The following is a 57,671-nucleotide window of genomic DNA, read 5'->3' on the forward strand; positions in this document are numbered from 1 at the left end:
GCTTGACTCGGGCTTCATACTCGATGTATTCCGGAAATAACTGTCGCATGACTTGCTCTTCAAAATGCATGCGATAGAGTTGAAAACCCAATTGAAACAATACGATAGATAAGGCTGTTAAAAAAGAATATTCGATGGCAAGACCAATGATTGCAATTTCTTCACCTAAATAAACAGGGTGACGAACGAGTGCGTAAGGCCCATTGGTCACAAGCTTGCGAGCTTCGGGCATGACACTGAATGAACGCCCTAACCACATTAAAGAATACACTGCAAAGCTAATGCCAACGATCATTAACGTCAGTGAAATGAGCTGAAAGAACCAGGGCATAGGCTGAAGAGGCAGCCTAAGTAGCGCAATACCAAGAAAAGCGCCTAAAAATGCGACCATTCTCGGTAGAAAACCTTGCGTCCCTGCACTAGCGGGTGATCTCACGATAACCAATATTATCAGCATGGCTGCAAATAGCAGGCCTAAACACTTGGTAAAGAGAGACGTGAAAATCAGAACATCGAAATTACCGAAATCAAGGGTTTGAAATTCCGCTGCGATTTGAGGAAATTGTTCAATACACCGTAATCCGTACCAGATAATCAATGGTGACCCTGCAAGTAGGTCATACAATTTGCTGGGAGCATTCGAAGTTTGGCTGTGTAGTGTACTCATTCGTTTATTGTAGCAGGTCTTAGGGTGTCAAAGCGCAATTTGACGATTTCATCAATCAACATATTTCATCAAACCTAGACATTTCACGAAAACATGATGGATATTTGAATTTGGCATCAAAAACTTATGAAATCGTCAAATTGAGCTTTGACACCCTAACAGGTTATACTCCGCTACACTGCTCCGGTGGCGCAACTGGATAGCGCAATCCCCTCCTAAGGGATAGGTTACAGGTTCAAGTCCTGTCCGGGGCAAAATTATTTATAGTCAGACATTAAGGATTTTTATGAGCAACTCTACTACTCGATCAGAACAAGATAGCATGGGAACCATTGAAGTCTCTAACGACCGACTTTGGGGTGCTCAAACTGAACGTTCTTTACATCATTTTGCGATTGGTGATGATGTAATGCCTAGACCATTAATTCGAGCTTTTGGAATAGTCAAAAAAGCATCTGCCTTAACCAATTTTGAATTAGGTAAACTTGATAAAACAAAAACTGATTTAATTTGCGAAGCGGCAGATGAAGTTATTTCGGGAAAATTAGATGATCATTTCCCCTTGCGAATTTGGCAAACAGGAAGTGGTACTCAAACCAATATGAACGTTAATGAAGTGATTAGTAATCGCGCGATTGAATTAGCCGGTGGTGTGATTGGAAGTAAAAAACCAATTCATCCTAACGATGATGTGAATATGTCTCAATCATCAAATGATACTTTCCCCACTGCGATGCACATTGCAGCGAGCGAACAAATTACTCATCATTTAGTACCTGCACTGATTGCTTTACGTCACGCATTTGTAAAAAAACAAGAAGAATTTAATGATATTGTGAAAATAGGTCGCACGCATTTGCAAGATGCTGTGCCTCTGACTTTAGGTCAGGAATTTTCAGGTTATATCGCACAAATAGATGGCGCTTTGCACAATATCACTTATGTATTATTAGGTTTACGAGAATTAGCATTAGGTGGTACCGCAGTAGGAACAGGATTAAATACTCATCCGCAATTTGCAGTGAAAGTGGCAAAACATATTGCAGAATTAACCGGCATAGAATTTATCACAGCACACAATAAATTTGCTGCATTAGCAGCGCACGATCCTATTGTGATGGCAAGTGGCGCATTAAAAACGTTAGCGTGTGCGCTGATGAAAATCGCGAATGATATTCGTTGGTTAGCGTCGGGACCTCGATGTGGATTAGGTGAGCTCACATTGCCTGAAAATGAACCGGGTTCTTCGATCATGCCTGGAAAAGTCAACCCAACACAATGTGAAGCGTTGACAATGGTGTGTGTGCAAGTGATGGGAAATGATGCAGCAATTACATTTGCAGGTTCGCAGGGAAATTTTGAATTGAACGTTTTTAAACCGGTGATGATTCATAATCTATTGCACTCAATAAGATTGTTAGGCGATTCATGCAACTCGTTTCGTGAATTTGCCATTGAAGGTTTAGAAGCCAATCGAGAAACCATTGCCAATGATGTTGCTCAATCATTGATGCTTGTTACCGCATTAAATCCTGTAATCGGATATGACAAAGCAGCTGCTATCGCTAAAAAAGCCTATAAAGAAGGGACAGATTTGAAAACGGCGTGTCTTGCGTTGGGATATTTAAGTGCTGCAGAATTTGATAAAGCCGTAGATCCTGCAGCGATGGTAAAGCCATCTTAACAGCAAATAGGCACCTTTTAAGTTCACAGTATTACTGTGAATCGGGCTCGCTTTTTCGTGTTGTAATTACCTTGACTTCTGGCTGCTGGACGAGGATACTGACGCCATTTATTACAGCACTAGAAACGAGTCCACTATGAAAATCAAAAAAGTGTTAAGCAATAAACAAGAGTACGCCGCTTTTATTGCGACGAATTTCAAATCATTTAATTTGAATACAGACCTGTGCGATCCGAGTAATTTAGAATTAAATGCAGACCAATTATTTCAGTTAATGGAAGAAGTCCAAAAGCGTGTTCCTGAGATTCTATCCGATCTTCCTGATCTTCCTTATATTGATATTAGTATTCAGTCTTCTATTGAAGAAAGTGTTAGCATCTATCTTTATTCACCGTATACTTCGAATGCAATAATTGGTTTTAGCACGAAATTGAATTCAACCAAAATTAATCTAGAATGCGTATTTGAGAGGTTAGATGTCAGAAAAAAATCCATTACACCTGATATTCAAAATGACGAATTTCAACCTTATCTGCCAGGCACTATTGTTATTCTACTCGTTGATGATGATAAAGTAGTTCGCACTACGTTGAATCGCGTGCTCAAACAGTGTAACGAGAACCTCACAATTATTGAAAAGCACAATGGAAAAGAAGCTTTGGAATACATTCAGTCTGGATCTCAATGTGATTTAATGTTGATGGACATGCAGATGCCAGTGATGAGAGGTGATGTTGCAAGCAAATTGATACGAAATTTTGAATGCGCAAATAATAAAATTAATGTACCGATTATTTTCATGACAGCAGGTTCTATGGTAAAAGAACACTTAGCGAGATCAGGAATCAATTTAGCACTCAAAAAACCATTTAGCGTGTCTACTGTTTATGAGGCACTAAGACGTGTTAAATCCATTGCATCATTGATACCAGCACAAAAAATTAATGCCGTAGCAAATTCTGATGAGATCTTTACAATATCAATTCCTACTGAACAAGAAGACTTGTTTGTGATGATTCCAAACGTTACAAACACACCTACTGAACAACTCAATTGTATTAGTACTGATGAAGATACTTTTGTGTTCGAATCAAAGCCGGAGATGTCAAAGAATGCAGAAAACAATGAATTGGGAGCCCAAGAAAAAGAAGAAGTCGAAGTAGATGAAGAGTCAGGTTCTAGGCTTACACCATAAGTAGCATCTTAAATTAATGATTCTCAACGCGAAATTTCACAGCATTTTTCCATTTTTCAAGAAAATAAGCTAAAATTAATCTACGGATATTGTCTGTCTTAGGAATTTGATAAGGAGTGTCAGCGTGTCAGCCCAAAATATCACCCAGAAGATAATCTCAAGCCATTTGCTTGAAGGTGAAATGATTCCAGGAAAGGAAATTGCCTTAAAAATTGACCAAACCCTGACCCAAGATGCCACAGGTACTCTTGTGATGCTCGAATTAGAGGCCATGGGGTTAGACCGTGTAAAAACGGAATTGTCGGCTCAATACGTAGACCATAACCTCATTCAAGAAGATTTCAAAAATGGCGACGACCATTTGTTCTTACAATCAGCCTGTCAACGGTTCGGAGTCTGGTTTAGTCGACCTGGTAATGGAGTTAGTCACCCGGTTCATATGCAACACTTTGGTAAGCCTGGTAAAACCTTGTTAGGCTCAGACAGCCATACCTGCGCTGCCGGTTCTTTGGGGATGCTGGCTATGGGTGCGGGTGGGCTAGAAGTTGCCATGGCGATGGCTGGACACCCCTTTTACGTTAAAATGCCTAAAGTCTTTGGGGTTAAGTTGATTGGTGAGCTACCTGACTGGGTCAGCGCTAAAGACATTATTCTGGAGTTGTTAAGACGGCACTCAGTGAAAGGTGGCATTGGCAGCGTGATTGAATATTATGGCCCTGGATTAAAGCAACTGAATGCGATGGATAGGCATGTTATTGCCAATATGGGCGCAGAATTAGGGGCTACTGGAACCCTCTTTCCTGCGGATGAAGCCGTTCGTGAGTTCCTCCGCGATCAAGGTCGTGAAGCCGATTATATCGAGTTATTAGCCGATGAAGGTGCTCAATACGATCGTGAAGAAACCATTGATTTATCGACTTTAGAGCCCCTTATCGCGAAGCCTTCCAGTCCAGATAAAGTTGTACAGGTCCGTGAAATTGCCGGTGAACCAATTTACCAAGCCTATATTGGCTCATCAGCAAATCCAGGGTTCCGCGATTTTGCAGTCTCAGCCATGATGGTGAGAGATAAGACCGTTCATCCTGCTGTCTCTTTCGACATAAATCCGGCATCACGGAATTCTTTGGAAGAAATGGTTGAAAATGGGGTTCTAAGTGATTTGATTCACTCAGGAGCCCGAATTCATCAAGCTGGGTGTAATGGGTGCATTGGTATGGGTCAAGCCCCTGCAACCGGTAGAAACAGTTTAAGAACAGGGCCTCGGAATTTCCCAGGCCGGTCGGGTACTCTTGAGGATAGCGTTTTCTTATGTAGTCCGGAAACTGCCACAGCTTCGGCCATTACTGGAAAAATTACTGATCCACGTGATCTTGGCATCCCCTACCCTCGAATAAGCAAGCCAAAACGTACTGTGATCAATACTGCCATGCTTCAAGAACCTGTTAAGCAAGAACACGCTCTCAAAGTGCAATTAATTAAAGGGCCTAATATTGCTTCGATTCCAGTATTAACGAAGCTTCCGCAACGCCTTGAACTGCCCATTATTTTGAAAGTGGGTGACAACATTACCACCGACGAAATTATGCCCGCTGGCGCTCGAGTGCTTCCGTATAGAAGTAATATTCCAAAGATCAGTGAATTTGTTTTTGATGTCGTTGATCCCACCTACCCTACTCGCGCTCAAAGTATTCACAAAAATGGCGGACACATTATTGTGGGCGGTGAAAATTACGGTCAAGGATCGAGTCGTGAACACGCTGCGCTTGCACCACGCTATTTAGGTTTGCATGCCGTTATCACAAAAAGTTTTGCACGAATTCACTGGCAAAATTTAATTAACTTCGGAATTTTACCGCTCACCTTTACTAATCCCGACGACTATCATCGTCTGCAATTAAACGATGTTTTAGTGTTAGAAGATATTCATTCCACTATTAAAAAAGGCAAAACCCTCACCGCAACTATTTTAGGTAGTAATTCCACTATCACTCTCGAGCATGCTCTCTCTCCTCGGCAAATTGAAATATTAATTGAAGGTGGATTAATTAATTGGGTAAAAAATAAGTAGACTTGGAGTAAACAATGAGTGCTAATCGATATTTTGTTTATGAGTTATATGACACTACTAATAGCATGAAGATAACATTGTGGAAAAAACAAGATCAAACTGATTATGCTAATAAATACGAATTTAGTACTTATGATGAGGCTTATAAATATATAGACAAAATAAGAATACCTGTAGCTCATTATGCTATTGTTGTTATTGAAGATGATAAGATGAGTGATATCAAATTCATAAAGTGAGTTCTCCTCATTAACCTGGTCGTTTTCAAGATTACTGAGACATATCCCAGCAATTCGATAGATTAGGTAGAGGTTAATATTGTCATGTTTATTTTATCTATGGCATCCAGATGGGACAATACTTTGGATTTGAATCGCTATCAATACTGTTGAATTCACCACAGCGATTTTTATCTGAGCCAGTTGGTAGATCCCAGTGACCAGAGTTAGGCACGTCCAGTTTGGCATTGACGGTTTTAGATAATGATACATATACACTGGAAGAATCTGAACCTGTAACAAGATAGAGATAGACATGCTAGACATATATAGATAGGAAGGCGATTGTGCTGATGAAATGCATAATAGGGGGGATCTTCTATATTGCATTTTTAACGGCGCATCTAATTACATTACAACTTCAAAAGATGCTATATAAAAAAGCCTGAGAAGTCATGGCTCTTTCTGAAAAAACACGTTATTGCTTGATCATATTATACGTGAGAAAATGTTTGTAAGTACGGGATCCACTGTAGCCTAAACTTACAGATACACTTGAACACAATTCAGTGAGTATTATAGCATCTAACGAGTTGTCTATTTTTGGCATAAGGTAAATGCTAAACCGATATACTCCAAGGATAGAAAGAGTGTACTTTATAGAGTTGGCCTCGGATAATTTTTAACCTGATTAAAGGTATGCTCATGACCGAAATTGTCATTTATACAGCTAAGGATGGCCATATAGAGCTTGACGTCAACCTTGCTGATGAAACAGTTTGGCTTTCCTTGACACAAATTGTGCAGCTATTTGGCCGTGATAAGTCAGTTATCTCACGACATTTGAATAAGATTTTTAAACTTAATGAATTAGACCGTGATTCAGTTGTTGCAAAATTTGCAACAACTGCCATAGATGGTAAAACCTATCAAGTCGATTATTACAACCTAGATGTCATCTTATCCGTAGGATATAGGGTTAACTCTAAGGAAGGTGTTCAGTTTAGGAAATGGGCAAGCCAGGTACTGAAAGAGCACATAATTCGAGGCTATACGACCTACGACAAGCGTTTATCTGAACGAGGGGTACGCGAATTGCAGCAAACTGTCGAGTTGCTACAAAAGACATTAGTACATCATAATTTAGTCAATGATCTTGGCCAGGAAGCGATCCAACTTATATTGGCTTATACCAAGACCTGGGATTTATTGCTAGCGTATGATGAAGGTGACCTGAAATTACCTGAACAAGCTAAACCAACAAACCCCAGGTTAAGTTATGAACTAGCATTAACGGCCATTGAATCCTTGAAAACCGATTTAGCTAGCCGTAATGATGCAACGGCCTTCTTTGGGAAAGAACATGATCGCGGGCTTGATAGTATTTTGAATAATCTTGAGCAAACATTCGGAGGTACGCCACTCTATAAAACACCTGAGGAAAAAGCAGCTCATCTACTATATTTTGTTATTAAGGATCATCCTTTTACTGATGGTAATAAGCGCATTGGTTGTTTTATGTTTTTACTTTATCTCAAATCACAATGCACGCCAATAAAACTTAATGAAAATGGTTTAGTTGCATTAGCCTTATTGGTCGCCGAGAGTGATCCCAGTCAAAAAGACATGATTGTACGGTTAATTATTAATTTATTGATAGATTGAATTATGTAAAAAGGAAATTTATGAATAATTTGATAGATACCAATAAATATTGGTATGTCTATGTAATTTTATGTGAGGAACGGATTTTATTCTCTGGAATCACTACCAATGTTGATCGTAGATTGAAGGAGCAATTTTCTGGTGATAAGCACGCTTCTAAGCTACTCTTAAAAGTTAAGCCTTTAATGCCTATTAAAATAATTAAGTGCAAAAATAAGAAAACAGCAATTCTGAAGAGCGGACGAATCAATAAGTTAGAGGGTGAACAAAGAGAAGACTTTATTCTCAGATCTTGTTTAAAAAAAACGAAGCCTCTAAAAGTACAAGCGGTATCAAAAGATAAGTTTGAAATAACTTGTAATGAATGTAGTTATATCTCAACATTGTTATGTGAACAAAGAAAATTAGAAATTGAATTAATGAAATTCAAGTGTATCCATGAAACCATTAAAGAAAAAATAAACACTTTATTTGAGCAAGCGATATTAGGCGCAATCTGCTTTAACAATGGTCGCTTTATGTTTGAGGGTAAAAGGGAGGATAAAGCCAGGGGTTTTTTACTAGCTTTTAGCGAAAGAGGGCATCAAAAGCGAACTATGACAGCATATCTTATTCTTGATGAGATATCGTTTAAGAATAGTTACCTACTTCTATCTTCAATACTAGAAGAAAGTTATTATCTAATAAGGAAAGTCGCTAACGAATATTCCAACTACAGACTTCATGAAAAATATACCCGCTTTACATTTACTAAAACTTATAATTCTATAATGCAAGATGCGAGTGGTAAAATACGCTTTGTAAAAATTGCTCAATTTATTCAGCTAATTGCAAACGTTTTGAAACATTCGGGCGGAATAATAATCAACAAAGATTCTGGCAAAGATTTAATAACTTATTTTAAATTTAAAGAAGATCTGGATATTGTTTCTGGAAAAAGCATTATCAACATTTATGGAATACAGATTGGAGATATTATCGGAGTAATTGAAAAACTATACGTGTTTATTTTTGACTTTATCGCATTTATATTTGGATTTAAAAAATTTAGAATAAAGCTAACTGATAATCAAAGCATCCAGGAAAAAATAGTCAATTATGATATCAGGGAAGCATTTCAGGATTTTCTGAAGACTGTTGAACAAGACGGGTCGGTTTTATTTGTCGATTTATAGTAAGCATAAAAATAATTAGGTGTTGAATTAGCGCAATAAAAATCTTCGCTACTCATTACGACTCAATGTTTTCTAAATCTACTGGGTCACCAACAATAAGATTTTTTATGGGTTTAAGATTCTTTAGTTTATGAGGTTTATCCAATGCAACAATGCGCAAATGTTTGCCATGACGTTCAATGTCAACATGAATGCCTGTTGATAGCACTTCATCAAGTATGCCATAAACATTATTTCGGAATTGAGTAGCTGTAATCATAGTAAATATCTCTTCACTTAGCTTAAGTGTACAAAATATGCAACAGAAATGCGCGTATATTATGACTCATTTCGCCACCTTTTGAAAGGCATTAACGCTCAGGCTGTCTTGTTTCAACGTTTCGAGTGCACTGCATAATAATAATGACGACAACATCAAAAATATTAGGACAATAATTAGGGCATGTCCCTCTGCTCTCTTATTGGATTTCATGGATTGAGCCTACTTTTATTCGAAATTTCCACTGATGATGATTTTCTAGAAATACTAAATGATCCAAGATCGACGAAGGATGAAAGCGAAGTTTAAATTCCAACGCTTCGATTGTTGACCAGTCTTGAATTTCTGATGCCGGTCTGCATGATTGAATAGGTTTTTTGCTGCAAAAAGCGAGTGAAAAAGAGTGTAGATCGCTAACAAGCACTTCTTTTCTTTTGTTTCCGTGTTGGATAGAGAGTGAAATTCCTTTTTTGCTTTCGGATTGATGAATGTAAAAACGCACGGGAATAATAGTGAAATTATGTTCATCTGAAGAACAAATACGAAAATGTAATTGAAGATCTTTTAGACCTGAAACAGGTACAAGAGGATTATCTTGATTGAGTAATCCACCGCAATCCTGTGCAGGCAAAATTGCTGAATGCAAAATTTCACGTAAAAAACAAACTAAAAATCGAACTTGAGCTTGCTCTTCAGAGAGCAAGCGTTGTGCGTTATGACATTTTGAGATTAACAAAAATCCTTCCATTGTACCTAGTGAGATAACAACACTTAAAGCCATTGAGATTAACCACTGCGCTAACATAATGATTTAGATTTGCCATTCAGCCGCTGACATTGTCTTTATTATCATAAGTGTCTGGTTATAAAATCTTTTTTCAATTTGCAGGTAGTTGCTCATAATATTGAGATGAGTCACTGCAATCATCAACGAGAGTCCTAAACTGACAAGAATTTCTGTCATACATTACTCCTAGAAATCTGTTTTAGAGGTATCGGTGATGATCTCTCAATATGCACTTGAGAAAAGTCTCGTAGTACTACGAATAGAATTAGATAAAAGAGTTTGATAGATAAAAGTCAGGTTTGGGATACAAAGAACCCAAACCCGACTTACAAGCAGATTATGATTGACTCAAAAGTTGATTAACACGTTTCACGTACGTACCAGGATCTTCTAATTGACCACCTTCAGCCAGTAACGCTGAGTCAAAAATCACGTGAGTCCATCGTGAAAAAGTTTCATCATCTTGTTCACTTTTAAGACGAACTATAAACGGATGTTTTGGATTCACTTCAAGTATAGGCTTTGAATCCATATAATTTTGCCCTGCTGCTTTCAACATTCGTTGTAAGTGGGCGCTCATTTCGTTTTCATCACTGACTAAACACGCTGGTGAATCAGTCAAACGATGAGTGATCCGTATCTCTTTAACCTTAGTTTCACCTAATGCATCTTTCATTTGTTTGAGCACGCTATCGAAATCTTTTTCGACTTCCTTTTCAGCTTCTTTTTCTTCTTCACTGGCTCCAATATCGACATCGCCTTTGCTGACTGATTGAAGTTTTTTTCCATCAAATTCACTAAGATGAGCGACTAACCATTCATCAACTCTATCCATTAAGAATAAGACTTCGATACCTTTCTTACGGAATATTTCGAGATGCGGGCTATTTTTGCACGCATTAAATGTTTCTGCTGTAACGTAATAAATTTTATCTTGGTCAGGTTTCATACGACTAACATAATCAGTCATTGAAACAGCCTGATCGGGAGTATCGTTGTGAGTCGAAGCAAACCGGAATAATTTAGCGACTTTCTCTCGATTTTCGTAATCTTCAGCAGGCGCTTCTTTAAGCACATTACCAAATTGCGTCCAGAATTCCTTATATTTCTCTGGTTCATTCGTTGCAATCGTTTCCAATAGATCCAAGACACGTTTAGTGCACGCTGTTTTGATTTGATCGATCACCTTATCGCTTTGCAATAATTCACGTGATACGTTTAAAGGTAAATCATTGGAATCCACGATACCACGTACAAAACGTAAATAGCTCGGCAGCAAATGTTCTGCATCATCCATAATAAATACACGTTGCACATATAATTTGAGACCATGTCTGGATTCTCGATTGAATAGATCAAAGGGTGCTCTCGTAGGAATAAATAAAAGACTGGTGTAATCAAGACGTCCTTCTACTTTATTATGAGCCCACGCTAATGGTTCAGCAAAATCGTGCGAGATATGGCTGTACAATTCTTTGTACTGCTCATCAGTAATTTGCGATTTAGGTAAGGTCCAAAGCGCTTTTGCTTGGTTGACGACTTCTTCTTCAATACGTTTTTCAGGTTTGTCACCTTCTTTGTCATCATCAGAAGCTACTTCAACTTCTCGATCCATTACGATAGGTAATAATATATGATCAGAATATTTTTTGATGATGTTTCTCAATCTAAATCCGTCTAAGAATTCATCTTCATCTTTTTTGAGATGCAATACGATTTCAGTACCACGCTGGGGACGATTGATATATTCCATTGTGAATGTACCCTGTCCATCGGATTCCCAACGTACACCTTGGTCAAGCGCTAAACCGGCACGGCGTGTTAATACAGTTACCTTGTCCGCAACCACGAATGCAGAATAAAATCCCACGCCAAATTGACCGATCATTTGTCGATCTTTGGCTTGATCTTTTGTGAGATTGTTCAAGAATTCTCGTGTACCCGATTTTGCGATTGTACCAATATTGGCAATAAGCTCATCGTGGTTCATACCAATTCCGTTATCTCGGATAGTGATTGTTCGTGCATTTTTGTCAAAGCTTACCCAAACTTTCAGATCAGTATCACTTTCCAGTAATGCAGGATCGGCAATAGATTCGAATCGAAGTTTATCGGCAGCATCTGATGCGTTTGAGATTAATTCTCGTAAAAATATTTCTTTATTGCTGTAAAGCGCATGCGTCACTAAATGAAGTAATTGTTTCACTTCGGCTTGAAAACTCATAGTTTCCATCGGGCTTATCTCCTCAATATGATTAATACCATAGGCTGCGCATCATGAGCACTGCCATCTGTGCTTGGTAAATATGGGCAGAAAGATTAATTTCAAGGCTAGATTAGGAAGAGGGATTCCTGCCGCAGCAGGAACCCCGTATTCTCGGCATTGTCTCATCTTCGCGAGCGGTCCTTTTCGCGATGAGGGGTTTTAAGGGAGATGCTGTCTTAGTCTTTGAGCAACTCTTCATTGATGCCATTTTCAACTAACATTTCTCGCAACTTTCGCATGGCTTCAAACTGAATTTGTCGAACTCGTTCACGTGTGAGATGAATATTTTTCCCAACTTCCTCAAGAGTTTCACGCTCATAGCCTCTTAAACCGAAACGACGGGAAATCACTTCACGCTGTCTTTCAGTCAAATAGTTTAAGAGTTTATCAAGCTTATTAGATAAATCTGCGCTCAGTAATTGATTCTCGGGATCATGATTTTCCTCATCAGCCATGAGTTCCACAAGCGATTTATCGCCCTCACTCACAGGAACATCGATCGATGAAACGTCCCGTTGCAAATCCATAATGCGACGAATATCGTCTAAAGGTTTATCAACCATAGTAGCGATTTCATCGGAAGTAGGCTCATGATCTAACTTCTGAGTCAGTGATCGAGCTGCGCGTAAATAGGTATTAAGTTCCTTCACAATATGAATAGGCAAACGAATGGTACGACCCTGATTCATGATAGCTCGTTCAACAGTTTGACGAATCCACCATGTTGCATAGGTCGAAAAACGGAATCCTCGTTCTGGATCGTATTTTTCAACGGCATGCATTAATCCTAAATTACCCTCTTCAATCAAATCTAAAAAAGCCAAACCACGACCTAAATAGCGGCGCGCAATTTTAACGACTAATCGAAGATTGGCTTCGATCATTCGCGCACGTGCTTTTTTATTGCCTCGTTTGATCTGACGAGCCAATTTGATTTCTTCCTCATGATTTAACAAATTGGCAAAACCAATTTCATTGAGGTAAATTTGAGTTGGATCAAGACCGGCGTATGACGTCTCAGCTTTTTCAGGAACTTCCTGAGCATCAAAAGAAGAATCTTCAGGTGATACAGAATCGGCGTCAATGATTAAATCTGTGTCTATTTCTGATTCAATTTTAAAGTCCCTATCAGACAATTGCATATCCATAATTTTCCCATCCTTGGTAAATTTAACTTTCTTCGGCATTACTGCCTCCTTGCAGTCAACAGTGCTCGGTTGAAAAAATCCTTTTCTCTAACGCAAGTACTGTATTGGGTTAATGGGCTTGCCATCTCGGCGAATCTCAAAGTGCAACATCACTTTACCTGATGGTGCTCGCCCCATTAAGGCGATCTCTTGACCCGCTTTGACCTGTGCACCTTCGGAAACCATCAACTCACTATTATGAGCATAAGCACTTAAATAACTTGCATTATGCTTAATAATGATGAGGTTACCGTAACCTCTTAAACCAGATCCGCTATAAACAACGGTTCCTGATTCGCTGGCTTTGACAGGCTGGCCATACTGACCAGTAATATCAAGTCCTTTATTACCCAGCTGACCTTCGGAAAACTGTCCAATTATCTTTCCTTGGGTCGGCCACGAAAAGAAGTGTACAGATTTTTTTGTAAAAATCAAGTCTTTTTTTGTATGTTGTTCGTTTATTTCATTAACTGGGCTTCCAGAGTCATAAATTTTGGTCGTTTTTTGTGAATTTATTCCAATTGCTGAAAGTGCTGGAATCCGCGTGGTGCCTGGCGTTGGCAGTTGCAAAGTATCTTTCGTTTCATTGTTGAGATTTAAATTGTTAGGCATTGATTTAATTGATGATTTTTTTTCGTATTGAGGAGGAGATAACGTTGCAAGTTGAGGGGCGTCAATTTCAAAAGAATGATTTTTTGATGACTTTCTAGAATACTGTGAAAGTGAGTGAGGTTTTTCCAATTTTGCAAACTTCTGCGCTGGTAATTTAACACGTAGAACCTGTCCTGTCCTAAGTGAATACGGTGCATTTAAGCGATTTATTGTGGCTAGCTGCCGATAATCAAGATTAGATGCCCAAGCAATTGAATATAGGGTATCTCCTTTTTGGACCCGATAATGATCAGTGTTAATTGTTTCTATTTGCGAGTAGTTTACAACTGGCGCTTCATCTTCTGAAGTTGCACAACTATTTAGAGAAAGCACTAGAAATAAACTTGATAATATTCTGATTTTAAACATAATTATTTCCATAAATATTAATTCTAGCCAGACATAACACCACGAAATCATCATCATGTACTGAAATTAGAGTTATCGTAAAATGAAGTATAAGCTAACGCCAATGATAATCACACTCCACCCAGCGATATCAACATAACGTCGTAGAACAGTATCCATTCGTGGTCCACCCCACCGCATTAATGCAGCCACTAAAAAGAATCGCGCACTTCGGCCAATGATTGAGGCGATGACAAAAGGCAAAAGTGCCATTTGCAGGGCGCCAGCTGCCACGGTAAAGAGCTTATAGGGTATCGGTGTGAATGCAGCAATAAACATGGCACAAAATCCCCAATCGTGAAACCAAAGCTGGGCAGTATGATAAGCCTGCTCATACCCTACTTTCACAATAATCGGATAAATAAGTTCGAAACAGAAAAATCCAATTACATAACCGAATAAGCCACCTAATGTTGACATGACAGCTGTGATGCCTGCGTAACGCCAGGCCATGTGAGGTTTCGATAACGACATGGGTGCCAACATTAGATCAGGGGGTAATGGAAAAAATGAGGCCTCTGCAAAACTGAGTCCTGATAAATAATAGACGGCATGACGATGAGTAGACCAATGCATGACTCGATCATAAATTTTTGAAAATAATTTCATTGGCTTGGCTCCTTCCTCAGCTTAAACAGAATCTTTATTCTTTATAAATTTACTGACCCACTTCGATACTTGGTCAAACGCTTGATAATGAGTCAAATCAATTTTAAGGGGGGTGATAGAGACTTTTTTATGCATCACTGCATGAAAATCGGTACCCGGTCCGTCATCACGTACAGGTCCAGCAGGGCCTACCCAGTAAACTTCTTTACCGCGTGGATCACGCGCTCGAATAATGGGTTCTGCCGCATGTCGGGATCCCAATCGCGTGACTTCATATCCTTGCAGTTCTTCGTAAGGGATATCAGGAACATTCACATTCAAGATGGTATCATTAGGCAAAGGGTCGGAAAGAACATTTTGTACCAAGGTTTTAGCTACTCGGCCCGCTGTTTCGTAATGGCGGCAATGATCTCCATACAAGGATATCGCAATTGCAGGCAATCCTAAGAAACGTCCTTCGATGGCTGCTGCCACGGTTCCTGAATAAAGAATATCATCACCTAAATTAGAACCTTCATTAATGCCAGATACGACCATCGATGGAAGCTCATCCAATAAGCCTGTAATTGCCAGATGCACGCAATCTGTGGGTGTTCCTTCAACACTCACTGATCCATTTTCGATGGTTTTGATTCGAATCGGGGAATCTAGGGTTAAAGAATTACTGGCTCCACTACGATTTCGGTCAGGGGCAACAACAATAATGGCAGACAGCTCGCGTATATGATCTGCTAAAACAGATAAACCCTTGGCGTAAACACCATCGTCATTACTTAATAAGATTTTCATAAGGACCCTTTTATAGACAAATGTGAAATAGTGTAAACAATTTACGATTAGGTTGAGGGTAATGTCAATGAACACTTGTATCTAAGAGTGATTCACGTTTACCATTAATGTATGGGGAATTAATAATGGAAAAGAGTATCACATTCAAGTGGGAACTTAACAAGATTGCGGTCTCTTCAATCTAAGCGAATATAAAGGAGTCATTATGAAAAAAAGTCGCCCTTCATCTCCAAGGGGTACCAAAGGTGCCGGATTGCAGAGTGCACCATTATCAGAACTTCTCTCTATTATTCCTAATTTATTACCCTTGTTACCTAATGATCAAATAGATAATGACGCACAAAGTGCTGAAATGGCTTCATTGTGGAATTTCGATTTTAGAGATAAAAAAATTAAGAAATTAGACCACACTAAAAAAGAGGCTAAACCAACTACTCTGACCCTTTATGGTGATAAGAAATTTTCAGATTTATTCAGGCTTGGTAGTTTTGTTTATGCAGTAAAAGACCCTATTGCAGGGTTATCTCATTTCGGCGATTTATTATTTGCCATGATGAACCCTATTCGATTATTTGAAGGTCGCAATGCTATTCTCGAATCACCGCGAGGCAAAGAACAAATAAAAGAAATCAATAAGAGGGCATTAGCTAAAGCAAGCAATTTACTGGAGATTGGTGGCTTAGACTATATGAAAGCGTGTTTTGAATTTGCACGTGATCAAGCAGAGGGGCAAATACCTATTTTAATCGTGCTCGGGGAACAACTTGAGGAAAGAGATGTCAATTGTGAGCCTTACAATTGTCGTGGTTTTGCCACTATATGTGATAAAGAAAACAATGTGCATCAATACACGACAAATCAAACGGCGGCTAAAAGCGGTGTATTCGCTGATATAGATATCTATCATATCAATATGAAGGCATTTGAAAATGCTCAAATCGATTCAGCAGACATTGAAAAACTTTACGAAATTTATAAACGTTCTTTTGGAAATCACTCTCCAAGACCATTATTGATACATTGTACCGACGGAATGGATCGTTCTGGTGGCCTGGCTTTAGCATTTCAATTATTTCACAACTGGGGGCGAATTTTTACTAGCTTGAATGCTTCTGAAATTGTCGAGAATATCATTCGAGAGCATGAGGCAATGCAACAGCAAAGAGGTCCGAGTTTTTGTACAGCCGCAGCCAAACGAATTCATGGTGCTGTGCTCCTCGCTGGTATCATGAAAGCTGTGCAAAAAGCGAAAGAACTCATAGTGCGGAATGATCATCTTGATCCAGCATTAAACGGTAAAGATTATTTGCAACAGCTTTATATTTTGGAAGAAATGAACAATGAAGAAGAATCCGAATTATTTAAAATCCTAAAAGAGCGCCAGGCTCTTGAAAAACTGTACTTTGAGGAATTCTCACCAGAAATAAATCATCCACAGATAGATATGTTCATAATTGATTCAATTTTTAATGGTGATTTTCTTTCTGTTAAGGATAGAGAAAAAGAGGATTTAGATCAAAGATTTCTCTATTTAAAAATGAATTATAAGAATCAAGGCTTTGATCACAACGCGCTTAAAAGTTTAGTCAGCTTAAAATGCGATGTTGAGCTTTATGCTGTTACCCGAAAAATTAATTCTAATTTATCGTTGCTAGAAGAATCAGAAGATAAACATAGTCTTTTAGAAAAAACAGCTAAAATTAACTCATCAGAAGATAATAAGCATCTCAAACTCAAGAGAAAAAAAGTATTATATCAAGAGATACACGTAACAAAACTCTATTCTAGTATAGATACTATGATCCCAGAATTTTCCGATGGAACCATTGATTCTCTGGTGCACGATTACTATTCACTCAAAAAGACACTAACACAAAATTTTAAAGAAGCTCAGATCATGGAGCCGAATGTAAAAAAAATAGAGAATCTCGTTCGAAAATTAGATGAGATTCAAAAGAAATTGGGCGAATTGAAAAATCGTGACAAAGAACTATCGTATGTTGCTGAAAAAACGAGAGCCGGAAGTCTTCGACTTGAAACGTCTCCACGATCTAGAAGAGGGTCACTGTTTGCTTTAAAACTGGTTCAGACTACAGATGCTCCTCAAGATGATACCCCACCTTCGACATCTCCAAGATCAAAACTCAGTAGCTTGCTATCCGTATCTCCTAAAGGCTCACGACGTGGTTCACGAGTGGTGCAATCGTCAGAACAAGCAGAAAAGGAACCTAGTCCTGATGAAGCTACAGCACACGAACCTCCTCTCACGCAAAGTGGTAATTTAAGTGCAAGCGTTTCTCGATTTTTTAAACAACTATCTCCTCGCGGCTCTCGCAGAGCATCAACACTTGTGAATTCATCACAAGATGAACTTACCTCGTCCTCAACCAGAGTTCCGCCTCCAGATTTCTCACCTGCACCGGTTGTTGAGACTGAAGAATTTCAGCAGGCACTCACTAATCTTGCAGAGGCGCAAAACAAACAAGCAGTTTCACCGCGCGCAGAAAGAAAATTTTCGCTATCACCCCGAGGCAGTAGAAAACGGGAACCTTCTGCAGAACACAGGAGAAAAAGCCTAGCTGCAGATACAGATATAGGGGATCAAATATCGGCTGATTTGGCTGAGCTTGGCTTTTAAACCAGCATCTCCACGTTAAGAATTTTGGATATTTTGTACCAGTACGACGGCATGAGCAGCCATGGCCTCGCCTTTTCCAATTTCACCCACGCCATCATGGGTAGTAAATTTTATGCTGATATTTTCAATGCTGGTATTTAATACTGCAGAAATATTCGATCGCATTTTTTCTCGATACGGAGCCAGTTTTGGTGCTTGCGCAATTAACGTGACATCAATATTTTCAATTTGAACATTTTTTTCCAACAATAGTTGAAAAATAAATTTCAACAATTCTAAACTTGAAACACCTTTGTAACGAGGATCTGTATCAGGGAAGTGAGACCCTAAATCTCCGAGTGCAAGAGTGCCTAATAATGCATCTCCAATTGCATGAAGTACGACATCAGCATCAGAATGCCCTAAAAGCCCACGTTCGAAAGGAATTTCAACTCCACCTAAAATTAATGCGCGGTCTTCAACTAAACGATGAATGTCATAGCCAATTCCAATACGTGTCATTGAATGTCTTCCTTGCTTATTTTTTCATGAATAGTTCCAGAAGGAGATAATATTATTTTCATCATCTCATAATCTTCTAGAGTCGTTATTTTAAAATTATCACTCCGTCCCAATACCATGAGTGGTTGATGTCCGTAATGAGCAATCGCTGAGGATTCATCTGTCACGGCAAAGTTTTCACTCAAACAATTTTGATGGCTAGAAACTAACAGACCATAGCGAAACATCTGTGGAGCGAATGCTCGCCAAAGTCCTTCTCGCGGAACATTACTTTCAATAATATTGTTTTGATTCACTCGTTTCAAACTATCAAACGACGGTGTTCCTAAAAGACCGCCTACAGGATGATCTCCAACAGCTTCAATTAATTGCTGTAAGTCTTCTAGACTGAAATTTGGTCGCGCTGCATCGTGAACGATTACCCAGTCATCGTCGCTTGCTTGATTAGATAGTGAATGTAAGCCAGATAAAACTGATTCGTAGCGAATAGCACCGCCCACTGTTGTGGTAATTTTAGGATGTGCTGAAATTTTTAACTGAGAAAACCAACGATCATCTTTTGCGAGTACCACGACAATTCGTTCAATTTTAGGAGAGAGTAAAAAGGGTTCGAGTGACCATTCTAAAAGTGTTCGATTGGCAATGGATAAATATTGCTTGGGCAGCTCGGTACCCATTCTCTGTCCTACACCGGCCGCCGCGATAATACAAAAGTAACGATGTTTTTGATATGCCATTAATGTAGGTCCTCGAGGCAAAAGGTGGCATGTCTAAATTAATTGATATGGTTAAAGCTTTAAGTAATCAATTAATTTAGACTTGACCCTTTCCTTAATCAATCACCTGATAAAATACTTCGTCTTCTTTAATCATACCCAGTACTGTACGAGCATGTTCTTCTATGGCTTCCCCGCCTTCGCGCAAATCATCAACTTCCGCAGCCAATACTGCATTGCGTTTAGCAAGCCCGCCATTTTGATCATCAGCGGATGCAATTTGTCGTTTAATTTCAAACAGTTGGCACAAACCACTAGGGCCTAACCATAGTTGATATTGCATGCTAACAAGCAGTACAAATAGTGCGACTGATAGCGCCTTTGAAGTCGAATTCAACACTTAACAATCCCTGTTATTTTTCAAAAGGATGATAATTATGAATCCAAAATAAATTCACGTCAACTAAAATCGAATAAATAAGAAAGCACCTCTTGTTTAACACTGAATAATGAGAAAAAGTTGAGACGTTAGACAGCACTTCTCGAATGTTTAGAGAATACAGAATTTCCCGCATACTCAGAAGAATCTTGAAAAGCCTCTTCGATTCTAAGCAATTGATTGTACTTAGCAATACGGTCTGTTCGACTAAGTGAGCCCGCTTTGATCTGTCCAGCATTCGTTGCTACGGCCAAATCAGCAATCGTCACATCTTCAGTTTCACCCGAACGATGTGATATAACTGTTTGATAATTATTAGATTTTGCAAGCATTACTGTTCGTAACGTTTCAGTCAAAGTACCGATTTGATTTAATTTGATCAGAATCGCATTGCCTAGAGAACGATCGATTCCTTGCTGTAAAATTTTCGGGTTTGTCACAAAAATATCATCACCCACTAATTGAATTTGATCCCCTAAACGTTCGGTCAACAACTCCCAACCAGTCCAGTCATTTTCAGCCATTCCGTCTTCAATACTAATAATCGGATATTGACGCACCCAGGCATCCAAATAATCTACGAAATTCTGTGAAGTTAAGGTTAATTGTTCCGAACGTACGTGATAATGTCCATCTCGGTAAAATTCAGAGCTGGCAACATCTAAGGCTAAGGATAGATCAGAACCTGCACTAAAACCGGCTCGCTCAATGGCAGCCAAAATAAACTCAATGGCTGATGCGTTAGAAGGCAAAAGCGGCGCAAAGCCACCTTCATCACCCACTGAGGTGGCCAAACCGCGTTGTTTAAGATCCGATTTTAAAACATGAAATACTTCTGTGCCCCAACGTAGCGCTTCTTTGAAACTAGGCGCACCATGAGGAACAATCATAAACTCTTGAATATCAACATTATTATCCGCGTGAGCACCGCCATTGATGACATTCATTAAGGGAACAGGCAGTCTCATCGGTGCATTGCCACCCAAATAAGCATACAAGGGCAAATCTTCTGCAGCAGCGGCTGCGTGAGCCACTGCGAGCGAAACTGCTAGAATTGAATTCGCACCTAAACGCTCTTTATTTTCAGTACCATCGAGATTGATCAGTAATTGATCAATACGTTCTTGATCACTAACATCCGCACCCAGCAAAGCTTCTTGAATTTCAAAATTGATATGATTAATGGCAGTAATGACACCCTTACCGCTATAGCGTTTCGCATCACCGTCACGAAGTTCAAGCGCTTCTTTAGAGCCCGTTGAAGCCCCTGAGGGAACACTCGCTCGAGCAGAAATGCCGGTCGTTAGTTCTACCTGGCATTCAACGGTAGGGTTTCCACGTGAATCAAGAATTTCACGTCCGTGCACTTTACGAATAACTGCGGTCATAATGTCCTGCTCTCCTATACGACTTCTAACATCGGGGATTTCTTCACGATGTGATCAATTTCAAGTAATGAACTCAGCAAATCTTCCATTTTGGCTAAAGGCCAAGAATTGGGGCCATCACTCAGGGCTTTATCGGGATCAGGATGTGTTTCCATGAACAGCCCTGAAATACCCACAGCAACCGCAGCTCTAGCTAGAATAGGAATAAATTCGCGTTGACCACCTGTGGAAGAACCCTGCCCTCCCGGTAACTGCACGGAATGCGTCGCGTCAAAAACGACAGGACATTGAGTATCTCGCATTATCACCAATGAACGCATGTCTGAGACTAAATTGTTATAACCAAAACACGCGCCTCGTTCACACACCATTAATTGGTCATTACCCGTTGCACGCATCTTCTCGACGACATTTTTCATATCCCACGGCGCTAAAAACTGCCCTTTCTTGATATTCACTGGCAAGCCTTGCTTCGCTACGCGCTGCATAAAATTGGTTTGCCTACATAAAAAAGCCGGTGTTTGAAGTATATCAACTACCGAAGAAACTTCTTCCAACGGAGTATCTTCATGAACGTCCGTGATTACTGGCACATTAAAAGTTGATTTGACTTTGGATAATATCGCCAAGCCCTGCTCGATTCCTACGCCTCGGTAGCTAGTATGTGACGTCCTGTTAGCTTTGTCGAAAGAAGCTTTAAAGATGAAGGGAATGTGTAATTTTTTGCTGAGCTCTACCAATGTTCCCGCCGTATCCATGATCAGTTGCTCACTTTCAATAACACACGGTCCAGCAATAAGAAAAAATGGCTTATTTAAGCCAACATCAAAACTTAAAAGTTTCATAGTCGTTCCGATTACACAGTTGAAGTGGAGGCAGTGTAACAAATTGAGACTAGTCATGCACCTCTCACATGTCGGGGCCTGACTCCTTCATTCAAGTCATCGCCAACGCTGCGCTCGCGTTGACAGAGAAAAAGAGTCAGGCCCCGACATGTCCTGGATAACCACGCTACAAGTTATTGAGGTTAATAGGAGCAAGCAATAACGAAGTGGCAAAACCACTCACTCAGGTTTCCATTTAACCTCTGGAGCGAATAGGTATCAGGATGATAGCGGGATGGGCCATGGATGGCCCATTGAGCGAAAGAGGTTAAATGGAAACCTGAGTGAGTGGAGCATCCTGTGGCATCTCTTAATATGCTGTGTTTTTGTTTAACTTCATTGATGTAGCTTGCTGTGTTTTGCACGCATTCACAAAGCTGATAAAAAGTGGATGTCCATCGCGTGGATTCGAGGTAAATTCAGGGTGAAATTGCACACCAATAAACCAAGGATGATCAGCCAATTCAATTGTTTCTACCAATCCATCTTCCAGAGATTTTCCTGAAATCACTAATCCAGCTTTTTCAAGTTGGGGAACATATTTCGCATTCACTTCATAGCGGTGACGATGACGTTCTGCAATTTGAGTTTTTCCATAAATTTTTGCCATTAAAGAATTGGGTTGGAGTGTGCAAGGTTGAGCGCCTAAACGCATAGTCCCACCTTTTGAACTTGATTCTAGTCGGCGTTCTTTAACGCCACCTTCACTCCACTCCGTGACTAACGCAACAACAGGATTAGGTGTATCGGATACAAATTCTGTGCTATTGGCATCGGGCAAATTCAATTTATGACGAGCATATTCAATGATGGCAATTTGCAAACCTAAACAGATCCCTAGATACGGAATTTTATTTTCGCGAGCATAATTGACGGCGAGTAATTTACCTTCAATACCTCTATTTCCAAAACCACCCGGTACTAAAATGCCATCAACATTTTTCAGCCAATAATCAGCCCCCTGCTTTTCAATTTGTTCGGCATCGACATAAATCAGATTCGCTTTGGTTTTTGTATGAATTCCCGCATGAATTATTGCTTCAATTAAGGATTTATACGAATCAGTCAGTTCAGTGTATTTACCCACCATGGCAATAGTCACAGAACTTTCAGGATTTTTATGGGCATCTACCACGCGATCCCAATCACTGAGATCTATCGGACCAGCCTTTATACCTAATTTTTTCACGACAAGATCACCCACACCTTGTGCTTGTAGCATCTTAGGAATTTCGTAAATGGAGTGAACATCAACTAAAGAAATCACGGCTCTTTCTTCAACATTTGTAAATAATGCGATTTTTCTGCGCTCATTCGCTGGAAGCGGACGTTCTGATCTGCAAAATAAGAAATCAGGTTGAATACCAATAGAACGTAATTCTTTAACAGAATGCTGCGTGGGTTTTGTTTTCATTTCACCAGCTGTGGGAATATAAGGTACCAACGTTAAATGCAAATACAGCGTATTTTCTACACCTAATTCCACGCGCATTTGACGAATGGCCTCGAGAAACGGCAGTGATTCAATGTCACCGACTGTGCCGCCAATTTCCACTAAAGCCACATCGTAGCTATCAGCACCTTCCAGAATTTTTCGCTTAATTTCATCAGTAATATGAGGAATAACTTGAATCGTTGCACCGAGATAATCGCCACGACGTTCTCGTTCAATCACATTTAGATAAACGCGACCGGTCGTGAAATTATTGGCTTGAGTCATTTTAGTGCGAACGAATCGTTCATAATGCCCAAGATCGAGATCGGTCTCAGCCCCGTCATCTGTCACAAACACTTCACCGTGTTGGAATGGGCTCATAGTCCCAGGATCAACATTTATATAGGGATCGAGTTTGATGAGAGTGACTCTTAAACCTTGAGCTTCAAGGAGAGCACCTAATGAGGCAGAAGTCAGGCCTTTACCTAAAGACGAAACAACACCACCCGTAACGAATATGAACTTTGTCATTGACTGAACTCCGGTTGCGACAGACCTAAATACAAACTAACCGGGATTTCATACTATCAATTTATTCGAGTTATCACAATGAAAATAATATTAATCTTTCAACCTACCTAGTTTTTATGCCATTACTTACAAAAGAAGCATAGAATCAACCTACAACGAGACAGCACTTCCTTAGGGCCATGAGTAAATGCACCTAGAGCATTTTTATTGACCATGGCGGGCATCTGATGTAATACTAATAGTCCTTTTATTCAAAATTTTGGTATACGATGACTCGAATAGTGGACGATCGCTCACAGCCGGGATTCCTCGCTTGGTTAATGTGGGCACTTGGGGCGCTTTTTTACTGCTATGAATTTTTCTTACAAGTTTCCCCGAATGTCATGGTCAAAGACCTTATGTTGGCCTACAACCTCAGCGCTGCTGAAATGGGCTATCTCTCTACTTCGTATTATGTTGCCTACGCCGCGATGCAATTGCCCGTTGGGATATTATTGGATCGATTCGGAACACGTAAACCGCTCACCATTGCTGTCTTGTTATGCGCCGTCGGTGCGCTGATATTCGGGTATTCTCATGTTTTCATTTTAGCGGCCATAGGGCGTTTCCTGATTGGACTAGGATCGGCATTTGCTGCCGTCAGCGTAATGCAAATCGCAGCATGTTGGCTTCCACTCAATCGATTTGCATTAATGACAGGTCTGTTGTTAACCATTGGCATGATAGGTGCTTGGAATGGACAGGCTCCTCTTGGCATTCTAATTAATGCGATTGGTTGGCGTGAAACATTATTACTATTCGGTTTCATCGGTTGCGTTCTTGCCATGATTATTCTAATCGTTATCCGAGATAAACCGAGAACCAGTCACATAAAAACATTACAGAAAGAAGGATTTTTCGCTGGGTTAAATCACGTCGTTCATCGACCACAAAATTGGATTGTCGCTCTCTATGGCGGTTTAATGTTCTTATCAATTCCAGGTTTTGCAGGATTATGGAGTGTTACATTTTTTAGCCAATCACATACTATCGATGCGACCACGGCAGCGTTTATAGTTTCGATGATTTTTATTGGATTTGCTGTTGGCGCACCGTTGTTAGGATGGTTTTCAGATCGAATTGAACGTCGTAAACCACCTATGTTTTTCGGTACCATTGGATCGTTAATTTCCATGTGTGCCATAATTTACGGCCCTCCTCTCTCAACAACGATGTCAAGTTTATTATTTTTTAGTTTTGGATTTTTTTGCAGTGGGTTTTTGCCAGTTTTTTCTGTTGCTCGTGAAGTTAATCCTCCTGAAACATCTGCGACTACACTCGGATTTATTAATACGCTAAATACGGCTGGCGGAATGATCGCTCAACCATTAATTGGTTATTTACTCGATCTAAATTGGCACGGCCAAATGCAAGATGGTGTGCGATTTTACGATACAAACACTTATCACATTGCATTGAGTATTTTACCTATTGCAATCGCACTCTCATTGATTGTTCTATTTTTTGTTCGAGAAACACATTGTAAAGATGAATATGTGTAACTTTTTTCTGAATATTGCTAATGAGGTCATTCAATGAAATTATTTGTAAAAACACATGGCTGTGCAATGAATGAATACGATTCAAATAAAATGATGGATGTGTTGGGTGCTTCGCATCAAGTGACGCTCACTGACGATCCAGCACTCGCAGACATTTTATTATTAAACACGTGTTCTATTCGTGAAAAAGCGCAAGAAAAAGTTTTTTCAGAATTGGGCCGCTGGGCAATTTTAAAACGAAAAAAACCCTCTATGATTATTGGTGTGGGCGGATGTGTTGCTTCTCAAGAAGGACATGCTATAGCTCAACGAGCGCCTTTCGTTGATATTGTATTTGGGCCTCAGACATTACATCGCTTACCGCAATTGCTCGATTCCGCTCTAAAATCTAAAAAAGCGGTTGTGGATATTTCTTTCCCTGAAATTGAAAAATTCGATAATTTACCTGAGCCACGAGCAGAAGGTCCTTCAGCCCTCGTTTCAATTATGGAAGGCTGCAGTAAATATTGTAGTTATTGTGTGGTTCCTTACACGCGTGGTGAAGAAATCAGCCGTCCTTTTGACGATGTCATTGCGGAAATTGTGAGTTTAAGTAATCAGCACGTAAAGGAAATCACTTTACTGGGACAAAATGTCAATGATTATCGCGGAATTATGCATGATGGCGCAATCGCAGACTTAGCATTGTTAATTCATTATATCGCTGCGATTGAGGGCATCGAACGAATTCGTTATACCACCTCACATCCTTCTGCTTTTAGTGAAAATCTAATTAATGCTTACGCGTTAGAATCTAAGCTTGCGAATCATCTTCATTTACCGGTACAAAGTGGCTCTGATCGAATTTTAGCAGCCATGAAACGCGATTATACTATTTTGGAATATAAAGCAAAAATTCGAAAACTACGTGAAGTTCGTCCTGATATCTGTGTTTCTTCGGATTTTATTGTAGGGTTTCCGGGTGAGACAGACAAAGATTTTGAAGATACGTTGAATCTTATTCACGACATTGGCTTTGATACATCCTTCAGTTTTATTTACAGCCGCCGACCCGGCACACCAGCCGCCAATCTACCCGATGATGTTTCTCTAGAAACCAAACAAAAACGATTAGCGATCCTTCAAAATAGGATCCTACAAAATGCTCATCGCATTAGCGAATCAATGCTGGGTACCGAACAACGTGTACTCGTGACTGGCCCGTCTAAAAAGAGCCCTGATGAGCTCTCTGGACGCACCGAGAACAACCGCGTTGTGAATTTCAAAGCCCCCTCAGAACTGCTTGGCCAAATGGTAACCTTGAAAATTACTGAAGCACGCCCCAACTCATTAAGGGGAGAGTTATTGGGTCTGGCCTGTTGAGCGGTAGAGCCAGAAATGTGCTATATTTAATGTAAGGTATTATTGAGAGAGATTGGCTACATTGAGCAAATCGCGCAAAACAGAAAGTATTGAACTTACACCCATCGACAATCGGCGTTTAGCTGATTTGTGTGGACAGTTCGACCAGAACTTAAGACAAATTGAACGCTATCTCGGCGTAGAGATTAGTAATCGCGGACACACCTTTCATATAATCGGACCTCCGAAGCCTGTGGCTTTAGCTAAAATAGTGATAGAAAAAATCTACGCTGAAACTCAAAAACCGGGCATTAATAATTCACAAATTTATCTTATTCTTCAAAGTGAAACGAATCAAGTTGAACACCCACTTCAAAAAACGAATCATGATGTAGCGATTCAAACCGGTGAACGCAGTATTCAACCACGCAGTCAAAATCAGTACATCTATGTCGATAATATTTTAAATCATGACATTAATTTTGGAATAGGACCATCGGGTACAGGTAAAACCTATTTAGCTGTGGCAGCGGCAGTCGCTGCACTCGAGAGCGATAAAGTTCGAAGAATTGTACTCGTTCGCCCTGCAGTAGAAGCCGGTGAAAAACTAGGCTTTTTACCTGGTGATATGGCAGAAAAAGTGGATCCGTATTTACGACCTCTTTATGATGCACTTTACGAAATGTTGGGTACAGAACGCACTTTAAAATTTATTGAACATAATATTATTGAAATTGCTCCCTTAGCTTTTATGCGTGGACGCAGCCTCAACGACGCATTTATTATTTTAGATGAAAGCCAAAATACCACCAAGGAGCAAATGAAAATGTTCCTCACTCGAATTGGTTTTGGATCAAAAGTGGTAGTCACTGGCGATATCACTCAAGTTGATTTACCCAAAGATACCGAATCAGGTTTGAGACACGTAATCAAAGTATTAAAAGATATCGATGAAATTTCATTTACATTTTTCCAAGCTCATGATGTTGTTCGCCATCCTTTAGTACAACAAGTTGTAAATGCTTATGAAAAATTTGATGGAAAACTCCATGATTGATTTCAGTTTACACATAGCTACAAACCATACTAAAATTCCATCAGAAGACGATTTTACTCGGTGGATTTCTGCGGTTTTATTACCCGATCATGCTGATGCAGAAATTGCGATTCGTGTTGTGGATGAAGAAGAATCCGCGGAATTAAATCAACTATACCGAGATAAAAAAGGACCCACCAACGTATTATCTTTTACATTAGACTCTGATCCACTTGTAGGTGATATCGCGATTTGCGCTCCGGTAGTGAAAAAAGAAGCAGAATCTACTAATATCGATGAAACTGCGCATTGGGCCCATTTAACCGTTCATGCATGCTATCACTTATTAGGCTATGACCATTTAACGGAGTCTGATGCTGCTATTATGGAAAAACTTGAGATTAACAGCTTGAAATCGTTGGGATTCGAAAACCCCTACGGAGATGAGTAGTATGAGCGCAAAGACTTCACGAATAAAAAAATGGATTGAAAGACTTCGACATCTTATTACTCATGAACCTCAGAATCGTCAAGAATTAGTCGAAATTTTACAAAATGCTGAGACTCACCACATACTCGATCATGAATCTTTACGAATGATGGAAGGCGTTTTACAAGTGTCGAAAATGAAAGTACGAGATATCATGATACCTCGGAGTCAGATGATCACTATCGATAGTAATATTACCTTTGACCAAATTCTGCCCATTGCCGAAGAAAATCAACATTCTCGTTATCCTATTATCGGCGAAAATCGTGATGAGATTCTTGGAATATTATTGATCAAAGATATTCTACCCTTTTTCAAAAAACCTGCCGATTTTAAACTTTCACAAATTCTGCGACCCGTTATTTTTATTCCAGAAAGCAAACGATTAAATATCTTATTGAATGATTTTCGTATCAATCATAATCATATGGCCATAGTCGTTGACGAATATGGTGGCATTTCTGGATTAGTGACTATTGAAGACGTTCTCGAAGAAATTGTAGGTGAAATTGAAGATGAATCTGATATGGATGAGTTTAATACGCAAATAAAAAAATTAGGTGATCGTCATTTTACAGTAAAAGCACTAACTTCAATAGAAGATTTCAACTCCTATTTCAAAACTCAATTTTCTGAAGAAGAATTCGATACCATCGGCGGCCTCGTGATGAATCGTTTTGGTCACTTACCCAAACGTGGTGAATCCATTGTGATCGATAATCTTAGAATTAAAATTCTTCATGCTGATAATCGGCGAATTCGCCTGTTGAAGGTTAATGTTCATTAGGAAGCGTGCACTAGCACTATTTTTTTCCTGCTAACGGTCTCGTTTCTACTATATCTACGAGTTCAGGTTTTGCTTTCATCAGACGTAATTCACCTGCTCCTTGCATAATTCCTATTGTACTTTTTAAATCCTTATCTTGTTTAGTCGTTAAATCAGGGAAATATTTTTCTGAATTATTTTTTATTGTCGTTATTGTGTCTGTCATCGCTTTACAAAGTTGATACTCAGTTTCATTCGGGATCTTATCTTTCGTTGTAATTTTAGGCATCCAGCTGTCGTTATCAAGTCTATTCAATGGGTCTTTTAACGCATTTAATGCAAAAATATTTTTTGCTGCATACAGTTTTGGGAATGATGTCTTTTCATAGCCTTGAGCAAGAGGTAAAGCCTTATTAACAAATTCCATAGCAGCATCCAGCTTAAGCAACGTACTCTCATTTGAAGGGTCAGCACCTTCTCTCAGTTGTTGTACCCTAACTCCTAACTGATGTATTAACTGTGAGAGACTAGGAAGCTCCTCGTTTTCTAATTTCATAGGGAGTTACCTCTATACCTGTAATATACCTTAATTATAGCGTATTACTCGGCTCTTTGCCTGGCCCCTCTATGCCTTCAAATAGGGGCTTAGAAGGCTACTCCATCAGAATGCTATTTTAGATAGGTTTTACTTGAGGATTTCAATAGAAAGAACAAGATCGTATCAATATTTCATCATGTTATGAGATGACTTGATGTGAATGTTTATTTGTGCTAACTCTTCTTGAGATCGGGTTTTTGAAGCAATATAGGCTTTTGTTGTTAGAATAATATGTTCTTGTTGTTCTGAGGTGAGGTGATCAATTAAAGCGTTATTGTTGTAATTATTAGTCAGTAAAAAGGCAAGTTTCAAGATCAAGAGTCTTGGAATTTTTACATTAACAAAGGTATCAATGCATACAAAGCCAATGCCATTTGCTGTGTCTAGTCTTAATGACGTATTTTCTAGTAGCCATGCCATACATTCTACTTGTCCAAAAAAACTTGCATAATCAAGAAGAGTATTTCCTTGCATATCTTTACAAAGGAGAATGTCTTTATTATCTTCACTAAGTTTCGCAAGCAAATCTATTTGACCACCCATCGCAGCTAAGTGCATAACAGTAGCCCCATCTATTCTTTTTTGAGTTAAAAGATTTTCACCTAATAATTCTGCGCATGCATCGTATAGACCATTAAATGCTCCTAATTCCCAAGGTTCTGTCATGAGCTCAATGAATGAACCCTCTGAGCTACCTGCTTCGAAAGCCAAGGATTGCATTAATCGCGCTTTATTTAAAGGATGTTTATTGAATATTTCTGCGTCACGTAGTTTGACAGGAAGACTTTCAAAGTAGTTATCAGGTAAGGCTCTTTCAAAAACTGTTCTTCGCCAAGTGCGGCATACTGGAGCGATTGTTCGTAGTTGAGTTGGCGTGAAAAAACGAAATAGTGAACAAAGGCCATCTTGATAAAAATCATCGAAGGAAGTGGGCTGCTTTTCAGTTTTTAGAACTCTCATACTATTCCCCCTGCTCTAGAGATGGTTAAAGTTAGCAAATTATAATGTAGTTGCCTCTACAAGTCAATGATTTTCTTGCTCTTTCATGACTTATAATGGCCTTTTTATGACTAACCCTTTGATATACGTATTGCAATATGGGTCTTTAGGTTTCTGTGTTAATGTAAGAAAATACTCTTGAACTTCAAGCCTAGCATGTGCAGTTGAAGGAGGTTTGAGAAAATTAACAGTAATTTCCTTAAATATTATTATCGAATTTGCAAAACCTCTCACAACTCAAGACGGCGACGCCGTAGATTGCAACAAAGGCTGAAGTAGATCGTTATCATCTACCATTGTTACTTTATCAGTTTGATCTCGGCCTGGATTGTTATTGATTAAGACAGGTTGAAAAAAAAGTGGATTTTTTTCACGAGCAGTAATTCTTGCCCTAGTTACAACAGCCGCAAGATAGTTTTGATCAGTGTTGGGTATTACATATTTTAATATATAGACAATTAAATTATTATCAGATTTCAGATGTCCAAGAGCTACTGCTAAGAAGAATAACTTTTCTCCAATAGTTTGACGAAGACCTTGATCGATTGTACAAAGTGATTCTGTACTACAATTGAATATTTCTGATTCAGCTGTAAGAAAAGCGGGATTTCTTGATTGTAAAGGGAACTTCAATACATGTGTATTATCAGCAATCTCTCTGTATAAAGTTAATGTTAATATTGGAGAATGAGAACCTGTGACAGTTTCTTTAGTTATTTGAGCAGTAGCATAATTAATGATGATTCGATCATAAACAACTATTGTTGGGTTTATTTCTGCTCTTAGATTAGCAATATTTTGATTGAACGATATTACTGTATTTTTCTCATATTCGAAATACTCTCCTCTAATGCGGTTAAACTCGTACAAAAAAGAGTATATTGATTTTAGAATTGCCGGTACGATGATAAGATGAAAAACAATTACCTCTATGACTAGAATCGGCATAATAAAAGGAATAGTAGTGGGGAACAGAACACCTGTAATTGTCAGGAAAATAGGTGACCATACTGTTGCTATCGTGAAATAACTGAGGATCACAGCATATGCCGCTCTGAATTCTAAGCTACTTGAGAATAAATAACATGCATCCTTATAAGATCTTATCGGAGATGTAATTGCAGATCCGAGCAAATGCAAACACCGCATAAGAGTAAATAAAAATGCAAGCAAAATAATTCGGATTGTATAACTGAGGATTTGAGCTTTCGAATGAAACACCCTTTCTTTAGTATGATCAGAGCTTAGATTAGTACTAAGTTGAATTAACTGTTTTGAAGCCCAATGAGATAGTAATAATGGTAAAAATTCAGTAAATATCGCTATAACGGCCCTGATAGGAAAGATGATAAGTGTTAAGCTAAACCAAGCAGCTAAGACCACGATTCGTAGAAAGCGGTTACCTCGAGCTCTATTTTCGTGTATATACTGCTCTGGCAGTAATCTTTCTCTCATTTTCTATATCCTAAAGATGTAATCAAAGGCTTGAGCGAGCCTATCATAATATTTACATATTTTCAAGATAACAGTAACCTAAAATCAAGTAATTACTGTTTTGTGTTCGAAAGAGTTAGTTTGATGTTAATCAAATCTGGTAAACTCAGTCACACGGAGGATCTACTCTTGCAGCACTATTCAAAAGTTTTTATTGGGCTCATTGCTGTCGCAGCGGGAATGCTGACGACCTTAGCTTACGCGCCCTACTCGCTTTGGCCATTAGCCTTTGTCGGCCCGGCCATCCTTCTATTGCTTTGGCAAAATGCCTCCCCTAAAAGAGCCTTATTGACAGGCTTGATGTACGGCATAGGGCTATTTGGAACAGGAACGTGGTGGATTTTTATCAGTATGCACCAGTTTGGGCATATGGAAACGCCCTTAGCAATTCTTGCAACAATTCTTGTTGTATTTTACGAGTCTCTTTTTCCGGCAGTACAAGGTTATTTATTTTCGCGTTGGTGCAAAAACGCCAGTATTTTTGGACCGATGATTTTCTTCCCCTCAAGTTGGGTATTATTGGAATGGCTGCGAAGTTCGTTATTTACTGGTTGGCATTGGTTAGTTTTGGGATACACACAAATTGATTCACCACTTGGCGGCTACGCACCCATTTTTGGTACGTACGGAATTTCTTTTTTGATGATGTTAACAGTAGGAATTTTTGTCTGGGGACTCACTACGATATTCTCAAAATCTGAAATTACTCCATCAATGATAAAATGGCGACTGCTATTAAAAATTATTTTCATTGCTGTTCTTTGGATTAATGGTGCACTGTTGTCGATGGTTTCTTTTACCGAAACTAACGGTAAGGCTATCACGGTCAGCATGATTCAAGGAAATATCCCCCAAGAATTAAAATGGCAACCCGATCAATTAACCAATATCGTTGAGAAGTATCATGTTGAAACTCAACGCCACTGGACTAGCGATTTAATTATTTGGCCAGAAGGCGCTATTCCTGCGCTATCTACAGTTGCTGAGCCATTTTTGGATTCCCTTGCTAAAGACGCGTTGAAACACCACAGCAGTGTAATGCTAGGAATTCCGGTCGCAGAAGGTGAATATTTCTATAATGCTGTGTTACTTATTGGTGAATCTAATGGGCATTACTATAAGCGACATTTGGTACCTTTTGGTGAGTATGTTCCGTTAAAAAAATGGGTCAATCCGTTATTAGTTTCTTTGAATATCCCTATGTCTGATTTTAGTTCAGGTCCGAAGCATCAACCGCTTCTAACGGTTAAGAATATTCCGATAGCAACGTATGTTTGTTACGAGATTGTTGAGCCTGACGAGGTTCGACGAACGCTGGATAATGCAGAATTGATTGTAACGATCACTGATGATAGTTGGTTTGATGATTCAATCGCTTCAGATCAGCATTTGCAGATGGCTCGTATGCGTTCTCTTGAAAATGGTTTGCCGCAATTATTTCTTTCCAGCCGAGGCGAATCGGCGATTATTAACAGTCGCGGAAAAATTACTCACTCTCTTCCCGAACATCAAGAAGGTGTTATCACTGCAACTGTTTCGACGGTTCACGGGCAAACGCCCTGGCGCAAATTCGGCAGCTATATTATTTTAACACTCGCCTTCCTCGCCGTTTTATTTTCGCTATTACGATCAAAAAGAAAATCTTAGGCGTTGGACTGGGCAAGACAACCTTTTCAAGACCGCCGTAAATACATCCGTGTAGTCTTCGTTCGGACATCCATGTCCTCAACGATCTTGAAAAGGTAGATCTTGCCCAGTCTTCTACACTCAGTGCTAAATTCTTATTTCGCTGACTCTGGAAAGTTTTCTTAAAAAAGCGAACAGACTCAATTGGCTTTACTTGTGGCAATAAAATTAAATTATCCTGAGTCGCGTAGGCGAAGAATCCAACTTTCTTGGAGGGAAATAAAGCGCAGCGAGGGGGACCCGAGCGAGCCATTCCCGGAAAGACAGTCGGATTCTCGCGCCGATTTCGAGAGATTAAAAAATTTGTTATCGTCGAGATCGATTGATTGGTGGGGTAACGGACACGGTGGCTTGAGGGGTTTGTTGCTGATTAGGTTGTTTGTTTTCCAATTTTGGTAATTGCTTATCTTGCATATAACTAACAGAAACGTCTTTCATGAGTTTACTCGCTGCTGGAACACTGCCAGCGCCGTAAAGAATAGCAGGATCAGAAACAAGAAGACCTTGTAGCGATTTTTTCGATGTAGATGCCGGTTGACTTAAAAGCTGTCCTTTCATATCACTGACTTTCACTTGACCTTGCATCTCACCTGCTAATTTTGAAGCAGCATCAGCAGCAATATTCGCTGCTTTCAAATCATTATTATGATGCGTTAAAAATCCTAGTCTAGCAGCAGCATCACCTCGAAGGGCAAAAAATTGTTCGAACTTAAAATCGTAACCACTTAATTTAGAAATTCCAAGATAATTAAATTGTTTTTGTAATACAATAAAATCTCTATAACTCGAATAAACATGATTAAAAGCATCGTAAACATCAGGTGTTTCAATGAACACGCCATCATCTAAAATATGAACAAAGGAATCTTTTTCATTAACAGAAATCGTTTCGTTTTCTAGCCCATCCTTCAACCATTCTAAAAATTTCTCACCGATCGCGACTTCTTCGGGAACCGTAAAATCCATCGGAATATTTTCTAGCCAAAACTGCATTTCCTTTTCTTTATCAGATAAATATTTTCTCAATAATTTTTTCAGTAAACCTAAATCACCAGCCCAATCTTCATGGCCTGTTAATACTGCAATCCACATATCAAAAATGCGAGGATGAGAAGCTAACCAACGTAATCCTAATTCCGGCATTACACGTTGTGCGAGTAACGGATTTGCAGAATTTAAAAATGCTTCACGATAACCACCGTATTCACGAATTTTATAAAATTGAGCGCCCTGCTCTACTAACGATCCAGAAAACGGACACCACTCATCAATGTAAATTCCATTTTCATCCGAGACCATCACTTTTTGAGTGGCGATTACTTTTACCAAGTCAGCTAATAACGCCATACTAAAAACGGCATAAATATAAATAGGTTGAGGCTTGGTAGGTGATGTTTCAAATAATACTTGTAAGCTTATCAGTGCATGACGTAATCCTTCTTGCATAATGCCAGAAAGATGTTCTCGATATTGGATGGGGAGTATTTGAGCAAACTCAACAAAATTATCCACGAGCTTTGTGTACAGAACTTCAAAATGCTCATCAGGCATAGCGACAAGTTCTTTGATTTTTTTTAAATAAGAACTTCGTGTAGGGTCAACCAGCAGTTGATCAGCATTACGAACAGTGAATAGGCTTTGAGCGGTATAGTCAGGTGCAGTAATTTTTTTATTACTAAATAACTCAGATAAATCTGAACTCAAAGAACTCATGGAAATACCTCAAAACAAAATGAACCTTAATAATACACTTTAAACCCTATTCTCTCAAGGCAACGAGCGGAGAATAACTCTAGCCTATTATAGTCGATAAAACGGGATAAAACGGCGTCAGACCCTGACTATGAGAGGCTTGCTCAAAGGCCGCCTAAAACTTCAGTATTATTTATCAATTATTTACTAGATAAAAGTGTTTATTAGAGCATGATACTTGCTAAATTTTATGACTCAGGTATGCTTATGATCTGCAATAACGAGACGATATCATGGATACGAGTTACGAGCCTAAAGCCTTAGAGTCCAGTGCGCAAGCTTACTGGGATGAACATCACACATTCGAAGCTAAAGAAGACCTCAACACAGAAAAATTTTATTGTCTTTCCATGCTCCCCTACCCCAGTGGTGAACTCCACATGGGGCACGTCCGAAACTACACCATCGGTGATGTCATCAGCCGATATCAGCGAATGCAGGGGAAAAACGTCCTACAACCGATGAGTTGGGATGCTTTTGGTTTACCCGCTGAAAACGCTGCGTTGCAAAATAAATTAGCCCCTTCTAGTTGGACTCGACAAAATATTGCTGATATGTCTGAACAATTAAAAAAATTAGGATTTGCAATTGATTGGAAACGCGAATACGCCACGTGTGATCCTGATTATTATCAGTGGGAACAATGGCTATTTATTCGCATGTATAAAAAAGGTCTCGCCTATCAAAAAGAAGCGGAAGTTAATTGGGATCCTGTCGATCTTACGGTTTTAGCAAACGAACAAGTGGTTGATGGTCTTGGATGGCGCTCAGGTGCACCTGTTGAACGACGAAAAATACGACAGTGGTTTTTGAAAATTACAGACTACGCTGATGAATTGCTCGATAATCTTGATTCATTAGCGGGCTGGCCTGAACAGGTTCGAACGATGCAACGTAATTGGATCGGTCGATCTGAAGGTGTAGAAATTGATTTTTCACTCGTCAATCGTGATGATAAACTCACGGTGTATACAACACGACCCGATACATTATTTGGCGTAACGTATGTTGCAATAGCTCCTGATCATCCCTTGGCTCAAGAAGCAGCAAAAGATAATGCCGCTATAACGACTTTCCTTGAAGAGTGCAAGCATCTCAAAGTTGCTGAAGCTGAAATGGCTACTCTTCAGAAAAAAGGTGTCCCCACTAATTTTAAAGTGATTAATCCGATCAATGACGAACAAATCCCTATTTGGATTGCCAATTACGTTTTGATGGAATACGGCTCTGGTGCCGTAATGGCAGTACCCGCTCACGATGAACGCGATTTTCATTTTGCAACCTACTACAAACTTCCATTACGCCCTGTCATTAAATCCGATGAAAAATCCTGGGATTATTCAGAGAATGCTTTTACAACAACAGGTACGCTCATCGATAGTGGCGAATTTACAGGATTGCATTCGACCGACGCACTCATTGCAATTGCAAAACGTCTCGTAGAAAAAAAATGCGGACGTATAAAAACTCATTATCGACTTCGTGACTGGGGAATCTCAAGACAACGTTACTGGGGTGCACCTATCCCGATGATTTATTGCTCACATTGCGGCATTGTTCCTGTTCCAGAAAAAGATTTGCCTGTTATTTTGCCTACGGGTATTGTTTTACAAAATCCCGGCTCACCGCTTGCGACACTGGATAATTTTATCAATGTGCAATGCCCTGAGTGTGGGAGTCAAGCTAAACGCGAAACAGATACTTTCGATACATTCATGGAATCTTCCTGGTATTACGCGCGTGATTCTTGCCCTAATCAAACAAAAGCAATGTTAGATGATAGAGCAAAATATTGGACACCCGTTGATCAGTATATAGGTGGGGTTGAACACGCAATAATGCACCTGCTCTATGCTCGTTTTATTCATAAAGTATTACGTGACGAAAACTTGCTCAATTCTGATGAGCCCTTCACACACTTATTAACTCAAGGAATGGTATTAAAAGATGGCAGTAAAATGTCTAAATCTAAAGGCAATACCGTTTCTCCTAAAGCCTATATAGAAAAATACGGCGCTGATACTATTCGATTATTTATTCTATTTGCCTCCCCTCCGGAACAATCACTTGAATGGTCTGATGCTGGTGTTGAAGGAGCCCATCGATTTATTAAACGTGTTTGGACCTACTGCCAAGAGGTTGCAGACCCCGTGCGGATAGCCAATGAAAATGATCCAAGAGAATTTGATTGGACTCACGTTGGTGAGGATATTCGCTCAACTCGACGAAAAATGCATTTAATTTTGCAGCAAGCCAATTATGATATGGAACGATTGCAATTTAATACGGTAGTTTCTGCAACAATGAAACTTTTTAATATGCTACTCGAATTAAAACCTTCTGATACACTCAATACTGCATTAATTCGTGAAGGCGTGGGTAAATTATTGCGACTTTTAGCCCCTATTACTCCCCATTTTACTCATCATTTGTGGCAACAGCTTGGGTTTGGTGACAACATTGCCAATGCGCGATGGCCTCGCGTCAATAATAAAGCAATTAAAGCAGAAACCTTCACTTTAGTGGTTCAGGTCAATGGTAAACGCCGAGCAGAAATTTCTGTCCCGATTGACAGTGAATCTTCCTTTATTGAAACTAGCGCGCTCAATCATGATAAAGTCAAAGAATCGATCGGTAATCAAATACCTAAAAAAATTATTGTGGTTCCTGGGCGTCTTGTGAATATAGTAGTATAAAATAATGAAATCTACTATTCAGAAAATCACCTCATTCATCCTGATTCTAGAATGTCTATTTTTGCTGGGTTGTGGATTTCAATTGCGAGATCAAAATACATTACCTCTCTCATTGAAATCTCTCGAAGTCGTAAGTGAAAAACCCTACGATCAATTTACCAAACAATTAAAATACAAACTTGTGTTGTTAAACAATCAGGCGCCCGATGTCAAAAGTAATACACAATTAATTATTCATCAACATCACTTAAGTTACCGCATGCCTATTATTGGCAGCAGTCAGCAAACGCGGATTTATCGTTATACATTTCTTTTAGAATACTCCCTGATGGTGAATAATCATATCGTGATAAAACACAGAAAAATTACATTGAACAAACTACTGACACTCAATGAAAATGCTTTACTAACAACAAATAACCAATTGGAATTATTGACTGTTGAAATTCAACAAGCAGCGATTGATCAACTCATTAACGAACTTAAATCACCTAAGCTTGCGTCAAAATATGATGTTAAAATTAGTTCTGAAGATGAATCTGATGAACTCAATTCTATCAACTCGCAGGAGGTGCCAAACTCATGAAAATCAATCCTAATCAATTGCAGGCTCAGCTATTGCAAGGTTTATCTCCAGTGTACTTAATTGGCGGTGATGATCCTCTACTCGTACTCGAATCGCGTGATAAAATTATTCAGCATGCTCAATCACAAGGCTACACAGAAAGACAAGCTTTTCAAGCAGGTAGCGATTTTAATTGGGATACTCTACTCGCTGAAATTAGTAATCAGTCACTTTTTAGTTCAAAAACAATTATCGAACTCCGCATTCCCTCGGGAAAACCAGGAAAACAAGGTTCTGCTGCAATTGAAACATTTTTAGAGAACATCCCACGTGATAAACTTTTACTTATCATTACACCTAAATTGGATGCCTCCCAACAAAAAACAAAATGGCTTAAAGCAATAGAAAAAAAAGGGCTTTATATTCCTATTTGGCCAATAGAAAGAGCGAATTTACCGGGTTGGATTAAACAGCGATTACAACGTGAAGGTCTGAGCACCTCACCAGAAGGTGTTGGGGTTTTAGTCGATCAAACCCAAGGAAATTTATTAGCCTGCGATCAGGAAATTACTAAATTGCGCTTGCTTTACGGCGAAAAAAAATTATCGCCTGAAGAAATTAATGACGCTGTTGGTGACCAGGCTCGATTTGATTTGTATCAATTAATTGATCAGGCACTTATTGGAGAATCAGAAACAACTGTCCGAATCCTATCTCAACTACAGGAAGCCGGCACTGAACCTACCCTACTTTTATGGTCAATTACGCGTGAAATTCGTCAACTGATACAACTTCAGTCACTCATGACACGTGGCGAAACTTTTGATAATGCGTGCAATAAATTATTTGTGTGGAAAAATCGCCAACCGCTTTATCAAAAAGCCTTACGCAGATTAACACAACCTGAACTGACTCAAGCACTGCAACGAGCCTCAGAAATTGATTTAATGATTAAAGGATTGCAGTCTGGAAATGTTTGGTTAGCATTGAACGAATTGCTCCTTTCAATCGCAGGCACAACATTAGTCACTTCGGAAGAAAAATGTTAATAGGATTATTAGGTGGAACATTTGATCCAGTTCATTATGGGCATCTCCATGTTGCAAAATGTGTATTAAATCAACTCTCTCTCGATGAAATTCGCCTTCTCCCCTGCTACCATCCAGTCCATCGTCCCGAACCTAAAGCAAGCCCCGAAGATCGACTCGCCATGACAAAATTAGCGTGCGATAAATTAGCTAAAATCACCGTGGATGAGCATGAGATTAAGCGCGGAGGACCTTCGTATATGATTGATACCCTTCGCGATTTAAAAAAAGAAAATCCACAGCACCATTATTGTCTTATATTGGGCAAAGATGCCTTCGATGGGTTTCACCAATGGCATGAATGGAAACATATTTTAGATTATTGCCATTTAATTATTGTCTCGCGTCCGAGTACTGCAACAGAATACCCTGATATTCTTAAATCCTTCATTGAAAAACACAGCACAAATTTAATATCAGAATTATCAAAACTATCTTGCGGAAAAATTTTATTTTGTTCCATACCGCCATTAGAAATATCGGCAACACAATTACGTTCACAACTCGCTCAAAAAAACTATGACGTCTCTATTATTCCTGCGCCTGTATGCCTTTATATACAACAACATAGCCTTTATTCAGCATCTTCCGGTCAATAATAATAGGTCTTTTGGTCACTCAATGCCCTATTTTCGTCGGGAATTGTTATTGACAATATATTTAATTATGATTAACTTTGCATTTTTATCAACTTAAGGGAATTACTGATGAATAAGGCAAGGATGGCGATCACTGTCGCTTTAGCACTTTCTTCCAGTTTGGCATTAGCTGATGGTTTTCAATTTCAAAAAGGGTTCTATATTGGAGCTAATACTGGCGCCTCTTTTGTAACCGGGCAAACGTACGATGAACTTCGACTTGATAATTTATACCCTAGCTTTTTAGCTGGCACTAAAACCATTTTTCGTGATGAAGCTAGTGCTCGAGGTTATAGTGGTGGAGCATTCTTAGGATGGAATTTCTACGCAGATCGTGAGTACATTTATGGTTTTGAAATTTCGGGTAATGCTTACTCAAATCGAGCCCATCACACAACGTGGAGTATAGGACAGTATAATGGGGGCGTGGTCCTAGCTAATGTTTTGAACTTTGATCAAAGCTGGGATATGAGATACTCTGCAGATCTGACATTTCATCCAGGCGTGTTTATTAGCGAATCTACCGCACTCTATGGAATTCTCGGAGCTTCCATTGCTGAAATTAGCACTAACTTCAAAGAGTCTGGCCGCCACCAGAATAATGAGGAATCTAATACCCTCTATGGCTTTGTGTTAGGTGCGGGTATTCAGAAACAACTCTGTGACCGTTTCAGCATGTTTGTATCTTATCAATATACTTACTATGGTGATCCTTCTCTACGCGATCATCACATCCCTATCCCTGTAGTACCTGCTCTTCGACAAGTCAGAGAAGATGATTTTAATGGCGTTCATCACCGTACGCTTACTCTTGATACCAATGTCTTCAAACTTGGCTTACTCTATACGTTCTAATTCGTCTATAGTAGTTCCCGCCTAGCGGGAACTACTTTCTCCTACTTCCCACCTCTTGTATTCTACTTTCTGGTAATAATATGCTAAGATTCCTGTTTTTTATTATTCTTTAAAGGCTAACCAATGGAACCAGAACAACTCAAACAATTAGTACTTTCAGTACTTGATGATTACAAGGCGCTCAATGTTGTTGAAATCGACGTGAGGAAATTAACCTCTATCGCTGATACCATGATTATTTGCAGTGGAACATCAACACGTCATTTAAAAACGATGTCAGAACAAGTTGTTAAACGAGCTAAAGAAAATGGTGTAATTCCTCTAGGCGTTGAGGGAGAAGATTCTGCAGAATGGATTCTCGTGGATCTATCGGATGTAATCGTACATATCATGCAACCTTCTGCACGTGAATTTTACAGTCTCGAAAAGCTGTGGACTGCTGTCGAAGAAGTGCGTGAGAAACATGGCCATTAAATTGCTTGCCGTGGGTCGAAATATGCCCAACTGGGTCAACGAAGCGTTTCAAGATTATGTTAAACGATTGCCTACCGAATACGCGATAGATATTCTTGAAATTCGCCCCGAAGTTCGTGGTAAAAATGAGAATATCGCGAAAATCATCGAACGGGAAGGTGAAAAGATTCTCAAGGCGGTACCCGATCAACATGTTATTATTGCATTGGATGAACGGGGTACTTCTTGGAATACACAACAATTAGCAACACAACTGAAACGATGGCGTGAAGAGCAAATGAAAATTTGTCTAATCATTGGCGGACCTGATGGTTTATCAGATGCTTGTAGGCAACGAGCCCAGCAAATATGGTCATTATCGCCGCTCACCTTGCCTCATCCACTGGTGCGTGTCATTATTGCAGAGCAAATTTATCGTGCTTGGAGTATATTAACTAATCATCCTTATCATCGAGCGTAATTGACATGGCACCGCGCCTCACAATTAAAAACTACCATTCAGAAACAAATTTGTTCACGCAGCGCGTGTTTAGTGCCGCAATAATTATTCTCATACTGACTTTTTGTTTAGTAGCGCGACTCTTTTATTTACAAATTATGCAACATAATCGCTATACAACGCTCTCATTGCAAAATCAACAAGTACTCATTCCCATAGAACCCAATCGTGGACTTATTTACGATCGCAATGGTGTGTTATTGGCTGAAAATATTCCCAGTTTTAGTTTGGATATTATTCCTGACCACGTTCCTAATATTCGTAAAACACTAACAGATTTACGCACTCTTTTTGATATTGATGATGATACTGTACAGCAATTTTACAAACAACGCCGCCAACATCGATCCTTCGAACCTGTCTCTTTGAAATTGAATCTTACTGATGATGAAGTAGCGCGGTTTTATGTGAATCTTTTTCGATTTCCAGGTGTTACGATCAACGCTCGTTTATTACGCAATTATCCTTTAGGACCTGATAGTGTGACGGTGCTCGGTTATGTTGGACGCATCAATGAAAAAGAATTAAAAGAAATTGATACCGCAAATTATAGTGCTTCAAACTACATTGGTAAAATCGGTATAGAGCATTTTTATGAAGACGAATTGCACGGAAGTGTGGGCTACAATCAAGTGGAAGTGAATGCTTCTGGCCAAATAGTCAGAGTTCTGAAGCGTTTTCCTCCTATCCCAGGTGATAATCTTTATTTAAGTATCGATAGTAAATTACAGCATGTTGCGCATCAAGCTTTTGAAGGTGAACGTGGAGGATTAGTTGCAATAGATCCTACCACAGGAAAAGTCTTAGCGATGGTGAGTCATCCCAATTATGATCCTAATTTATTTGTGAATGGAATTAGTAATAGTGACTATCAACAATTACGAGAAGCCTCTGATAGACCACTCTACAATCGCGCTGTGAGAGGTCAGTATCCTTTTGGTTCAACGATTAAACCTTTTTTTGCGTTACAGGGTCTCAATGAAGAAGTGCTATCTGCAGAAGACAGTATTTATTGTAACGGCTATTTTCAATTACCAGGAGTCTCAAGACAATGGCGTGACTGGAACCATAAAAAAGGAGGACATGGTCATACAGATATGCACGATGCCATCATGCAATCCTGTGATATTTATTTTTACACGCTAGCTCAAAAAATGGGCATCACAAAAATGGATGATATACTACATCAATTTGGTTTTGGAGAATTGACACATATCGATATGCACGAAGAAATTTCTGGTGTTGTTGCTTCACCTGACTGGAAGAGAAAAACACAACATACTCGCTGGTATCCCGGTGATACTATTATCTCTGGCATAGGGCAAGGATTTATGTTGGCGACACCAATACAGCTCGCCAGTGCAACAGCCACACTTTCACAACGTGGAATTCGTTATCAACCACAATTGCTACACAAAGTTGAAAAACCAACAGGCCAAATTATTACTCAAGCCCCAATTCTAAAAAAACCGGTCATTATGAAAGTTGAAGAAGACTGGGATGTTGTGATTAATGCAATGAAAGATGTGATCAGCAGTCCTCAGGGCACAGCGTATGTTAAATTTGGCCATCCTGACCTGTATACAGCCGCGGGTAAAACAGGAACGGCTCAAGTCTTCAGGCCTTCACATCTATCGGATAAAAAAGATGAAGAAGTGGAAGAAAAATATCGCGATAATTCGCTATTTATTGCATTTGCGCCCGTAGAAAAACCTCAAATAGCCGTTGCAGTTATTGCGGAGAATTCTCATGCGGCTGCTAAAGTGGCCCGCGCAGTACTCGATGCTTTTTTTATCAGGAGTTCCGATGAATAAAAGTGCAAAAAAATATATCCAAACGATGAATGATTCCTTCTGGAATTCTATACATATAGATTTAACATTATTAGGTTTGATTACCATTCTTATGGCTGTAGGATTAATCATACTATACAGTGCTGGTAGCCAGAGTCTTTCACAATTATCAAGTCAAGCTATTCGACTCGGCATAGCATTATTTGTCATGCTGGTATTTGCACAAATTCCCCCAAATAAATATTATAAATGGATTCCCATTGTTTTTATTATCGGTATTTTACTTTTAGTTGCTGTTGATATTGTAGGTCACATTGGTAAAGGGGCTCAGCGTTGGTTAAGTTTAGGAGTTGTTCGATTTCAACCCTCTGAAATAATGAAATTAGCAGCACCCATGATTTTAGCCTGGTATTTACACGATAAACCTCTTCCACCTTCGCTTAAAATTTTATTCTTCAGTATCACAATGCTGATACTTCCTGTTTTGCTCGTTGCAAAACAACCTGATCTTGGAACAGCTATTTTAATTTTAGCAGCAGGGGCATCCGTACTACTCCTTGCGGGGTTGGGATGGCGGTTAATTGCTATTGCGACAGGAGTAGTGTTGGCGAGCCTTCCTGCCGTCTGGTATTTTTTACACGATTTTCAGCGTAAGCGTGTTCTGACTCTTTTCGATCCTGAACGAGATCCACTCGGCTCTGGCTATCATATTATTCAATCTAAAATTGCTATTGGATCTGGGGGGCTGTTTGGTAAAGGCTGGTTAAACGGAACTCAATCTCACTTACAATTTTTACCAGAACATTCTACTGATTTTATTTTTGCAGTAGCTGGCGAAGAATTTGGTTTTATGGGGAGTTTTGCCCTCATAATTTTACTACTCGCGATTGTGGGGCGAGGCTTATATATTAGCCTTCAAGCCCAAGATACCTTTTCTCGATTATTAGCCGGAAGTATCACGCTTACTTTCTTTATTTGTTTTTTCGTCAACATGGGGATGGTTAGCGGAATTTTACCTGTTGTTGGAATTCCATTACCTTTAGTGAGTTATGGTGGAACTTCTATGGTTACGATTATGGCTGGATTTGGTATGTTAATGTCTATTCATACTCATCGACAACTCATTCGACGGTAGCCTAATTATGACAAATCTAAACGCTGCACCATTTTCAATTCGCTGTATTGGTGATGCTGTTTTATTTGCACCCACTACGCTTGTTCAATTTACACCAGAAGAAAATATTGAGGGCTGCCTTAAAAAAATGACGCAATCATTGCATGATCATTGCGGTGTTGGAATTGCTGCGAATCAATGCGCAGATATCCCGTCTCCTGTCCCCAGTATCATCATCATTAATCCTGTCAATCCACAAACCCGCATCACAGCTAAAGTACGATATCCTAACGAAATTGTTCCAGAAACTGAAATACTGATTAATCCAGTGATAATTGAACGTTCGTCCGAAACCCATTGTCCTGGAGAAGGCTGTTTGAGTATCCCTTGCCCATTTAGAGGTAAAGTGAGACGACACCGATGGATAGTCGTACAATATTACGATGTTCATGGAAATAAACATGAAAAAAAACATTCTGATATGACAGCTCAAATCATTCAACATGAAACTGAACATTTACAAGGAATTCTTTTTCTTCATAAACTGCTTCAAGAGTTGAATCCATCTCAAAAAGAGCACTTTATTGAGTTAATCGATGAAGTTATCAATCATCCTCGATCATTAGAAAATCTTCCAACATCGCCTTATTTTGCCTTTGACCGAGATGAAAATGGAGGTCTCCTGATTAAGGAAGATTATATTATCCATGCACTCTCTCAACTCGACCCTACGCTGCTCCAGACTATCCGCAGTACGACCCTCAAATCAGGTTGATTGTCCATTCGGCCTCGAGTAATATAGGTCCTGCTAACCGTTATGTTGCATTACCATAATGCTCATACGGGGTACAAAACAACAGATAGGAATTCCACCATGACTTTTAGAAACAAATGCCTAGTGTTAGTGGGCACATTGCTAACAGCCTTCAGTTTTACCACGCTCTCCTTTGCAGAAAACGCATCAACAATTGACGATTCAGTTAATCAATTCATTGAGAAGATGGTCGACAAACATGAGTTTGATGAATCATATTTGAAAAATTTATTTTCGCAAATTCATATGGATTCTGTAGTCGTTGATAAGATGAATAAACCTTACGAAGCTAAACCTTGGACTGAATATAAAAATTATTTTATCTCTGAGGAGCGAGTGAATCACGGTGCTCAATATTGGCAAGAACACGCAAAAGAATTAACTCAAGCCGAAAGAACCTATGGTGTACCTGCTAGCATCATAGTGGCCATTATTGGGGTAGAGTCTAAATATGGTACTAAACAAGGTGATTTTCCCATTTTTCAATCACTAGCAACATTAGCTTTTAATTATCCTAGTCGATCTGCTTTTTTTACCTCAGAACTTGAAAATTATTTGTTGTTATCACGTGAACAAAATTTCAATCCGCTCACGATTAAAGGATCTCATGCAGGAGCCATCGGTAAACCACAATTTATGCCTAGCAGCTATCGTCACTACGCTGTTGCTTTAAATGGTGGTAAACAGGCTGATTTAATCAATAACGATGGTGACGTAATTAGTAGCGTTGCTAACTATTTTAAACGAAATGGCTGGAAAGAAAACCAACTGGTAATTTTACCTGCTAAAGCGACTGCAAATGCGTTGAAAACGATCAAACAAGAGCCACTGAAACTCAATTCAACATTAGGTGAATTACGAAAATTGGGAGTTACAGTCGATGCGAAATTAGCGTCAGATACACCTGCGACTTTTTTCTCAGTTGAATATAATCATCAACCACAATATTGGGTGGCACTGAATAATTTCGAAGCGATTACTCGCTACAACCATAATATGCAATATGCATTAGTGGTTTATGAATTCTCTAAAGCCATCGAGAGTAAACGGCTAGCAACTCAAAGAGATCGCAGTGAGCAAGAAATCTGATCTTAATCTCACCGAAGCGATTGAAAAACATCAGCAAGGATCATGGGAAGAAGCTGAAAAGCTCTACCAGAAATTCCTTGCTGATAATCCTCAAAATCCTGACATATTACATTTACTGGGAATATTATCTGGTCAAAAAGGAGATTATAAAACCGCAGAATCTTATTTATCCCAGGTTTTAAACTTTATTCCAGACAATGCCACATTTCACAATAGTATGGCAAACATTAAAAAACATCTTAATGATACTCAAGGAGCCATCGATCACTATAATCACGCTATAAAATATAATCCAAACTCCCCTACTTCTCTCAATAATTTGGCTCTAATATACATACAAGAAAATCGCGCAATAGAAGCCCTAGAATTAGCAGAAAAAGCATTATCACTTAATCCTCAGGATGCAGAGTCACACTATAGTTTTGCCTTAATTGCCCTAAAACTAGACAAATTAGCGCTAGCAATTGAAGAGTTGCGTAATACACTCAAATTCAATCCAAACCATAATCAAGCACGTTATACATTGGCACAACAACTTCAAGCATCGGATCAAAATCATCTTGATGAAGCGATTGCTTTGTATCAAATGGTTCTTGAATCACAGCCTAACTTTACAGATGCTTGGACAAACTATGCATCAGCATTATTAATAAACAATAATACGAAAGAAGCTATCGACATTTTTTATCGTGTAGTGGATATGGACCCTGAACACTATGAGGCCCATTATAATTTAGGCTGTATTTTACTTACTAAACATGCCCTAAAACCCTCGTTGGAACATTTTCTAAAAGCTCTTTATAAGAAACCGACTCCAGAAGCCTATTACAATATCGGTATGATTTATTCTTACCAAGACCATCATGGTGAAGCCATTAATTATCTTAAAAAAGCGGTAGAAATTAAGCCAGATTATTTTGCGGCTTATAATAATTTAGGTACTGTCTATTTAAAAATTGAAGACTTACCTAATGCAATTGAGAATTTTCAATTGGCACTCAAATTTCAACCAAACAACGAAGAAATTAAGTATATTCTATCAGCCCTTAAACAAGAAAACTCACCTGAAAAAGCACCGAATGAATATATTGAGCATCTTTTTGATCAATATGCGCCTCATTTTGACCAGCATTTAACCGAGCATTTAAAATATACAACGCCCAAATTATTGCATGATGCCGTAATGTCAGAAATTGATGATAATCTACACCTTCGACAAGTTCTTGATTTAGGCTGCGGTACAGGATTAGCAGGCGCGCTTTTTAAAGAAATAGCCCAACCATTGATTGGCGTTGATCTTTCCAAAAATATGATCGAAATACTGCAGAAAAAAGAAATTTACGATGAACTTATCGTCGGAGATTTACGTAAAACACTCCAAGACCATCTTAATAACGAAATAATTATTGCTGCAGATGTATTACCTTATATAGGTGATCTATCAGAATTATTCCACGACGTCGCTAATGCTCTTAGCCCCAACGGATTATTTGGATTTTCAATTGAAATTGCACCTGAAAATATTTCTACATTTTCTTTGCAAACTTCTATTCGTTATGCCCATTCTCACGAATACATTAAAAAACTTGCCGCGCAAGAAAATTTAACAATTTTGTCTCAAAATGAAATTACCTTACGCTTGCAACGCAACCAACCCCTGCGAGGTATGTTGTTCGTGTTGGTAAGGGCTGACAAGATTTGACCCCTTTCACTCAAGCGGCTCAAATGGCTTAACACCTAATAATTGTAATTTACCAGGCTGCAAATTGGGATCTAATAAATTAATTTGCACATAACCCAATTCGCACGCTTTCACAATTAACTCTGAGCGTGTTTTCACATCAAGTTTTATCTTGATATTAGTGATATGCGCCTCAACTGTTCTAGGAGAAATACAAAGCTTTTCAGCAATCTCTAAAAACGTGCAACCTCGTGATAAATAATAAACACATTCATGTTCTCGAAGAGTTAATAACTTTGAACCATCAGATTGAATTTTTAAAGAATTTGATGATTCAGGCAGATATCCTTTTATGATTTTATCAAGGCCAGCGGATGAAGGTAAAACTTGGGCCCATGTTTCTATACCCTCTACTTGCCCATTTTCAGTAATAATAGGCTTGTTACAAATTAAGCTAACAGTAGCGCCTATAGCAGAATGAATAAGTGATAAGAGTAATGTTTCAGAGCGTTGTTCTAGCGTTATGTTATCGTAATGTTTCAATTCTGCAGCATATTCTGCCGCGTCACATTGTAAATCTGAGGCGGTCCGGTCAATCAATTCTTGCGCACTAGAGGAACCAGTATGTTGTGCCGCCAAATCTGTCATAAATTGAAAGCGGCTATTATTGTCTTTAATTAAGTAGATTAATGGTAGAGATTGTGCTTGAGACTGGCTCAAGAGCGCTAATTTCTCCTTTATCCCTGGTAACGGCATCGATGAAACTTCCTTAAATCTGTAATCCACATAAGGGATTATCACGGATTCCAATCTCATTCCTGAGGTGATAGCTTACTGATTTTCGGGTTAAAGTAAATACTCTGGGGAGAGTTTCTAACTGCGCAGCACTCAGCTGCGCAGTTCTTTCTCAAGACGCGACGCTGTTTTCTTGTTATCCTACTCATTTACGACAGAAAGAGGTAAAAGCAAATGCGTAAAGCGGTAGTACTCTTCTCAGGTGGGCTTGATTCCACGACCTGCATGGCAATAGCACGATCACAGGGCTTTGAGCTTTATGCATTAACTTTCCAGTACGGTCAAAAACATTCTGCTGAAGTCAATGCGGCTAAGAGGGCTGTATCCTATTTTGAGGCCAAAGAACATCGAATTATCACCATAGACATTGGTCAATTCGGGCACTCGGCTCTGACTGACCAATCTATAGATGTGCCAGATTATTCAGGGGCAGGCAAAATCCCAGCGACTTATGTGCCAGCACGCAATACTATCTTCCTCTCCTACGCCCTAGCCTATGCGGAAATCATTGGTTCTACCGACATATTCTCAGGAAATTGCTCTACAGACCATGCTGGGTATCCCGATTGCAAACCAGAGTATTTTGCCGCTTATCAAACGATGGCCCGCCTAGCCACTAAAGCCGGCGTTGAAGGTGAATTAGTTACCTTTCATACACCCTTAATGATGTTAACCAAGGCCGATACCATCCGTATTGGATCAGAGCTTGGGGTCGATTACTCCAAAACGGTGACCTGCTACCGAGCTTCCGATGAGGGTGAAGCCTGTGGGCGCTGCGATGCCTGTGTTCTGCGGCGTTGTGGCTTTGAAACAGCCAATATACCTGATTCTACCCGTTATGCTGCGAACTCTACGGTAGTGTAATATGCTTAATATTTCGTTAATATAGTGAGGATAAAATACTCTATATTGTTTGAATTTAGGCAGTGATTATATGAAAAAGCCCTCAAGTAGTGAATCTGAATTTACTGGCTTGGAAATCGAAAATTTCCTAGGTCAATTTCCATTGAAGTTTCTCTTACAATATGGATCCTCTATAGATGCTTTACAAAAACATATTGAAACTGATCTAATCAATAAAATCCCTCAAGATAAGTTAATTCAGTTTAAGCGTGTGTTTTTAACACTAATAGTTCAAGGAAAAGAATCCAAGATCCCATTAAATGAGAACAACATTCACACTATTTTTGACGAGCAACTCCGTGTATTTTTAAAACAAATTATTTCACAGTCTAAAGATTTATTAGATGAGCTTTCCTTAAATAATACACTATTAAGTGACACTCTCGCGATTTCCAACCAGTTAGTACATCCAGTTGAAATACTTCATTCTCTTATCACAGATGATCAATTAACACATGATCAAATGAGATCACTGTGGGAGATCCTACCTGAGACAAAACGAAAGAAATACTTTAAAAATACTAATATTGACGCGGATACAAAAATTGAATTTCAAGATGGAGTTAATTCCTTAGACCTTTATCGTTTAGCCGCAAAAGAAAAAACCAATCATTCTTTTGCCCTCACCTCAGATCAAAACAAACAAATTTTATCCAATTTAACATTAAATCAACTTAATCGTCACAGTCATCTCTCTTATAAACACACAGCCCATACTATTGAAAGCACCCTTTCGACAGGCACCCAATATTTATCCAGTTGGTACGTTTTCTTATCAAATTATCTCACTGTAATCCTCGGACTTTTAACAGCCACCACCATTAAATTATCTCTTGTATTAGCCGCTGGCCTTGCTTTCGCCGGTTCATTATCTCTGGGTCTGACTGTTGCATGGCAGCAAGCGGTAGATAACTACCGTAGAGAAGCAGCTCTGAGAATGAAACATATTGTTAATTGCATCAATATTAATCAATTGAAAAAAGAAAATGATGAGATTACGGCTAGACTAACCGATCAGATTACATTCGAAGAAGTCAATTTTTCTGATAAAACCCTCCAAAAAACAAGTTCTTATCCTGATATTTCACCTAATCCTACTATGTCAGGTTGGGCTTATTTCAAATCTTGGTTTTTTTCACCTCTACGAAGATTATTTCACGCATTAAAACCAAAACATGCCGGCATAAGCCCATTAGCACATGCATTTATCACCGCATTTTTCATTTCGCTCGCCTTGATATCAGGTGCCTTTTTATTCTTCACCTCATTTTATACCCTAGTTACAGTTTGTGCAGCGACAGCTTTTATTAGTATCCTAGCTGGTATCGTTCGATATAAAACTGTGAGTCAAGAAAGGAACATGGAAGCTCTTGTTCATGCCAGTGAAAAAGAACTACAAAAATGTCACAAGATAAATGAATCTCTGAAAAAACAAGAACTGCAACAATCTTTAGAAAATTTACACACACATCAAGTTTCTGGAATAAATTCACAACACCAATCAACAAACGCACTCACTTTAGTACGAGAAAGAGATAGATTACTAAAGCAAGTTTCAGAAATAGAAAGTAAATTGCAGAAAATTGGTGATACTGCAGCTAACGTCCATTCTTACGAGCAAGGACAAAATCAATCTGGCGCTCATCAACATCAACGCGCGCAATCTGCACGTCCAAAGGATCACCCAAACGATACTGCTTCCCTGAGCGTTGGCCAACTAATCTGTGGTGACTAGCATCATAAGTGTAGTAATCGTTTTCAAGCGCAGTGATATGTAGCAATCCTTGAACATACAAATCTTTTAATTCAACAAAAGCACCAAAACTGGTTATATCAACAATAACACCTTCGTAACAATTACCGACTTTCTCAAGTAAATATTGACATTTTAACCAATCAACAACATCGCGAGTGGCTAAATCTGCACTACGTTCTGTTTTTGAACAATGCAATCCAAAATCACCAAATTGAGTGAGATTATAATTGAATTTTTCAGGGGAATGTCCCTCGATAATATGACTAATTGCACGATGTACCAGTAAGTCAGGATATCGACGAATGGGTGAAGTAAAATGACAATAGGCTTCAAAAGCCAAACCAAAATGCCCTTTATTACTGGGACTATAAATAGCTTGAGCTAAAGAACGCAAAAGCACCGTCTGAATTAAATGTGCATCTGGCCTACCCTCGACTCTCTCCAATAATTTTGAATAATCTTGAGAGCTGGGCGAATCGCCTCCGCCTAATCGAAGTCCAACGCCGCGTAAAAAATCATGCAATCTTTCTAGCCGTTCATGCGAGGGACCTTCATGAACTCTATACAATACAGGCATTCGATGATGTTGCAAAAATTGCGCTGTTGCGACATTAGCCAACAACATGCATTCTTCAATTAGTTTATGAGCATCATTTCTGACAACAGGAACAATCTGTGCGATTTTGTCTTGTTCATCAAAAATGATCCGTGTTTCGGTCGTTTCAAAATTTAAAGCGCCTCGAATTAATCGTTGACGGTATAATTTTTTATAGAGAGCATGTAAATTTTGTAAATGCTTCAGTAAAGGATTTTGATATTTTTCTGGATGCTCTAACATGCGTGCCACTTCAGAATATATTAATCGAGCATGAGAACAAATCACAGCAGAATAAAAATCGTGTTTTTCAAGATTGCCGTCTTTATTGATGCGCATTTGACACACCATCACTAAACGATTGACTTGAGGTTTTAGTGAACACACTTCATTCGATAATCCCTCTGGTAGCATCGGTATTACACGGCTAGGAAAATAAACAGAATTTCCTCTTAAATACGCTTCTTTGTCGATAGCTGAATTAGGCTTCACATAATGACTTACATCGGCAATGGCCACATATAAATTCCATGCTCCGTCTTCTAGTGGCTCACAATAGACAGCATCATCAAAGTCTTTAGCATCAGCACCATCAATGGTTACAAAAGGTAATTTGCGTAAATCTTTTCGATTTTTAGGAATATCTTTTTCATTCACTTCGTTGGGAACTTTTCTAATATCTTGAGCAACTTCAGTCGACCATAAATAGCGTAATCCATGCGAACGAATAGCAACTTCCGTTTCCATTCCTGGTTCACGACGATCTCCGAGCACTTCAATAATATCACCAACAGGCTGTCGACGTTGAGTAGGTTGATTTGTAATTTTAACAACCACATATTGGCCAGGCACTGCCGTTCCTGCATGATTTTCAGGAATCAAAACATCGAGATTGATATTTTTTTGTACGGGCACAACAAAATCGACACCCTCTTCATGAAATAATCGACCGACTATTTGATGCGTATTTCGTTGAAGAATTTCAACAATGGTTCCTTCTGGTCGTCCTCGACGATCGGTACCCACTGCTCTGACCATAACAATATCATCTGGAAATACTGATCGCATTTGGTAGGGTGAAAGAAAAATATCGTCTCCGCCTAATTCAGGCTCTACAAAACCATAACCATCTCGCCGACCTATAACGCGTCCACGAACTAATTCCATGGGTACGACGATACCGTATTTTTTTCCTCGTGTTCGTGCAATTTGCCCATCACGTTCCATCGCACGTAGCCTGCGTTTTAGAGCAACTTGTTGTTCCTCATCATGCATATCGAGTGCAGAAATAATTTCTTTATAAGATATGGGTTTTCCTGCTTCTTCTAGATATGACATGATTAATTCGCGGCTGGCAATTGGCCGATCATATTTTTGAGCCTCACGTTCAGCGTGTGGATCTTTCTTTTTAAATCCCTTAGACACAAAGTCTCCTTTTGTAGCAATATCGAATTGCAAGATAGTTTAACCCTCACTTCCGATATAAGAGTTCAGCGCTCTTGCGAAGGTTCTATGTACATTGTAGCTGGAAAAGACAAGAATTTCATGGTTAACTAAAGGAATATGAGGATTAATTTAAGTCCTTGCTCAATGGAAATACTATTTGCAAGCAATTACTATCTATTAACCACGTTAAATTTAGGAGACCAGAATGAAATCAATACGGACATTCATTATAGGCTTATTGGCATCAAGCTTTATTTCTGGCTGTGGCCTCAATTCAGCATTTGATATGAATAAACGAGATACCACCCAAAACCAGCTCTGCAGCCGCCTTAAACGAAATATTGTCTTCTACAGCATGGATCAAAATCACGATTCTGCTTGGTCTTCACCTGCAAAACAGGCTGATATTCTGCGTCAGTATCAAGAAAACAATTGCGAAGAAGTCCTTAAAAGCTCAAACACTACCCTGCTCAACGAACTTTCGCCCTTCCCTGCAAAAAATAAGAATGCTGATCAAAACCACATTCATGTGCATCAGGAATGACAAAGCACTAAACAATTGAAACATGATTGAGAGTATTTTCGGCATACACAGTTGAATGACTGACCGCTGACGAGTAAGCGGTATACACAGATCCACCAATATTGACATTAGTTGCGATAACACTCCACATATCGGGACCAACATCATGTAATACGAGTGCATCATGAGCACCACCATCGACTTGCAATGTATTCGTATGAGACATATTGGAAACGCCTAGCGGATCTAAAACTACTTCGTTACCTTGAAGTGATTGCAAAGGTCTTAAATCTATGACATCAAAATCTTTGAAAATTGTTGTGCCCTGTAAATCTGCCATGATTCCATCATTTTCTAACCACAATGTATTTTGTCCACCCAATCCTCCGTCAACTGATGCATCAAATCCATCATAAACAATCGTATTATTTCCAGTACCGCCGTTAATTACATCGATTCCTGCACCCGCACTAATAAATGAATCGCCAGAACCACCCGTGATAGTATCGTTTCCAGAAGTACCATAGATGACATCATCACTTCCTACACCTTGTATTGATGAATGGTTAGGATCAACTAATTGTGTTATTGCGCCATTAAAATTTTGACCGTAAATAATATGTTGATTACTTCCACTGGTAATGACAATTTCACCCAGACCATCACCATTTAAATCACCACCACCACTCACTGTTGGTGCGCTCAAAATACCCGCGACTGTTTGGTTTGATGTAAATCCTAAAGGATCGGTAATGACAAACCCTTGATCAGAATTAAGTGTAGTAAAATCAATGGGTATTGCAGAGAAAGGATCTGGACTTCCGAAAACAACATACACTGCACCGAGTCCACTATAAGCATTACTATCAAGGAATCCGAAATCAGACAAAGCATCACCATTTACATCCCCTAAGTATGCAATGCTGGTAATATTGGCTGCGTGAGAAGCCGTATTTAATTCAAAACCATTCGTACCATTAATTGAAGTGACATCGAAATTACCACCCATCGGAAATGATGTACTTCCGAATATAACATACACAGTATCTTTGGATGATAAAGCAATAGCATCCACACCATTGCCTGTCAAATTACCTATTTCTGTAGGATTAATGAGATAATTATTTGAACCAGGAATTCCAGCAGAATTTGTAATTAAAAATCCATTAGCACCACTAATACCAGCAGATGAAACAGTAACTGTAGAAGAAAATGCGGGTGTGCTACCTAATATCACACCGATTCCACCAGTATGCACAGAGGTATCGTAATAGCTTACAAAAATATCATTCTTGCCATCGCCATTAATGTCATTAGTACCAAAATCTTGAAGACCTGCAGAAATATTTGAGCCTGGGCGCGCAATTTGGAATCCATCTGCGCCTGTTAGTGCGGTAGTAGTGATACTGCCGCCAGGTGTTGTGGTACCGAATATCACAGCACCCCAACCTGATTGCGAATCACTCAATGCAATATCACTGAGACCATCACCATTGACATCACCTAAAGCCGCTGATGTCGTAGCATTATAATGTCCAGGTAAATTAATCCCTACTGATGCAATTAATGATGTTGCAGCAAATCCCCCGGGTTGTCCCAAAATAATATGAGAATATCCACCAAAAAATTCTGAGATTAATATATCATGCAGCCCATCCCCATTAAAATCACCAACTGAATTCACATGTTGACCGTAGGCTGAAATGGGAAATCCGAAGGAAGTATTATTAAATAAAGACGTCGTTAATGAAGGATCATCAAATGGTACACTCGCACCAAATGTTGCTTGACCATCTACAATAAAGGCTCTTGTGAAAGGACTTGATCCCGCACTAAATCCGTTAGCAATAAATAAATCTCCAAAACCATCACCATTTTGAATAATCGTTGAACTTGTCGCATTCAGTAAAGTTGTGTGAGTTAAAGTAAATCCGTGCGTACCATCAGTTAATTCTTGTACAGTGAAATTCAACGTTACTGGAGAAGCTGGTGGAGCAAATGTCACATGTACATCATTTTCGACATTCACCACTGAACCACTCAGTGATGTGTACGTTGTATAACCAGCTAGTGAGGTTGTTGCTGTCCATATATCCGTTGCTATTAATGTCAGAATATCATGCGCATTGCCTGTGATTGTCATCAGATTTGCATCAGACATTGATAATACTGTTGCTGCATCTAATGTGACACTATTTCCAACAAGTGATCTCATGGGTTGTAAATTAATTTCATCAATACCTGTATAATTTGTTGAGTCTATAAATGTGACATGTGTATTATCATATTTAAACCACAACATATCAGTACCTGTGCCACCTTGCACCTGTGCATCGTCACGGTAATAAACTATTGTATCATTGCCTTGACCTGCATAAATTCTAGAATTTCCTAGAGCTGATATAAAATCATTACCACCCAATGCATTGATGGTATCATTTCCGCCAGCACCGTAAATCACATCATCTCCGGCAGTTCCCGTCA

At 39.2% G+C, this 57,671-nt stretch carries 49 protein-coding genes and 1 tRNA gene (1 of these 50 running past the window's edge); 28 read left to right on the top strand and 22 right to left on the bottom strand.

The features are described from left to right. Nucleotides 1–667, bottom strand: a 667-nt coding sequence (locus K2X50_09210; protein MBX9587423.1) for an isoprenylcysteine carboxylmethyltransferase family protein, incomplete at its 3' end; no start/stop codon positions are given. A 180-nt stretch (nt 668–847) separates the two neighbouring features. Between K2X50_09210 and K2X50_09215 the strand changes: the two genes are divergently transcribed. The 7 genes from K2X50_09215 to K2X50_09245 all read left to right on the top strand — a co-directional run bounded on the left by K2X50_09215 (nt 848) and on the right by K2X50_09245 (nt 8,672). Then, a tRNA-Arg gene (locus K2X50_09215) sits at nt 848–921 on the top strand. A gap of 32 nt (nt 922–953) precedes the next feature. Continuing rightward, complete coding sequence (gene fumC / locus K2X50_09220; protein MBX9587424.1) at nt 954–2,351, top strand: class II fumarate hydratase; 1,398 nt, start codon at nt 954–956, stop codon at nt 2,349–2,351. 136 nt (nt 2,352–2,487) lie between these two features. After that, on the top strand, nt 2,488–3,546 hold the full coding sequence (locus K2X50_09225; GenBank protein MBX9587425.1) for a response regulator: 1,059 nt from the start codon (nt 2,488–2,490) through the stop codon (nt 3,544–3,546). A 124-nt stretch (nt 3,547–3,670) separates the two neighbouring features. Next, nucleotides 3,671–5,614: an aconitate hydratase gene (locus K2X50_09230; protein ID MBX9587426.1), complete on the top strand. Its 1,944-nt coding sequence runs from the start codon at nt 3,671–3,673 to the stop codon at nt 5,612–5,614. Between the two features lie 14 nt (nt 5,615–5,628). After that, nucleotides 5,629–5,853 carry a hypothetical protein gene (locus K2X50_09235; GenBank protein MBX9587427.1) on the top strand — a complete coding sequence of 75 codons (225 nt, stop codon included), beginning with the start codon at nt 5,629–5,631 and terminating at the stop codon, nt 5,851–5,853. Nucleotides 5,854–6,537: 684 nt separating this feature from the next. Next, on the top strand, nt 6,538–7,497 hold the full coding sequence (locus K2X50_09240; protein MBX9587428.1) for a virulence RhuM family protein: 960 nt from the start codon (nt 6,538–6,540) through the stop codon (nt 7,495–7,497). Between the two features lie 20 nt (nt 7,498–7,517). Continuing rightward, complete coding sequence (locus tag K2X50_09245; GenBank protein ID MBX9587429.1) at nt 7,518–8,672, top strand: GIY-YIG nuclease family protein; 1,155 nt, start codon at nt 7,518–7,520, stop codon at nt 8,670–8,672. Nucleotides 8,673–8,727: 55 nt separating this feature from the next. Here the strand turns inward: K2X50_09245 and K2X50_09250 are convergent, their stop codons facing one another. From K2X50_09250 to surE, 8 genes are all read right to left on the bottom strand, one after another. Continuing rightward, entirely contained in the window at nt 8,728–8,931 is a 204-nt protein-coding gene (locus K2X50_09250; protein MBX9587430.1) for a type II toxin-antitoxin system Phd/YefM family antitoxin, read from the bottom strand. 199 nt (nt 8,932–9,130) lie between these two features. Further along, nucleotides 9,131–9,712: a hypothetical protein gene (locus K2X50_09255; protein MBX9587431.1), complete on the bottom strand. Its 582-nt coding sequence runs from the start codon at nt 9,710–9,712 to the stop codon at nt 9,131–9,133. A 30-nt stretch (nt 9,713–9,742) separates the two neighbouring features. Continuing rightward, complete coding sequence (locus tag K2X50_09260) at nt 9,743–9,895, bottom strand: hypothetical protein (GenBank protein MBX9587432.1); 153 nt, start codon at nt 9,893–9,895, stop codon at nt 9,743–9,745. 160 nt (nt 9,896–10,055) lie between these two features. After that, nucleotides 10,056–11,951, bottom strand: a complete 1,896-nt coding sequence (gene htpG / locus K2X50_09265) for a molecular chaperone HtpG (protein MBX9587433.1) — start codon at nt 11,949–11,951, stop codon at nt 10,056–10,058. A 209-nt stretch (nt 11,952–12,160) separates the two neighbouring features. After that, nucleotides 12,161–13,126, bottom strand: a complete 966-nt coding sequence (gene rpoS, locus K2X50_09270) for an RNA polymerase sigma factor RpoS (protein MBX9587434.1) — start codon at nt 13,124–13,126, stop codon at nt 12,161–12,163. A 93-nt stretch (nt 13,127–13,219) separates the two neighbouring features. Further along, a complete protein-coding gene (locus tag K2X50_09275; GenBank protein MBX9587435.1) occupies nt 13,220–14,191 on the bottom strand; it encodes a peptidoglycan DD-metalloendopeptidase family protein in 972 nt (323 codons plus the stop codon). Nucleotides 14,192–14,263: 72 nt separating this feature from the next. Next, nucleotides 14,264–14,839, bottom strand: coding sequence for a DedA family protein (locus tag K2X50_09280; protein MBX9587436.1), 576 nt, complete (start codon nt 14,837–14,839; stop codon nt 14,264–14,266). 21 nt (nt 14,840–14,860) lie between these two features. Continuing rightward, nucleotides 14,861–15,628: a 5'/3'-nucleotidase SurE gene (gene surE / locus K2X50_09285; GenBank protein MBX9587437.1), complete on the bottom strand. Its 768-nt coding sequence runs from the start codon at nt 15,626–15,628 to the stop codon at nt 14,861–14,863. Nucleotides 15,629–15,833: 205 nt separating this feature from the next. On the opposite strand from surE, the gene K2X50_09290 reads away from it, so the two are divergent. Then, complete coding sequence (locus K2X50_09290) at nt 15,834–18,266, top strand: hypothetical protein (protein ID MBX9587438.1); 2,433 nt, start codon at nt 15,834–15,836, stop codon at nt 18,264–18,266. Between the two features lie 15 nt (nt 18,267–18,281). Here the strand turns inward: K2X50_09290 and ispF are convergent, their stop codons facing one another. The 6 genes from ispF to K2X50_09320 form a co-directional block, all read right to left on the bottom strand. Continuing rightward, nucleotides 18,282–18,767 carry a 2-C-methyl-D-erythritol 2,4-cyclodiphosphate synthase gene (gene ispF, locus K2X50_09295; protein ID MBX9587439.1) on the bottom strand — a complete coding sequence of 162 codons (486 nt, stop codon included), beginning with the start codon at nt 18,765–18,767 and terminating at the stop codon, nt 18,282–18,284. After that, the gene (ispD, locus tag K2X50_09300) at nt 18,764–19,504 is read right to left on the bottom strand and encodes a 2-C-methyl-D-erythritol 4-phosphate cytidylyltransferase (GenBank protein ID MBX9587440.1); all 741 of its coding nucleotides are present in this window, start codon (nt 19,502–19,504) and stop codon (nt 18,764–18,766) included. Before ispD ends, ispF begins: the two co-directional genes overlap by 4 nt. Before the next feature lie 94 nt (nt 19,505–19,598). Further along, nucleotides 19,599–19,883: a cell division protein FtsB gene (gene ftsB, locus K2X50_09305; protein ID MBX9587441.1), complete on the bottom strand. Its 285-nt coding sequence runs from the start codon at nt 19,881–19,883 to the stop codon at nt 19,599–19,601. A 128-nt stretch (nt 19,884–20,011) separates the two neighbouring features. Then, entirely contained in the window at nt 20,012–21,310 is a 1,299-nt protein-coding gene (gene eno / locus K2X50_09310; GenBank protein MBX9587442.1) for a phosphopyruvate hydratase, read from the bottom strand. A gap of 14 nt (nt 21,311–21,324) precedes the next feature. Then, nucleotides 21,325–22,155, bottom strand: coding sequence for a 3-deoxy-8-phosphooctulonate synthase (gene kdsA / locus K2X50_09315; GenBank protein ID MBX9587443.1), 831 nt, complete (start codon nt 22,153–22,155; stop codon nt 21,325–21,327). 349 nt (nt 22,156–22,504) lie between these two features. Beyond that, on the bottom strand, nt 22,505–24,160 hold the full coding sequence (locus K2X50_09320) for a CTP synthase (protein MBX9587444.1): 1,656 nt from the start codon (nt 24,158–24,160) through the stop codon (nt 22,505–22,507). A 269-nt stretch (nt 24,161–24,429) separates the two neighbouring features. On the opposite strand from K2X50_09320, the gene K2X50_09325 reads away from it, so the two are divergent. The 5 genes from K2X50_09325 to K2X50_09345 all read left to right on the top strand — a co-directional run bounded on the left by K2X50_09325 (nt 24,430) and on the right by K2X50_09345 (nt 29,355). Then, nucleotides 24,430–25,701, top strand: a complete 1,272-nt coding sequence (locus tag K2X50_09325) for an MFS transporter (GenBank protein MBX9587445.1) — start codon at nt 24,430–24,432, stop codon at nt 25,699–25,701. Between the two features lie 33 nt (nt 25,702–25,734). Continuing rightward, on the top strand, nt 25,735–27,063 hold the full coding sequence (miaB, locus tag K2X50_09330) for a tRNA (N6-isopentenyl adenosine(37)-C2)-methylthiotransferase MiaB (protein ID MBX9587446.1): 1,329 nt from the start codon (nt 25,735–25,737) through the stop codon (nt 27,061–27,063). Nucleotides 27,064–27,124: 61 nt separating this feature from the next. After that, complete coding sequence (locus tag K2X50_09335) at nt 27,125–28,099, top strand: PhoH family protein (GenBank protein MBX9587447.1); 975 nt, start codon at nt 27,125–27,127, stop codon at nt 28,097–28,099. Continuing rightward, complete coding sequence (gene ybeY, locus K2X50_09340; GenBank protein MBX9587448.1) at nt 28,092–28,529, top strand: rRNA maturation RNase YbeY; 438 nt, start codon at nt 28,092–28,094, stop codon at nt 28,527–28,529. The genes K2X50_09335 and ybeY overlap by 8 nt, the downstream gene beginning before the upstream one ends. Then, nucleotides 28,522–29,355, top strand: a complete 834-nt coding sequence (locus K2X50_09345) for a CBS domain-containing protein (protein ID MBX9587449.1) — start codon at nt 28,522–28,524, stop codon at nt 29,353–29,355. Before ybeY ends, K2X50_09345 begins: the two co-directional genes overlap by 8 nt. Nucleotides 29,356–29,371: 16 nt before the next feature. Here the strand turns inward: K2X50_09345 and K2X50_09350 are convergent, their stop codons facing one another. From K2X50_09350 to K2X50_09360, 3 genes are all read right to left on the bottom strand, one after another. Beyond that, nucleotides 29,372–29,890: a hypothetical protein gene (locus K2X50_09350; protein MBX9587450.1), complete on the bottom strand. Its 519-nt coding sequence runs from the start codon at nt 29,888–29,890 to the stop codon at nt 29,372–29,374. 165 nt (nt 29,891–30,055) lie between these two features. Then, a complete protein-coding gene (locus K2X50_09355; GenBank protein MBX9587451.1) occupies nt 30,056–30,892 on the bottom strand; it encodes an ankyrin repeat domain-containing protein in 837 nt (278 codons plus the stop codon). A gap of 276 nt (nt 30,893–31,168) precedes the next feature. Next, complete coding sequence (locus K2X50_09360; GenBank protein ID MBX9587452.1) at nt 31,169–32,386, bottom strand: hypothetical protein; 1,218 nt, start codon at nt 32,384–32,386, stop codon at nt 31,169–31,171. A gap of 123 nt (nt 32,387–32,509) precedes the next feature. Here K2X50_09360 and lnt point away from each other — a divergent pair, with 123 nt between their 5' ends. Beyond that, the gene (gene lnt, locus K2X50_09365; GenBank protein ID MBX9587453.1) at nt 32,510–34,072 is read left to right on the top strand and encodes an apolipoprotein N-acyltransferase; all 1,563 of its coding nucleotides are present in this window, start codon (nt 32,510–32,512) and stop codon (nt 34,070–34,072) included. Between the two features lie 345 nt (nt 34,073–34,417). Here the strand turns inward: lnt and K2X50_09370 are convergent, their stop codons facing one another. After that, nucleotides 34,418–35,824, bottom strand: a complete 1,407-nt coding sequence (locus tag K2X50_09370) for a TraI domain-containing protein (protein MBX9587454.1) — start codon at nt 35,822–35,824, stop codon at nt 34,418–34,420. A 272-nt stretch (nt 35,825–36,096) separates the two neighbouring features. On the opposite strand from K2X50_09370, the gene leuS reads away from it, so the two are divergent. The 12 genes from leuS (at nt 36,097) to K2X50_09430 (ending at nt 49,190) form a co-directional block, all read left to right on the top strand. Continuing rightward, nucleotides 36,097–38,559, top strand: coding sequence for a leucine--tRNA ligase (leuS, locus tag K2X50_09375; protein ID MBX9587455.1), 2,463 nt, complete (start codon nt 36,097–36,099; stop codon nt 38,557–38,559). A gap of 4 nt (nt 38,560–38,563) precedes the next feature. After that, the gene (locus tag K2X50_09380) at nt 38,564–39,145 is read left to right on the top strand and encodes a hypothetical protein (GenBank protein MBX9587456.1); all 582 of its coding nucleotides are present in this window, start codon (nt 38,564–38,566) and stop codon (nt 39,143–39,145) included. Further along, a complete protein-coding gene (gene holA, locus K2X50_09385; protein MBX9587457.1) occupies nt 39,142–40,173 on the top strand; it encodes a DNA polymerase III subunit delta in 1,032 nt (343 codons plus the stop codon). Before K2X50_09380 ends, holA begins: the two co-directional genes overlap by 4 nt. After that, on the top strand, nt 40,167–40,811 hold the full coding sequence (nadD, locus tag K2X50_09390) for a nicotinate-nucleotide adenylyltransferase (protein ID MBX9587458.1): 645 nt from the start codon (nt 40,167–40,169) through the stop codon (nt 40,809–40,811). The genes holA and nadD overlap by 7 nt, the downstream gene beginning before the upstream one ends. Nucleotides 40,812–40,919: 108 nt before the next feature. Beyond that, nucleotides 40,920–41,705, top strand: coding sequence for an outer membrane beta-barrel protein (locus K2X50_09395; GenBank protein MBX9587459.1), 786 nt, complete (start codon nt 40,920–40,922; stop codon nt 41,703–41,705). A gap of 123 nt (nt 41,706–41,828) precedes the next feature. Next, entirely contained in the window at nt 41,829–42,179 is a 351-nt protein-coding gene (rsfS, locus tag K2X50_09400) for a ribosome silencing factor (GenBank protein MBX9587460.1), read from the top strand. Beyond that, nucleotides 42,169–42,639 carry a 23S rRNA (pseudouridine(1915)-N(3))-methyltransferase RlmH gene (gene rlmH, locus K2X50_09405; protein MBX9587461.1) on the top strand — a complete coding sequence of 157 codons (471 nt, stop codon included), beginning with the start codon at nt 42,169–42,171 and terminating at the stop codon, nt 42,637–42,639. The genes rsfS and rlmH overlap by 11 nt, the downstream gene beginning before the upstream one ends. A gap of 5 nt (nt 42,640–42,644) precedes the next feature. Further along, nucleotides 42,645–44,492, top strand: coding sequence for a penicillin-binding protein 2 (gene mrdA / locus K2X50_09410; protein ID MBX9587462.1), 1,848 nt, complete (start codon nt 42,645–42,647; stop codon nt 44,490–44,492). Between the two features lie 25 nt (nt 44,493–44,517). Further along, nucleotides 44,518–45,606 (top strand): rod shape-determining protein RodA, encoded by a 1,089-nt coding sequence (gene rodA / locus K2X50_09415; GenBank protein MBX9587463.1) that lies wholly within the window; start codon nt 44,518–44,520, stop codon nt 45,604–45,606. Nucleotides 45,607–45,613: 7 nt separating this feature from the next. Next, a complete protein-coding gene (locus K2X50_09420) occupies nt 45,614–46,360 on the top strand; it encodes a peptide deformylase (GenBank protein MBX9587464.1) in 747 nt (248 codons plus the stop codon). Between the two features lie 99 nt (nt 46,361–46,459). Then, a complete protein-coding gene (gene mltB / locus K2X50_09425; GenBank protein MBX9587465.1) occupies nt 46,460–47,488 on the top strand; it encodes a lytic murein transglycosylase B in 1,029 nt (342 codons plus the stop codon). Next, a complete protein-coding gene (locus tag K2X50_09430; GenBank protein ID MBX9587466.1) occupies nt 47,472–49,190 on the top strand; it encodes a tetratricopeptide repeat protein in 1,719 nt (572 codons plus the stop codon). Before mltB ends, K2X50_09430 begins: the two co-directional genes overlap by 17 nt. A gap of 6 nt (nt 49,191–49,196) precedes the next feature. Here K2X50_09430 and K2X50_09435 read toward each other — a convergent pair whose 3' ends face one another. Continuing rightward, on the bottom strand, nt 49,197–49,925 hold the full coding sequence (locus K2X50_09435; protein ID MBX9587467.1) for a LuxR C-terminal-related transcriptional regulator: 729 nt from the start codon (nt 49,923–49,925) through the stop codon (nt 49,197–49,199). 213 nt (nt 49,926–50,138) lie between these two features. Here K2X50_09435 and queC point away from each other — a divergent pair, with 213 nt between their 5' ends. Continuing rightward, nucleotides 50,139–50,828, top strand: coding sequence for a 7-cyano-7-deazaguanine synthase QueC (gene queC, locus K2X50_09440; protein ID MBX9587468.1), 690 nt, complete (start codon nt 50,139–50,141; stop codon nt 50,826–50,828). 1,637 nt (nt 50,829–52,465) lie between these two features. On the opposite strand, the gene rnr is transcribed toward queC, so the two are convergent. Continuing rightward, on the bottom strand, nt 52,466–54,556 hold the full coding sequence (gene rnr / locus K2X50_09445; GenBank protein ID MBX9587469.1) for a ribonuclease R: 2,091 nt from the start codon (nt 54,554–54,556) through the stop codon (nt 52,466–52,468). 313 nt (nt 54,557–54,869) lie between these two features. Here rnr and K2X50_09450 point away from each other — a divergent pair, with 313 nt between their 5' ends. Next, nucleotides 54,870–55,208 (top strand): hypothetical protein, encoded by a 339-nt coding sequence (locus K2X50_09450; protein ID MBX9587470.1) that lies wholly within the window; start codon nt 54,870–54,872, stop codon nt 55,206–55,208. 7 nt (nt 55,209–55,215) lie between these two features. On the opposite strand, the gene K2X50_09455 is transcribed toward K2X50_09450, so the two are convergent. Then, nucleotides 55,216–57,671, bottom strand: the 3' end of a protein-coding gene (locus tag K2X50_09455; GenBank protein MBX9587471.1) for an FG-GAP-like repeat-containing protein. 4,933 nt of this gene lie beyond the right edge of the window; the window shows 2,456 of its 7,389 coding nt (coding positions 4,934–7,389); its start codon lies off the right edge, out of view; it ends in the stop codon at nt 55,216–55,218.

Source organism: Gammaproteobacteria bacterium, assembly GCA_019748175.1.
Classification (GTDB): domain Bacteria; phylum Pseudomonadota; class Gammaproteobacteria; order JAIEPX01; family JAIEPX01; genus JAIEPX01.

Coding starts and splice junctions, on each gene's coding strand:
- K2X50_09345 (MBX9587449.1), top strand. CDS start 28,522: ATGAGTAGTATGAGCGCAAAGACTTCACGAATAAAAAAATGGATTGAA.
- K2X50_09360 (MBX9587452.1), bottom strand. CDS start 32,386: ATGAGAGAAAGATTACTGCCAGAGCAGTATATACACGAAAATAGAGCT.
- rnr (MBX9587469.1), bottom strand. CDS start 54,556: ATGTCATATCTAGAAGAAGCAGGAAAACCCATATCTTATAAAGAAATT.
- rsfS (MBX9587460.1), top strand. CDS start 41,829: ATGGAACCAGAACAACTCAAACAATTAGTACTTTCAGTACTTGATGAT.
- K2X50_09240 (MBX9587428.1), top strand. CDS start 6,538: ATGACCGAAATTGTCATTTATACAGCTAAGGATGGCCATATAGAGCTT.
- K2X50_09260 (MBX9587432.1), bottom strand. CDS start 9,895: ATGACAGAAATTCTTGTCAGTTTAGGACTCTCGTTGATGATTGCAGTG.
- K2X50_09370 (MBX9587454.1), bottom strand. CDS start 35,824: ATGAGTTCTTTGAGTTCAGATTTATCTGAGTTATTTAGTAATAAAAAA.
- K2X50_09325 (MBX9587445.1), top strand. CDS start 24,430: ATGACTCGAATAGTGGACGATCGCTCACAGCCGGGATTCCTCGCTTGG.
- ispF (MBX9587439.1), bottom strand. CDS start 18,767: ATGACACGTATTGGAATTGGCTATGACATTCATCGTTTAGTTGAAGAC.
- mltB (MBX9587465.1), top strand. CDS start 46,460: ATGACTTTTAGAAACAAATGCCTAGTGTTAGTGGGCACATTGCTAACA.
- nadD (MBX9587458.1), top strand. CDS start 40,167: ATGTTAATAGGATTATTAGGTGGAACATTTGATCCAGTTCATTATGGG.
- K2X50_09395 (MBX9587459.1), top strand. CDS start 40,920: ATGAATAAGGCAAGGATGGCGATCACTGTCGCTTTAGCACTTTCTTCC.
- holA (MBX9587457.1), top strand. CDS start 39,142: ATGAAAATCAATCCTAATCAATTGCAGGCTCAGCTATTGCAAGGTTTA.
- K2X50_09350 (MBX9587450.1), bottom strand. CDS start 29,890: ATGAAATTAGAAAACGAGGAGCTTCCTAGTCTCTCACAGTTAATACAT.
- K2X50_09380 (MBX9587456.1), top strand. CDS start 38,564: ATGAAATCTACTATTCAGAAAATCACCTCATTCATCCTGATTCTAGAA.
- kdsA (MBX9587443.1), bottom strand. CDS start 22,155: ATGAAACTTTTAAGTTTTGATGTTGGCTTAAATAAGCCATTTTTTCTT.
- K2X50_09280 (MBX9587436.1), bottom strand. CDS start 14,839: ATGAAATTATTTTCAAAAATTTATGATCGAGTCATGCATTGGTCTACT.
- K2X50_09275 (MBX9587435.1), bottom strand. CDS start 14,191: ATGTTTAAAATCAGAATATTATCAAGTTTATTTCTAGTGCTTTCTCTA.
- htpG (MBX9587433.1), bottom strand. CDS start 11,951: ATGGAAACTATGAGTTTTCAAGCCGAAGTGAAACAATTACTTCATTTA.
- miaB (MBX9587446.1), top strand. CDS start 25,735: ATGAAATTATTTGTAAAAACACATGGCTGTGCAATGAATGAATACGAT.
- K2X50_09290 (MBX9587438.1), top strand. CDS start 15,834: ATGAAAAAAAGTCGCCCTTCATCTCCAAGGGGTACCAAAGGTGCCGGA.
- K2X50_09450 (MBX9587470.1), top strand. CDS start 54,870: ATGAAATCAATACGGACATTCATTATAGGCTTATTGGCATCAAGCTTT.
- fumC (MBX9587424.1), top strand. CDS start 954: ATGAGCAACTCTACTACTCGATCAGAACAAGATAGCATGGGAACCATT.
- K2X50_09250 (MBX9587430.1), bottom strand. CDS start 8,931: ATGATTACAGCTACTCAATTCCGAAATAATGTTTATGGCATACTTGAT.
- K2X50_09225 (MBX9587425.1), top strand. CDS start 2,488: ATGAAAATCAAAAAAGTGTTAAGCAATAAACAAGAGTACGCCGCTTTT.
- K2X50_09320 (MBX9587444.1), bottom strand. CDS start 24,160: ATGACAAAGTTCATATTCGTTACGGGTGGTGTTGTTTCGTCTTTAGGT.
- rlmH (MBX9587461.1), top strand. CDS start 42,169: ATGGCCATTAAATTGCTTGCCGTGGGTCGAAATATGCCCAACTGGGTC.
- K2X50_09255 (MBX9587431.1), bottom strand. CDS start 9,712: ATGGCTTTAAGTGTTGTTATCTCACTAGGTACAATGGAAGGATTTTTG.
- K2X50_09420 (MBX9587464.1), top strand. CDS start 45,614: ATGACAAATCTAAACGCTGCACCATTTTCAATTCGCTGTATTGGTGAT.
- leuS (MBX9587455.1), top strand. CDS start 36,097: ATGGATACGAGTTACGAGCCTAAAGCCTTAGAGTCCAGTGCGCAAGCT.
- rodA (MBX9587463.1), top strand. CDS start 44,518: ATGAATGATTCCTTCTGGAATTCTATACATATAGATTTAACATTATTA.
- K2X50_09235 (MBX9587427.1), top strand. CDS start 5,629: ATGAGTGCTAATCGATATTTTGTTTATGAGTTATATGACACTACTAAT.
- K2X50_09355 (MBX9587451.1), bottom strand. CDS start 30,892: ATGAGAGTTCTAAAAACTGAAAAGCAGCCCACTTCCTTCGATGATTTT.
- K2X50_09435 (MBX9587467.1), bottom strand. CDS start 49,925: ATGCCGTTACCAGGGATAAAGGAGAAATTAGCGCTCTTGAGCCAGTCT.
- ybeY (MBX9587448.1), top strand. CDS start 28,092: ATGATTGATTTCAGTTTACACATAGCTACAAACCATACTAAAATTCCA.
- surE (MBX9587437.1), bottom strand. CDS start 15,628: ATGAAAATCTTATTAAGTAATGACGATGGTGTTTACGCCAAGGGTTTA.
- lnt (MBX9587453.1), top strand. CDS start 32,510: ATGTTAATCAAATCTGGTAAACTCAGTCACACGGAGGATCTACTCTTG.
- eno (MBX9587442.1), bottom strand. CDS start 21,310: ATGACCGCAGTTATTCGTAAAGTGCACGGACGTGAAATTCTTGATTCA.
- K2X50_09245 (MBX9587429.1), top strand. CDS start 7,518: ATGAATAATTTGATAGATACCAATAAATATTGGTATGTCTATGTAATT.
- ispD (MBX9587440.1), bottom strand. CDS start 19,504: ATGGCATATCAAAAACATCGTTACTTTTGTATTATCGCGGCGGCCGGT.
- rpoS (MBX9587434.1), bottom strand. CDS start 13,126: ATGCAATTGTCTGATAGGGACTTTAAAATTGAATCAGAAATAGACACA.
- queC (MBX9587468.1), top strand. CDS start 50,139: ATGCGTAAAGCGGTAGTACTCTTCTCAGGTGGGCTTGATTCCACGACC.
- mrdA (MBX9587462.1), top strand. CDS start 42,645: ATGGCACCGCGCCTCACAATTAAAAACTACCATTCAGAAACAAATTTG.